The organism is Pseudomonas sp. CYM-20-01 (assembly GCF_023169845.1).
GTDB classification, from domain to species: domain Bacteria; phylum Pseudomonadota; class Gammaproteobacteria; order Pseudomonadales; family Pseudomonadaceae; genus Aquipseudomonas; species Aquipseudomonas azotoformans.
Genome location: NZ_AP025169.1, coordinates 113,543 through 170,128, shown reverse-complemented (window position 1 = coordinate 170,128; position 56,586 = coordinate 113,543). Strand labels below are relative to the sequence as shown.

At 60.5% G+C, this 56,586-nt stretch carries 50 protein-coding genes and 1 pseudogene (1 of these 51 running past the window's edge); 23 read left to right on the top strand and 28 right to left on the bottom strand.

The genetic code is table 11. The features are described 5' to 3' along the window. Positions 1-27 precede the first annotated feature (27 nt). The 3 genes from M2497_RS00755 (at position 28) to cfaB (ending at position 2,924) form a co-directional block, all read left to right on the top strand. Positions 28-873, top strand: coding sequence for a DUF692 domain-containing protein (locus tag M2497_RS00755; protein ID WP_248485446.1), 846 nt, complete (start codon positions 28-30; stop codon positions 871-873). Next, positions 864-1,652 (top strand): DNA-binding domain-containing protein, encoded by a 789-nt coding sequence (locus M2497_RS00750; RefSeq protein ID WP_248485445.1) that lies wholly within the window; start codon positions 864-866, stop codon positions 1,650-1,652. The genes M2497_RS00755 and M2497_RS00750 overlap by 10 nt, the downstream gene beginning before the upstream one ends. A gap of 87 nt (positions 1,653-1,739) precedes the next feature. Beyond that, positions 1,740-2,924 (top strand): C17 cyclopropane fatty acid synthase CfaB, encoded by a 1,185-nt coding sequence (cfaB, locus tag M2497_RS00745; RefSeq protein WP_071494697.1) that lies wholly within the window; start codon positions 1,740-1,742, stop codon positions 2,922-2,924. 137 nt (positions 2,925-3,061) lie between these two features. On the opposite strand, the gene cls is transcribed toward cfaB, so the two are convergent. Further along, on the bottom strand, positions 3,062-4,501 hold the full coding sequence (gene cls / locus M2497_RS00740) for a cardiolipin synthase (RefSeq protein ID WP_248485444.1): 1,440 nt from the start codon (positions 4,499-4,501) through the stop codon (positions 3,062-3,064). Between the two features lie 130 nt (positions 4,502-4,631). On the opposite strand from cls, the gene M2497_RS00735 reads away from it, so the two are divergent. After that, positions 4,632-5,153: a DUF3617 domain-containing protein gene (locus M2497_RS00735; RefSeq protein ID WP_071494695.1), complete on the top strand. Its 522-nt coding sequence runs from the start codon at positions 4,632-4,634 to the stop codon at positions 5,151-5,153. Here M2497_RS00735 and M2497_RS00730 read toward each other — a convergent pair. Genes M2497_RS00730 through folE2 form a run of 8 tightly spaced genes read right to left on the bottom strand, consistent with a single transcriptional unit; the run spans position 5,137 to position 11,592 of the window. After that, on the bottom strand, positions 5,137-5,955 hold the full coding sequence (locus M2497_RS00730) for a His/Gly/Thr/Pro-type tRNA ligase C-terminal domain-containing protein (RefSeq protein ID WP_248485443.1): 819 nt from the start codon (positions 5,953-5,955) through the stop codon (positions 5,137-5,139). The two genes, M2497_RS00735 and M2497_RS00730, sit on opposite strands and share 17 nt — an antisense overlap. 11 nt (positions 5,956-5,966) lie before the next feature. After that, positions 5,967-7,304, bottom strand: coding sequence for a dihydroorotase (locus M2497_RS00725; protein ID WP_248485442.1), 1,338 nt, complete (start codon positions 7,302-7,304; stop codon positions 5,967-5,969). A gap of 3 nt (positions 7,305-7,307) precedes the next feature. Continuing rightward, positions 7,308-7,868 (bottom strand): DapH/DapD/GlmU-related protein, encoded by a 561-nt coding sequence (locus M2497_RS00720; protein ID WP_058424331.1) that lies wholly within the window; start codon positions 7,866-7,868, stop codon positions 7,308-7,310. Further along, positions 7,865-8,278, bottom strand: coding sequence for a phosphoribosyl-AMP cyclohydrolase (gene hisI, locus M2497_RS00715; protein WP_071494692.1), 414 nt, complete (start codon positions 8,276-8,278; stop codon positions 7,865-7,867). The genes M2497_RS00720 and hisI overlap by 4 nt, the downstream gene beginning before the upstream one ends. Further along, positions 8,275-9,153 carry a metal ABC transporter substrate-binding protein gene (locus M2497_RS00710; protein WP_248485441.1) on the bottom strand — a complete coding sequence of 293 codons (879 nt, stop codon included), beginning with the start codon at positions 9,151-9,153 and terminating at the stop codon, positions 8,275-8,277. The genes hisI and M2497_RS00710 overlap by 4 nt, the downstream gene beginning before the upstream one ends. Positions 9,154-9,164: 11 nt before the next feature. Continuing rightward, positions 9,165-10,031: a metal ABC transporter permease gene (locus M2497_RS00705; RefSeq protein ID WP_071494690.1), complete on the bottom strand. Its 867-nt coding sequence runs from the start codon at positions 10,029-10,031 to the stop codon at positions 9,165-9,167. After that, positions 10,031-10,699 (bottom strand): ATP-binding cassette domain-containing protein, encoded by a 669-nt coding sequence (locus tag M2497_RS00700; RefSeq protein WP_248485440.1) that lies wholly within the window; start codon positions 10,697-10,699, stop codon positions 10,031-10,033. The genes M2497_RS00705 and M2497_RS00700 overlap by 1 nt, the downstream gene beginning before the upstream one ends. Continuing rightward, positions 10,696-11,592: a GTP cyclohydrolase FolE2 gene (gene folE2 / locus M2497_RS00695; RefSeq protein WP_248485439.1), complete on the bottom strand. Its 897-nt coding sequence runs from the start codon at positions 11,590-11,592 to the stop codon at positions 10,696-10,698. Before folE2 ends, M2497_RS00700 begins: the two co-directional genes overlap by 4 nt. A gap of 127 nt (positions 11,593-11,719) precedes the next feature. Here folE2 and M2497_RS00690 point away from each other — a divergent pair, with 127 nt between their 5' ends. Next, positions 11,720-12,922 carry an N-acetylmuramoyl-L-alanine amidase gene (locus M2497_RS00690; RefSeq protein WP_248485438.1) on the top strand — a complete coding sequence of 401 codons (1,203 nt, stop codon included), beginning with the start codon at positions 11,720-11,722 and terminating at the stop codon, positions 12,920-12,922. Here M2497_RS00690 and M2497_RS00685 read toward each other — a convergent pair. Continuing rightward, complete coding sequence (locus tag M2497_RS00685) at positions 12,919-13,287, bottom strand: glutamine synthetase (RefSeq protein ID WP_071494687.1); 369 nt, start codon at positions 13,285-13,287, stop codon at positions 12,919-12,921. The two genes, M2497_RS00690 and M2497_RS00685, sit on opposite strands and share 4 nt — an antisense overlap. A gap of 127 nt (positions 13,288-13,414) precedes the next feature. On the opposite strand from M2497_RS00685, the gene dksA reads away from it, so the two are divergent. Genes dksA through M2497_RS00665 form a run of 4 tightly spaced genes read left to right on the top strand, consistent with a single transcriptional unit; the run spans position 13,415 to position 16,706 of the window. Then, entirely contained in the window at positions 13,415-13,819 is a 405-nt protein-coding gene (gene dksA, locus M2497_RS00680; protein WP_248485437.1) for an RNA polymerase-binding protein DksA, read from the top strand. Between the two features lie 27 nt (positions 13,820-13,846). Next, positions 13,847-15,055: a zinc metallochaperone GTPase ZigA gene (gene zigA, locus M2497_RS00675; protein WP_248485436.1), complete on the top strand. Its 1,209-nt coding sequence runs from the start codon at positions 13,847-13,849 to the stop codon at positions 15,053-15,055. Next, positions 15,055-15,699: a DUF1826 domain-containing protein gene (locus M2497_RS00670; RefSeq protein WP_248485435.1), complete on the top strand. Its 645-nt coding sequence runs from the start codon at positions 15,055-15,057 to the stop codon at positions 15,697-15,699. The genes zigA and M2497_RS00670 overlap by 1 nt, the downstream gene beginning before the upstream one ends. Positions 15,700-15,743: 44 nt before the next feature. Continuing rightward, a complete protein-coding gene (locus M2497_RS00665; protein ID WP_248485434.1) occupies positions 15,744-16,706 on the top strand; it encodes a CobW family GTP-binding protein in 963 nt (320 codons plus the stop codon). Here the strand turns inward: M2497_RS00665 and M2497_RS00660 are convergent. Next, the gene (locus tag M2497_RS00660) at positions 16,700-17,095 is read right to left on the bottom strand and encodes a DUF3301 domain-containing protein (RefSeq protein WP_058424321.1); all 396 of its coding nucleotides are present in this window, start codon (positions 17,093-17,095) and stop codon (positions 16,700-16,702) included. The two genes, M2497_RS00665 and M2497_RS00660, sit on opposite strands and share 7 nt — an antisense overlap. A gap of 117 nt (positions 17,096-17,212) precedes the next feature. Here M2497_RS00660 and pdxY point away from each other — a divergent pair, with 117 nt between their 5' ends. Together pdxY and M2497_RS00650 are read left to right on the top strand one after the other, a co-directional pair. Next, positions 17,213-18,085: a pyridoxal kinase PdxY gene (pdxY, locus tag M2497_RS00655; RefSeq protein ID WP_248485433.1), complete on the top strand. Its 873-nt coding sequence runs from the start codon at positions 17,213-17,215 to the stop codon at positions 18,083-18,085. An 82-nt stretch (positions 18,086-18,167) separates the two neighbouring features. Further along, positions 18,168-19,196, top strand: a complete 1,029-nt coding sequence (locus tag M2497_RS00650; RefSeq protein WP_248485432.1) for a hypothetical protein — start codon at positions 18,168-18,170, stop codon at positions 19,194-19,196. Between the two features lie 36 nt (positions 19,197-19,232). Here the strand turns inward: M2497_RS00650 and M2497_RS00645 are convergent, their stop codons facing one another. Further along, positions 19,233-19,718 (bottom strand): acyl-CoA thioesterase, encoded by a 486-nt coding sequence (locus M2497_RS00645; protein ID WP_033897247.1) that lies wholly within the window; start codon positions 19,716-19,718, stop codon positions 19,233-19,235. A gap of 291 nt (positions 19,719-20,009) precedes the next feature. Between M2497_RS00645 and M2497_RS00640 the strand changes: the two genes are divergently transcribed. Continuing rightward, positions 20,010-21,773 (top strand): cation:proton antiporter, encoded by a 1,764-nt coding sequence (locus tag M2497_RS00640; RefSeq protein ID WP_058424318.1) that lies wholly within the window; start codon positions 20,010-20,012, stop codon positions 21,771-21,773. 102 nt (positions 21,774-21,875) lie between these two features. Here M2497_RS00640 and M2497_RS00635 read toward each other — a convergent pair whose 3' ends face one another. The 3 genes from M2497_RS00635 to uvrD all read right to left on the bottom strand — a co-directional run bounded on the left by M2497_RS00635 (position 21,876) and on the right by uvrD (position 25,652). Beyond that, a complete protein-coding gene (locus M2497_RS00635) occupies positions 21,876-22,283 on the bottom strand; it encodes an SMI1/KNR4 family protein (protein WP_028618538.1) in 408 nt (135 codons plus the stop codon). Between the two features lie 135 nt (positions 22,284-22,418). Next, entirely contained in the window at positions 22,419-23,279 is an 861-nt protein-coding gene (locus tag M2497_RS00630) for a Tim44 domain-containing protein (protein WP_248485430.1), read from the bottom strand. Positions 23,280-23,468: 189 nt separating this feature from the next. Next, on the bottom strand, positions 23,469-25,652 hold the full coding sequence (uvrD, locus tag M2497_RS00625) for a DNA helicase II (protein WP_248485428.1): 2,184 nt from the start codon (positions 25,650-25,652) through the stop codon (positions 23,469-23,471). Between the two features lie 245 nt (positions 25,653-25,897). Between uvrD and M2497_RS00620 the strand changes: the two genes are divergently transcribed. The 3 genes from M2497_RS00620 (at position 25,898) to M2497_RS00610 (ending at position 30,213) form a co-directional block, all read left to right on the top strand. Continuing rightward, positions 25,898-28,771 (top strand): EAL domain-containing protein, encoded by a 2,874-nt coding sequence (locus M2497_RS00620; RefSeq protein WP_248485426.1) that lies wholly within the window; start codon positions 25,898-25,900, stop codon positions 28,769-28,771. Positions 28,772-28,933: 162 nt separating this feature from the next. Continuing rightward, positions 28,934-29,800, top strand: coding sequence for a transcriptional regulator HexR (gene hexR, locus M2497_RS00615; RefSeq protein WP_003177007.1), 867 nt, complete (start codon positions 28,934-28,936; stop codon positions 29,798-29,800). Between the two features lie 215 nt (positions 29,801-30,015). After that, positions 30,016-30,213 (top strand): hypothetical protein, encoded by a 198-nt coding sequence (locus M2497_RS00610; protein ID WP_248485424.1) that lies wholly within the window; start codon positions 30,016-30,018, stop codon positions 30,211-30,213. On the opposite strand, the gene M2497_RS00605 is transcribed toward M2497_RS00610, so the two are convergent. After that, on the bottom strand, positions 30,143-31,117 hold the full coding sequence (locus M2497_RS00605) for a LysR family transcriptional regulator (protein WP_248485423.1): 975 nt from the start codon (positions 31,115-31,117) through the stop codon (positions 30,143-30,145). The genes M2497_RS00610 and M2497_RS00605 overlap by 71 nt on opposite strands. Positions 31,118-31,312: 195 nt before the next feature. On the opposite strand from M2497_RS00605, the gene M2497_RS00600 reads away from it, so the two are divergent. Continuing rightward, the gene (locus M2497_RS00600; protein ID WP_003195732.1) at positions 31,313-32,728 is read left to right on the top strand and encodes an acetyl-CoA carboxylase biotin carboxylase subunit; all 1,416 of its coding nucleotides are present in this window, start codon (positions 31,313-31,315) and stop codon (positions 32,726-32,728) included. A gap of 11 nt (positions 32,729-32,739) precedes the next feature. Continuing rightward, the gene (gene oadA / locus M2497_RS00595; protein ID WP_058424313.1) at positions 32,740-34,548 is read left to right on the top strand and encodes a sodium-extruding oxaloacetate decarboxylase subunit alpha; all 1,809 of its coding nucleotides are present in this window, start codon (positions 32,740-32,742) and stop codon (positions 34,546-34,548) included. A 74-nt stretch (positions 34,549-34,622) separates the two neighbouring features. On the opposite strand, the gene M2497_RS00590 is transcribed toward oadA, so the two are convergent. Further along, positions 34,623-35,915 (bottom strand): autotransporter outer membrane beta-barrel domain-containing protein, encoded by a 1,293-nt coding sequence (locus M2497_RS00590; RefSeq protein WP_248485422.1) that lies wholly within the window; start codon positions 35,913-35,915, stop codon positions 34,623-34,625. Positions 35,916-36,171: 256 nt separating this feature from the next. On the opposite strand from M2497_RS00590, the gene M2497_RS00585 reads away from it, so the two are divergent. The 5 genes from M2497_RS00585 (at position 36,172) to M2497_RS00565 (ending at position 41,447) form a co-directional block, all read left to right on the top strand. After that, positions 36,172-37,497 (top strand): HipA domain-containing protein, encoded by a 1,326-nt coding sequence (locus M2497_RS00585; RefSeq protein ID WP_248485421.1) that lies wholly within the window; start codon positions 36,172-36,174, stop codon positions 37,495-37,497. Further along, the gene (locus tag M2497_RS00580; protein ID WP_248485420.1) at positions 37,494-37,769 is read left to right on the top strand and encodes a helix-turn-helix transcriptional regulator; all 276 of its coding nucleotides are present in this window, start codon (positions 37,494-37,496) and stop codon (positions 37,767-37,769) included. The genes M2497_RS00585 and M2497_RS00580 overlap by 4 nt, the downstream gene beginning before the upstream one ends. 309 nt (positions 37,770-38,078) lie before the next feature. Continuing rightward, entirely contained in the window at positions 38,079-38,360 is a 282-nt protein-coding gene (locus tag M2497_RS00575) for a hypothetical protein (RefSeq protein ID WP_248485419.1), read from the top strand. A 192-nt stretch (positions 38,361-38,552) separates the two neighbouring features. Continuing rightward, entirely contained in the window at positions 38,553-40,355 is a 1,803-nt protein-coding gene (locus M2497_RS00570; protein ID WP_248485418.1) for an N-6 DNA methylase, read from the top strand. Positions 40,356-40,358: 3 nt separating this feature from the next. Continuing rightward, entirely contained in the window at positions 40,359-41,447 is a 1,089-nt protein-coding gene (locus tag M2497_RS00565) for a BsuBI/PstI family type II restriction endonuclease (RefSeq protein WP_248485417.1), read from the top strand. A gap of 118 nt (positions 41,448-41,565) precedes the next feature. Here M2497_RS00565 and M2497_RS00560 read toward each other — a convergent pair whose 3' ends face one another. Genes M2497_RS00560 through M2497_RS00550 form a run of 3 tightly spaced genes read right to left on the bottom strand, consistent with a single transcriptional unit; the run spans position 41,566 to position 43,329 of the window. Further along, positions 41,566-42,237 (bottom strand): GNAT family protein, encoded by a 672-nt coding sequence (locus M2497_RS00560; protein ID WP_248485415.1) that lies wholly within the window; start codon positions 42,235-42,237, stop codon positions 41,566-41,568. A gap of 10 nt (positions 42,238-42,247) precedes the next feature. Beyond that, positions 42,248-42,694 carry a GNAT family N-acetyltransferase gene (locus M2497_RS00555; protein WP_248485413.1) on the bottom strand — a complete coding sequence of 149 codons (447 nt, stop codon included), beginning with the start codon at positions 42,692-42,694 and terminating at the stop codon, positions 42,248-42,250. Then, entirely contained in the window at positions 42,691-43,329 is a 639-nt protein-coding gene (locus M2497_RS00550) for an FMN-binding negative transcriptional regulator (protein ID WP_248485411.1), read from the bottom strand. The genes M2497_RS00555 and M2497_RS00550 overlap by 4 nt, the downstream gene beginning before the upstream one ends. A gap of 87 nt (positions 43,330-43,416) precedes the next feature. Between M2497_RS00550 and M2497_RS00545 the strand changes: the two genes are divergently transcribed. Further along, complete coding sequence (locus tag M2497_RS00545) at positions 43,417-44,952, top strand: PLP-dependent aminotransferase family protein (RefSeq protein WP_248485409.1); 1,536 nt, start codon at positions 43,417-43,419, stop codon at positions 44,950-44,952. A gap of 8 nt (positions 44,953-44,960) precedes the next feature. On the opposite strand, the gene M2497_RS00540 is transcribed toward M2497_RS00545, so the two are convergent. The 8 genes and pseudogenes from M2497_RS00540 to aspA form a co-directional block, all read right to left on the bottom strand. Beyond that, positions 44,961-49,610, bottom strand: coding sequence for a DUF6543 domain-containing protein (locus tag M2497_RS00540; protein ID WP_248485408.1), 4,650 nt, complete (start codon positions 49,608-49,610; stop codon positions 44,961-44,963). A gap of 250 nt (positions 49,611-49,860) precedes the next feature. Continuing rightward, positions 49,861-50,116 (bottom strand): annotated as a pseudogene (locus tag M2497_RS00535) (hypothetical protein); the annotation flags it as partial. 278 nt (positions 50,117-50,394) lie between these two features. Further along, positions 50,395-51,486 (bottom strand): polyamine ABC transporter substrate-binding protein, encoded by a 1,092-nt coding sequence (locus M2497_RS00530; RefSeq protein ID WP_248485406.1) that lies wholly within the window; start codon positions 51,484-51,486, stop codon positions 50,395-50,397. Next, the gene (locus M2497_RS00525) at positions 51,483-52,517 is read right to left on the bottom strand and encodes a histone deacetylase family protein (protein ID WP_248485404.1); all 1,035 of its coding nucleotides are present in this window, start codon (positions 52,515-52,517) and stop codon (positions 51,483-51,485) included. Before M2497_RS00525 ends, M2497_RS00530 begins: the two co-directional genes overlap by 4 nt. 131 nt (positions 52,518-52,648) lie before the next feature. After that, positions 52,649-53,641 carry an AraC family transcriptional regulator gene (locus M2497_RS00520; RefSeq protein WP_248485402.1) on the bottom strand — a complete coding sequence of 331 codons (993 nt, stop codon included), beginning with the start codon at positions 53,639-53,641 and terminating at the stop codon, positions 52,649-52,651. A 51-nt stretch (positions 53,642-53,692) separates the two neighbouring features. Beyond that, on the bottom strand, positions 53,693-54,670 hold the full coding sequence (locus M2497_RS00515; protein ID WP_248485400.1) for an asparaginase: 978 nt from the start codon (positions 54,668-54,670) through the stop codon (positions 53,693-53,695). A gap of 77 nt (positions 54,671-54,747) precedes the next feature. Then, positions 54,748-56,199, bottom strand: coding sequence for an alanine/glycine:cation symporter family protein (locus M2497_RS00510; RefSeq protein WP_248485398.1), 1,452 nt, complete (start codon positions 56,197-56,199; stop codon positions 54,748-54,750). Positions 56,200-56,580: 381 nt separating this feature from the next. After that, positions 56,581-56,586, bottom strand: partial view of an aspartate ammonia-lyase gene (gene aspA, locus M2497_RS00505; protein WP_025854459.1) — the 3' portion only. Its footprint extends 1,419 nt past the window's final position; the window shows 6 of its 1,425 coding nt (coding positions 1,420-1,425); the start codon falls outside the window, past its right edge — the gene reads right to left on this strand; the stop codon is at positions 56,581-56,583.

Sequence of the window (56,586 nt, the reverse complement as noted above, 5' to 3'; positions counted from 1 at the left end):
GCTGCGGACACTTCCCAGGAGTGTCTTATGCCTGCCTCCCTTCCAAGCCTCGGTTACGGCCTGGGTTTACGCAGTGAGTACTACCAGCAGATCCTCGAACAATCGCCGGCCGTGGATTGGTTCGAAGTGATCTCCGAGAATTACCTGGTCCAGGGCGGTAAAGCCTTGTACTACCTGGATGCGATAGCCGAGCGTTATCCCCTGGTGATGCATGGCGTGTCCCTCTCAATCGGCGGGCCGCATGCCCTCGATACCGACTACCTCAAGCAGATCAAACAGCTCGCCGAGCGTATCCAGCCGGCGTGGGTGTCCGATCACCTGTGCTGGAGCCGCGGCAGCGCCCACCAGTTGCATGACCTGCTGCCGCTGCCTTACACCGAAGAAAGCCTCTACCACGTGGCCGCCCGCGTGCGCCAAGTGCAGGATGTGTTGGAACGTCCGCTGGTGCTGGAAAACGTCTCCAGCTACGTGCGCTCCAAGGCCGATGAATTCACCGAGTGGGAATTCCTCAACGCCCTGGCCCACCTGTCGGGGTGCCAGTTGTTGCTGGACGTCAACAATGTGTACGTCAGCTCGCGCAACCATGGTTTCGATGCCTGGACGTTTATCCGCAACCTGCCGCCGCAGAGCATCCGCCAGCTGCACCTGGCAGGGCACATGGACTACGGCGACTACGTGGTCGATACCCATGACCACCCTGTGTGTGACCCGGTGTGGGCGCTCTATCAACAAACGCTGGAGCACCTGGGCCCTGTGTCGACGCTGTTGGAGCGGGACGACCATTTCCCACCCTTCGAAGAGTTGCTGACCGAGCTGAGCAAGGCCCGTGAGCTGGGGGCCATGGCGTTGGCCAGGAGACCTTTATGCGCCTGACCGATTGGCAGTTGGCCTTTGAACAACACCTGTTATCCGAAACACCCGTGGCCAACAGTGGCTTCGCCGCGACCCTGCTGGGCGGGCCGACGCTGGATGTGGACACGGGCCTGGCGATTTATCACAACGCCTATATCTCGCGGTTGCAGGACGTCTTGCGGCATGACTTCAGCGCCATTCACTATTGGTTGGGGGATGATGAATTCGCCGCGCTGACCAAAGCCTACGTGCGCCGTTATCCCTCGGCCCATTACAGCCTGCGCTGGTTGGGTGAGCGTTTCCCGACGTTTATCCTTGAGCACCTGGTGGCGGAGCAAAGTGCGCCGCTGGCGGAGCTGGCGCGGTTGGAGTGGGCGTTTACCCTGGCGTTTGATGCGCCGCAGGGCGAACCGCTGACCCTCCACGACATGGCAAGCCTGGCGCCTGAAGACTGGCCGGGCCTGCAAGTCACGCTGGCGCCCTCCGTGCAACAGGTCCTCTGCCACTTCAATACCGTGGCGATCTGGCGCGCCAGCAAGGATGACTCAGACTTCCCCCACAGCCATACGCTGGACCCGGCGCACATCTGCCTGGTATGGCGGCACCAGAATGTGTGCCAGTACCGCAGCCTGGAACCTGCAGAAATCTACGCCCTGGCGGGCATGGTGACCACCGGCTGGAGTTTTTCAGAACTGTGCGCCGAGCTGGCAGTCACTTATGCAGAGGGTGCCCCATTGCAGGCCGTGACGTGGCTGAAACAGTGGGTCCAGGACGGTTTGCTCGAGCGCCGAGCCCCATAGAAGACGGCTATCAAATCGATAGCCTCCTACTTTGTCTTGGGATGGTCTACCCTCACAGCAGACGTCTGAAACAAGGGGGGACTACTCATGCTCGCGCAACTTCCACCGGCCTTACAGAATCTTCAGCTACCGCTGCGTCTTCGACTCTGGGACGGCCATGAATTCAACTTGGGCCCCGAGCCCAGTGTAACCATCGTGGTGAAGGACCCCACGGTCGTGACCAAGCTGACCCATCCCACGCTCGATTCACTGGGCGAAGCCTTCGTCGAGGGCAAACTGGAGCTGGAAGGCTCTATCTCCGAGGTCATCCGGGTGTGTGACGAATTGAGTCATGCCCTGATCGAAGACGACGAGGGGAGTCGTCCGGTGCGCTCGATCCACGACAAGGCCACCGACGCAGCGGCCATTTCCTATCATTACGACCTGTCCAACGAGTTCTACCAGCTGTGGCTGGACCAGGATATGGCGTACTCCTGCGGTTATTTCGAAACCGGCAGCGAATCCATCGACCAGGCGCAACAAGACAAATTTCGCCACCTGTGCCGCAAGCTGCGGCTGCAGCCGGGTGAGTATTTGCTCGACGTAGGCTGTGGTTGGGGTGGGTTGGCGCGGTTTGCTGCGCGGGAGTTCGGGGTCAAAGTGTTTGGCATCACCTTGAGCAAGGAGCAACTGGCGCTGGCTCGTGAGCGGGTCAAGGCCGAAGGGCTGCAAGATCAGGTGGACCTGCAATTGCTCGACTACCGCGACCTGCCGCAAGACGGCCGTTTCGACAAAGTGGTGAGCGTGGGCATGTTCGAACACGTCGGCCACGCCAACCTGGCGCAGTACTGCAAAACCCTGTTTGGCGCCGTGCGCGAAGGCGGCCTGGTGATGAACCACGGCATTACCGCCAAGCACACCGATGGTCGCCCGGTCGGCCGTGGCGCCGGGGAGTTCATCGAGCGTTATGTGTTCCCTAACGGCGAGCTGCCGCACCTGGCGATGATGACCGCCGAAATCAGCGAAGTCGGGTTGGAAGTGGTCGATGTCGAAAGCCTGCGCCTGCACTACGCGCGCACCCTGGACCATTGGAGCGAGCGCCTGGAAGACAATCTTGAAGCGGCGGCGAAGATGGTGCCGGAGCAGGCGTTGCGCATCTGGCGGCTGTACCTGGCCGGTTGTGCGTATGCGTTTGCCCGGGGCTGGATCAACCTGCACCAGATTCTGGCGGTGAAACCCCATGCCGATGGCAGCCACGAACTGCCGTGGACGCGGGAAGATATCTACCGCTAACCCCGTTTCTGAGAACAATGAAGGTCCAAGTGTGGGAGGGGGCTTGCCCCCGATGACGGTGTGTCAGCCAATGCCTGAGTTGATTGAACCACCGCTATCGGGGGCAAGCCCCCTCCCACAGGGTTCACCGCAGTGTGTTAGAGAATCGGTGAAATAAGCCGCGCGACCCGCATGCCCAGTTGTTGCAGGCGGCGGGTCTCGCGGCTTTCTTGCTGGCTGACCTCGTGGGCCAGGGCGAAGTCGTCCAGCAGCATCTGCTCGACTTCCCGAGCGAAGGCTTCGTCGACCGTCAGCAACATCACTTCGAAATTCAACCGGAACGAACGGTTGTCCATGTTCGCACTGCCGATGGCGCTGATTTCGCTGTCCACCAACACCACCTTCTGATGCAGAAACCCCGGCGTGTAGCGGAACACCCGCACACCGGCGCGCACCGCTTCGATCGCGTAAAGGCTGGACGCCGCGTAGACGATGCGGTGGTCGGGCCGTGAGGGCAGCAACAGGCGCACATCGACCCCGCGCAGCACCGCCAGGCGCAGGGCGGCGAACACGGCTTCGTCGGGGATGAAGTACGGGCTGGTGATCCATACGCGTTCGGTCGCCGCGTGGATGGCCTCGACAAAAAACAATGAGCAGGTTTCATATGGGTCGGCGGGACCGCTGGCAAGCAATTGGCAGAGCACGCCGTCTTCCGGGTAGGCGTCCGGCAGGATCAGCGGCGGCAACTCGCGTGCCGCCCAGAACCAGTCTTCGGCAAACGACTCCTGCAGGCACGCCACCACCGGGCCGGTGACCTGCACGTGGGTATCGCGCCACGGCGCCAGCGGTGGTTTCTTGCCCAGGTATTCATCGCCGACGTTATGCCCGCCGATAAACCCGGTGATGCCGTCCACCACCACGATCTTGCGATGGTTGCGGAAGTTGACCTGGAAGCGATTGAGCCAGCCGCTGCGGGTGGCGAACGCTTTGACTTTTACCCCGGCGTCGCGCAGCGATTGTACATAACGATGGGGCAGGGCGTGGCTGCCGATGCGGTCGTAGAGCACGTGGATGTCTACGCCTTCAGCGGCTTTTTCCTTCAATAGGGCGTGCAGTTGGCGGCCAAGCTCGTCGTCATGAATGATGAAAAACTGGAACAGCACGGCTGTCCTGGCGTTGCGGATCGCCTCGAAGATTGCGCTGAACGTGGCCTCGCCATTGATCAACAAGCGCACTTCATTGTTGGCCAGGCACGGCATGCGGCCCAGCTTGGGCATGGCGCGCAAAGAGGTGTAGGCGCTGGAGTTGCGTGCTGCCAGGGCTTCCTCGACCCAGGGGCGCCAGTTCAGCGCGGTGATCGCGGTGTGCATTTCCTGGTTGGCCTGGCGGCGGGCCTGGATGTAGGCGTCGAACGTGCTGCGGCCGAAGATCAGGTAAGGGATCAACGTGAGGTAGGGCATGAACATCAGCGACAAGGCCCAGGCGATCGAGCCTTGGGCGGTCCTGACGGTCAGCACCGCGTGGATCGCGGCGAGAGTCCCGAGAAAGTGCAGCGTGGCGATGAAGTAGGCGAGCAGGTGCGGGCCAAAAAAATCCATGGACGACGGTACTCCAGACAATCCAGTGCCTAACAGACCATGTTCGGTCACGAATGTCGCTATTTTATTTGGCGTGCAACACTGACGCCTTTGCGGCGTCTAACGCCAACAATTGCCCAGGAGTTACCCGATGAATGCTCGTCTGCTTGGTTTAGCCATGGTTATTGGTTTGTCGCTGCCCGTGGCAGCACAGGCGCAGATGCTGGCGCCGGGCTTGTGGGAATTGACCACCAGCAATATGAAAGTCGATAACCAGGACCTGCCGGACCTGTCGCTGATCCTCGGTCAACTCAAGCAACAGATGACCCCTGAGCAGCGCGCCATGCTGGAAAAACAAGGCATCACCATGGCTGGCAAAGGCGTGCAGGTGTGCCTGACGCCGGCACAGGTGGCCTCTGATTCTATCCCCCTGACCGACCCGCAATCGGGCTGCAAACAGCAAGTGACCGACAAGACCGGCAACCAGTGGAAATTCCGCTTCAGTTGCCCGAAAGCCCAGGGCACGGGTGTAGCTACGTTCCAAAGCCAGAAAGAGTTTACGACCACCGTCAACGGCACCTTCAATGCCACCGGCATTCAGCAGAAGGGCAGCCTGGACAGCCACGCCCAGTGGCTGGGTAACGATTGCGGTACGGTCAAGCCTCGCGCTTAAGCCTTTCGCACAAGGCCTCGACGCTCATCTGGCCGAGGTCTTCTCCCCGGTGGCTACGCAGGCTGACGTAACCGCCGGTTTTTTCCTTCTCGCCAACTATCACCAAATACGGCGTTTTATGGAGGCTGTGTTCGCGGATCTTGTAGCCGATCTTCTCACTGCGCCGGTCCATGATCGCCCGCACGCCCACGCCTTTCAGTGCATCGCATACCTGCTGGCCGAAGTCGACCTGGTGTTGACTCATCGTGAGCACCGCCACCTGCTGGCTGGCCCAGCAGGTGCCGGTAATGCGCTGCTGTGACGCACTGCTGACAACCCTGGTCAGTTTGAAGGCCTGGATCACACCCGTGCTCGGCACGAGGGGGCCTTGGCTTGGGGCGTCAAAATCTCCCAAGCGCCGTACCGAATGATTGGTGTTTGCCAGCTGGCGCATACGCGCCTCGAGCAGTTCCAGGTCGGTCGGTGTGAAGACGCGTTCGTAGGCCAAGTCAAAGTAAAAACCGTCTTCGACTACCGCCCCGGCTACCCGTTGAGCGGCGGGAAACAGTTGTTTGACGGCCATCGCCAACAGGCTCGCGCAGGAGCGGCGCAGAATTTCCAACCCCTCGCGATCCTGGGTGGTGATGATCTGGAGCCGGGTGTCCTGTTCCAGCACGTGCTCGCAATCCACCAGCTCACCCTCGACGCGGCCGGCAACCGCTGCCTTGGCCAGCCCCGCCCCGATACTGGCAGCCACTTCATAAACTGACAAAGCGCCGTCGTACTCGCGTTGGGTGCCGTCTGGCAGGGTGATGCGGATCATCGCCGTCTTCTCTAGCGCTGGAAATGCAAAGGTAATCCTTGGCAGCTGTCTATTACCTGACCGTTATGAAAGGCCAGGTGCCCGGACACCAAGGTGGTGCTGACGCTATGGCGAAAGCTGCGCTCGGCGAAAGGCGTCCAGCCGCAGCGGGCCAGGATTGGTTGGCTGCTGACCGGTTTGCCTCCGGGCTCGAGTTTGATCAGCACCAGGTCGGCCCAATAGCCTTCGCGCAGATAACCGCGATCGGGGATGGCAAACAGATCGGCGACGCGGTGACTGGTTTTCGCGACCAGGGTCGCCAGCGGCAGGTGCCCATCGGCTACCAACTCCAGTAGCGCGGGCAGGGCATGCTGAACCAGCGGCAAGCCCGCCGGCGCTTCACGGTAATCCAGCTGTTTTTGCGCCCAGCCATGCGGGGCGTGGTCGCTGCCGATCACATCCAGGCGGTTGCTCAACAAGGCCAGGCGCAAGGCGTCGCGGTCGGCGCGGCTCTTGATCGCCGGGTTGCATTTGATCTGGTGGCCGAGGCGGTGATAGTCGCGGTCATCGAACAGCAGGTGGTGCAGGCAGACTTCGGCGGTGATGCGTTTTTCGGCCAGGGGTTTGTCTTCGAACAGCGCCAGTTCGCGGGCGCTGGTCAGGTGCAGCACGTGCAGGCGCGTGCCATGGCGCTTGGCCAATTCCACGGCAAAGGACGAGGAGCGATAGCACGCCTCGGCATCGCGGATCAGTGGGTGCGCGACGGCGGGGATCTTGTCGCCGAAGCGCTCGCGCAAACGTTGTTCGTTGGCCTGGATGCTCGGCGTGTGTTCGCAATGGGCCAGCAGGATGGTCGGCACTTCGGCGAACAGTCGCTCCAGGATCCGCGGGTCATCCACCAGCATATTGCCGGTGGACGCACCCATGAACACTTTGACCCCGGCGACTTCACGCGGGTCGAGGGCGGCGACGGTGTCGAGGTTGTCGTTGCTCACGCCGAAGTGAAAGCCATAGTTGGCCACCGAATGCAGGGCGGCGCGGCGTTTTTTATCGGCCAGGGTTTCCAGGTCCAAAGTGGCAGGGCTGGTGTTGGGCATGTCCATGAAGCTGGTGATGCCACCGGCCACCGCGGCGCGGGATTCGCTGTAGAAGCTGCCTTTGTCCGGCGCGCCGGGTTCGCGAAAGTGCACCTGGTCATCGATCATGCCCGGCAGCAGCCACTGGCCTTGGGCGTCGATTTCCACTGGCTCGTTATAGCCGTCAAGGCTGCCGGCGATCTTCTCGATGCGGCCATTGGCGACCAGTACGTCGGCGTCGAATTCCTGGCCTTCATTCACCAGGCGGGCATTGCGAATCAGCACGCGGCTCATGGCTCAGAACTCGTTTTGCAGGGCTTTGTAGCCGCGCACCAGGTCGACGTTGGTACGCGCCACGTCTTCGGAAAACTCCGAGGCGCTCACGCTCACCGGCGGGAATTGCGACAGGTCGGTGTTGGGCCCGATGCGGGTGGTGGAGGGCACGTAGAAGGCGGCGGGCAAATCGCGGCCGTCGACCACCGAGTTGTGGCGCACTACGCAGCCATCGCCCACGGCACAGTTGAACAGTACGCTGTTGAAGCCGATGAACACACGGTCGCCGACGCTGCAGGGTCCGTGGACGATGGAGCGGTGAGCAATGGAGGTGAACTCGCCGATGGTCACGGCCGCGCCGGACTTGGAGTGGATGACCACGCCGTCCTGGATGTTGGAGTTGGCGCCGATGGTGATCGGGTCCATGTCCCCGCTGGCGTCGACTTCATCGGCGCGGATCACCGCGTAGGGGCCGACGAAGACGTTCTCGCCGATGATGACCTTGCCGCAGATGATTGCGGTCTTGTCGACGTAGGCCGATTCGGCAATGACGGGAAGATCGCCGGACGGGTTTTTGCGGATCATGCTGAGGGCTCCGTGATGATGTGAACGTGGTCGCCATCGATAGCGTTGTAGAAGCAGGTGGGGCGGCCGGTGTGACACGCCGGGCCTTGCTGGTCGACGATCAGCAACACAGCGTCGCCGTCGCAATCCAGGCGTGCTTCGACCAGCTGTTGCCAATGGCCGGAGCTTTCGCCCTTGCGCCATAGCTGTTGGCGCGAGCGCGACCAGTAGCAGACTTGCCCGGTGGCCAGGGTTTCCTTGAGGGCTTGGCGGTTCATCCAGGCCAGCATCAACACCGCGCCACTGCCGTGTTGCTGGGCAATGGCGGCGATCAGGCCGTCGCTGTTCCACGGCAGTGCATCGAGTACAGGTTCCAGTGGAAAGCGGCTGCCCACGGCAGCCCCTTCCAGGTCGAGCATGCTCAGGGTCATGGCTTGCTCAGGGCCGCACACAGGGTGTTGAGGTTGTACTCGAACAACCCGGTGAAGGTGCTGGCCGGGCCTTCTGCGGCAAGGGCATCGGAGTACAGCGTGCCGCCGATCTGCGCGCCGCTTTCGTCAGCGATCTGCTTGAGCAGGCGCGAGTCCTTGATGTTTTCCATGAACACGGCCTTGACCTTGTCTTTGCGGATCTGGGTGATCAGCGCGGCGACTTCGGCGGCCGAGGGTTCACGTTCGGTGGACAAGCCCTGAGGCGCCAGGAACTCAATGCCGTAGGCCTGGCCCAGGTAGCCGAAGGCGTCATGGGAGGTGACGATGCGGCGGTTGCCTGCTGGCAGCGCACCGAACTTGGCCTTGGCTTCGGCCAGCAAGCGGTAGATTTCTTTCAGGTAGGCCTGGCTGTTGCGCAGGTAATCCGCCTTGTTCGCCGGGTCGGCGGCGACCAGCGCCTTGGTGATGTTGTTCACGTAGATTTCGGCGTTGGCCAGGTTATGCCAGGCGTGTGGGTCAGGAATGGTTTCGCCGTCTTCTTCCATGGTGTGGGAAATCACGCCTTTGCTGGCGGTGACCACGGTGGCCTTGGTTTCGGTGCTGGCCACCAGGCGGTCCAGCCACGGCTCGAAGCCCAGGCCGTTCTTGATGATCAGCTTGGCCTTGAGCAACGCCTTGGCATCGTCCGGCGTTGGCTCGTAGGTATGGGCGTCGGCGTCGGGGCCGACCATGTTGCTGATCTGGATGTGATCGCCACCAATCTGGTGGGTGATGTCATCGAGAATACTGAAGCTGGTCACCACCTGGAGTTTGTCGGCGGCCTGGGCCATCGACAGCGGCAGCAGCAGACTGAACAGCACGAGTAAAGCGCGCATCGGGAAACACCTCATTGGGATGTAAGGGAGGGCGGGCGGCGCAGCAAGCCGTGCACCGGACCGAAGACCACGGACAGCAGATACCCGGCGCCGGCCACCAGCACGATGGCCGGGCCGCTGGGCAGCGAGTAGTAGAACGAAAGCAACAAACCCAGCCATACCGACAGGCATCCCAGCACCGCCGATACTGCGATCAACACCGGCAGGCGCCGGCTCCAGAAACGCGAAGCGATGGCCGGCAGCATCATCAAACCCACCACCATCAAGGCGCCGATGGCCTGGAAACCGATCACCAGGTTCAGCACCACCAGGGTCAGGAACAACCCGTGGGCCAGTGGGCCGAGGCGGCTGACGGTTTGCAGGAACAGCGGGTCGAGGGTGTCCAGCAACAGCGGTCTGTAGATCACCGCCATGGCGATCAGGCTGAACCCCGAGACCCAGAGCATGCCGGTGAGGGTGGTTTCATCCACGGCCAGGGCGGAGCCGAACAGCAGGTGCAGCAGATCCAGACGCTTGCCGGCGATGCCGAGGATCAACACGCCGGCGGCGAGGGAGATGGGGTAGATGGCGGCGAGGCTGGCGTCTTCACGCAGGCCGGTGCGACGGGTGATCCACGCCGACAGGCCGGCCATGCTCAGGCCCGCGCCGAGGCCGCCGATGGTCAGGGCTGGCAGGCTGAGGCCGGCAAACCAGAAACCGAGGGCGGCGCCAGGCAGGATGCCGTGAGCCACAGCGTCACCGATCAGGCTCATGCGTCGCAGGATCAGGAACACCCCCAGCGGTGCGGTGCTGCAGGCGAGTACCAGTCCGCCGATCAGCGCGCGGCGCATGAATACGAAGTCGAGGAAGGGCATCCACAGGTGGGCGGCGAAGTGCATCAGGCCACCTGCATTTGGGGCTGTGGGCGGATCAGCTCTTTGCTGGGGCCGAACAGGCAGCCGGTGTTTTTGATCTGCACCACCTGCTGGGTGTGGTGGCGCACGGAAGCGAGGTCATGGCAGACCACGATCAGCGTACGGCCTGCGTCGTGCCAGGCGTGGATGTGTTTCCAGCACAGCGCCTGGCCTTCTTCATCGAGGGCGGCGTGGGGTTCATCGAGCAGCAGCACCGGCGCTTCGGCCAGGCTCATGCGGGCGAGCAGCGCGCGTTGCAGCTCACCACCGGACAATGCCATCAACGGGCGGTGTTCCAGGCCGCTGAGGCACCAGTCCTCCAACACGGCTTCAAGGCGCTGGCTGCGTTGTTGCGGGGAGAGCTGGGTGCCCCAGAATCCGGCGGCGATCAGTTCCTGCAGGCTGATGGGGAACTGGCGGTCCAGGTGCTGTTGCTGGGGCAGAAACGACAGACCGCCACGGCGTGGAACCGCCACCGTGACCTTGCCCGCCAAGGGTTTTTGCAGGCCGGCGATGACTTTGAGCAGGCTGCTTTTGCCGGTGCCGTTGGCGCCGATGATGCCGGTGAGGCTGCCTTTCTCAAGGGTGAGGTCGAGGCCGGGCGTCAGTGGTTGGCCCGGGGCGCCCCAGCGTAAGGCGGTGCAGGTGATCATGCAGGGTTTCTCGTCCAGCGGCTTTCAGCCACGGCATCGTGCGCGTGCAGGCTTTCGGCGTGGATCACTTTGAGGTGGAAGGCTTTGACGGCATCCGAGCGTTTCAAGGCGAGGTTCAGGCGGCGGGCGGCGTCTTCGCAGAACATCAGGTTCTGCCCATTGGCCAGTGCGAAGGCTTGTTCGTCCGCGCGTTTTACAGCGGTTTGTACGGCAGTGCCGAGGGCGGCTTCGACGTTATCGATCAGCTCGGTGATGGGCAGGCTGGGTTGGTCGCCGTCCAGTTCGATCAGCAACTGCGCGCTGCTGCGCTGGCTGTGGGGCGTGGCGACGATGCCGTTGGCGCTGCCGAGCCAGGTCAACACGTCCTCATGCTGCAGCGGCGTGTTGCCGAAGTCTTCAAGAAATTGCTGCTGAATCAATTGCCTGGCGAGGGCAGCGGAGCACGGGCAGGTTGAGGAATAGGTAACGTCAATTTTTAGTTCCACGTGGAACATCTGGTTTTCCAGGCGTGCCTGGATGCTCACCGGGTAGCCTTTCCAGCCGGCCAACGGGCTGACCAGCGCCGAGCGCTTGAGCAGCAGATCGGTATGGATACGCAGGTAGGCGTTATTAGATAAACCTTCATGACTGTCGAGAAAACGCTGCAGTACATTACGCAGAAGTGCAGGCGTAAGTGGCTGTTGGTCGAGCATCTCCAGTGCCAGGTACAGGCGTGACATATGAATGCCACGGGCGGCGCCATCGTCCAGGCTCACGCCGGCATCGGCGGTGGCGGTGAGGCGTTGGCCGTCGATGAGGATTGGCAGGGCGATGCCGCACATGCCCACCCAGTCGAGTGGCAAGGCTTGGCGTGAAGCCTGCGCGGCGATATCCGGCAGAGTCAGCGCATTCATGAGCAGGTCCATCATTGGAAATAAAAAGACATGTTATAGTATAACTATTGTGTCGACGATGGTTTTTCTGCGCCAGCCTTTTTTCAGTCATGTCGAGCAGGGACGCTCCTTTTTGCGGTAACTTTTCATGCACAGACGTCAGCTTCTTAACCTGCTTCTGGCCAGCCCTCTTTTCACCTTGCCATTCGCGGCCCACGCCACGCAGATCAGCAACGCCCGCCTGTGGCGCTCGGACGACAAGCTGCGGTTGGTGTTCGATCTCAGCGGCCCGGTGCAATACAAGACCTTCACCCTGAGCGCGCCGGAACGCCTGATCATTGACCTGAGCGGCGCCGGCCTCAGCGGTGATTTCTCTCAGTTGGCGTTGAAGAACAGCGGCATCACCTCGATTCGCTCTGGGCATTTTGGTAAAGGCGATACGCGCATCGTGCTGGACCTGGTCGCACCGATGCAGCTCAACAGCTTTCTATTGCCGCCCCAGGACGGCCAGGGTCATCGCCTGGTGTTGGACCTGACCAACGCCACCCAGGCGCCTCGCCAGATTGCCGCCGAACCTGCGCCGCGCGTGGATAAGGCGCACCCCAAGCGCGACATCATTGTGGTGGTGGACCCCGGCCACGGCGGCAAGGACCCGGGCGCGGTCGGGTCCAAGGGCCAGCGCGAAAAAGACGTGGTGCTGTCCATCGCGCAACTGTTGGCCAAACGCTTGAAGCGCGAGAAGGGCTTTGATGTGAAGTTGGTGCGCAACGATGACTTCTTCGTACCGCTGCGCAAACGGGTGGAGATCGCTCACAAGCACAATGCCGACATGTTTATCTCCGTGCATGCGGACGCGGCACCGCGCATTACTGCCTCGGGCGCGTCGGTGTATGCCTTGTCCGAAGGCGGCGCGACGTCCGCCACGGCGAGGTTCATGGCGCAGCGGGAAAACGGTGCCGATTTGCTTGGCGCCACCAGCCTGCTGAATCTGAAGGACAAGGACCCGATGCTCGCCGGGGTGATCCTGGACATGTCGATGAACGCCACCATCGCCTCCAGCCTGCAACTGGGCAATTCGATCCTGGGCAGCCTGGAAGGCATCACCAGCCTGCATCAGAAACGCGTGGAACAGGCGGGATTCGCGGTGCTCAAGTCACCCGACGTGCCATCGATTTTGGTGGAAACCGGGTTTATTTCCAATGCGCGGGACAGCGCGCGGCTGGTCACCGCGCGGCATCAACAGGCAGTTGCCGATGGGTTGTTCGAAGGCTTGAAAAAGTATTTCCAGAAGAACCCACCGATGAACAGCTACATGGCGTGGGTGCAGGAACAGAAGAACGCCCAGGTCTAGCAACCCGTTATACGGCTGCAGGTGAATTTGGCGCTGGCGCCACCCGAACTGGAAAACCGGTTGAGGGTGGTCCAGCCCACGCGCCGCGTGTAGCCGACCCACGCCTCACCATCCGACGCCAACCCGGTAAAGAACGTCAGCTGCCCGTAGCGGCTGTTGGTCTGCGCCCAGTAGCGCTTGCCGATCACCTCATACCCGCGCAAATACGTGGTACTGCCGACGGTCGCCACGCTGTAGGCATTGCCCAATGGATCCACACAAGCCAGCAGGTTGGCGCTGCGCGTGCAGTGGGCCAACAGGCTGGGGGCCTGGGCGCAGGCAGGTCCCGCCGCAGCCAAAAACAGGGCGCACACCAGGTATTTCATCAGGTTTCTCGCGGCAGGGAAGTGTTCAAGCATTGCGCCCTTCGTCGTGGTGAGCAAGAGGGTATTGGCTTATTTGTATTGTTATACTATAACATAAAAGCACAGCCTGACCCGTGAACCGCTCTCCATGACCGAACAAGACCTGCTGGCCCAGCTGCCCGACGACTACATGAATGAGGCCCAACAAGGCTTCTTCCGTGAGTTGCTGCTGGCCCAACGCAAAGAGCTGCAAGCGCGTATCGACGCCCAATTCCTGCTGCTGCGCGAGCAGGAAACCAACAGCGACCCGGCCGATGTCGGTAGCGCTGAAGAACAGCGTCAATGGCAACTGCGCCTGCTGGAGCGGGAAAAGAAGCTGCTGGACAAGATCGACGACGCCCTCGAATTGCTGGCGCGCGGCGAGTACGGCTGGTGCCGCGAGACTGGCGAGCCCATCGGCCTGAAGCGCTTGTTGCTGCGTCCTACCGCCACCCTGTGTATCGAAGCCAAAGAACGTGAAGAGCTGCGCGAACGCCATAAACGGGCGATTTGACCGGCCAACCCTGATGAGGAATACCTGATGCCCAATCGCCTCCCCGTTACTGTGTTGTCCGGCTTTCTCGGCGCCGGTAAAAGCACGCTGCTTAACTATGTCCTGCGCAACCGCGAAAATCTGCGGGTGGCGGTGATCGTCAACGATATGAGCGAAATCAACATCGATGGCAGCGAAGTCCAGCGCGACGTCACCCTCAACCGTGCCGAAGAAAAACTGGTGGAGATGAGCAACGGCTGCATCTGCTGCACCTTGCGTGAAGACTTGCTGGAAGAAGTCGGAAAACTCGCCAAGGAAGGTCGCTTCGATTACCTGCTGATCGAATCCACCGGCATCTCCGAGCCCTTGCCGGTGGCCGAGACCTTCACCTTTCGTGACGAGAACGAGCAAAGCCTGGCCGACATCGCCCGTCTGGACACCATGGTCACCGTGGTCGACGGCATGAACTTCCTGCTCGACTACCAGGCCGCCGAAAGCCTGGCCTCGCGCGGTGAAACCCTCGGTGAAGAAGACGAGCGCTCCATCACCGACCTGCTGATCGAGCAGATCGAATTCGCCGACGTGATCCTTATCAGCAAGATCGACCTGATCAGCAGCCGCGAACGTGAAGAGTTGATGGCAATCCTCGAGCGCCTCAACGCCCAGGCGGAAATCATCCCGATGGTCATGGGCGAAGTGCCGCTGAACAAGATCCTCAACACCGGCCGTTTCGACTTCGAGCGCGCCGCCCAGGCGCCGGGCTGGCTGCAGGAATTGCGCGGTGAACATGTGCCGGAAACCGAGGAATACGGCATCGCCTCCACCGCTTACCGCGCGCGCCGCCCGTTTCATCCGCAGCGCTTTTTCGACTTTATCGACCGCCCCTGGGTCAACGGCAAACTGCTGCGCTCCAAGGGGTTTTTCTGGCTGGCCAGCAAACACCAGGATGCGGGCAGTTGGTCCCAGGCCGGTGGCCTGATGCGTCATGGGTTTGCCGGCCGCTGGTGGCGCTTTGTGCCCAAAAGCCAATGGCCTCAGGACGAAGAGAGCATCGCGGCGATCATGGGCAACTGGCAACTGAGCACTGGCGACTGCCGCCAGGAGCTGGTGTTTATCGGCCAGAACATCGACTTCACCCGAATGCGCGCCGAGTTGGATGCGTGCTTGCTCACCGATGAAGAAATGGCCCTGAGCGTCGAAGGCTGGCGCCTGCTGGCCGACCCTTTTGGCCCCTGGTATGAGGAGGCAGCCGCCTGATGCTGGCCCCGGTGATTCCCCTGCGTCCCGTGATTCGCCAGACCTGCGGTGACACCCCGCTGGCGCTGTCCGATATCCTCGAAGACGGCGTCAACCTGGCGCTGTGGCAGCGTCAGTTGCCGCTGCACATCGCCGAGTTCGGCGCCTTGTTGGTGTCGCTCAACGAGCCGTTGGCCGACTCCATGGTCATCGAGCTCAACAATGAAGATGCCGAGCCCAACTTGCAGGGTTTGGCGTCCAGTTGTCGTGATCTTGAGGGCTACGAAGGCTTTATCGCCGATGTGTCGTGGCTGGTCAGTGCGTTCGCCTGCCTGCTCGGCGCCAAGCGGATCGGCGTGCGCCTGCGTCTGTTGGATAAAGCCATGTGCCCGCGTTTTCACGTCGACCACGTGCCGGTGCGTCTGATCACCACCTATGCCGGGGTTGGCAGCCAGTGGTTGCGTGAAGGCGTGATGGACCGTCGCAAACTCAGCCAGCCGGACGCCGAACCCACCGAGCGTATCGAGCAGATCCACTGCGGCGAAGTGGCCTTGCTCAAGGGCACCAAATGGCATGGCAATGAAGGCCATGGCCTGATTCACCGTTCGCCCGCACTGAAGGCCGACGAGCGCCGCTTGATCCTGACACTGGATTGGCTCGCATAACCGCGTAGGATCAAACGCTCTACACGGTCCGAACGATGCCTCTCATGCTGCAGAACATTCCCACCCACGTGATTGCCGGGCCCTTGGGCGCCGGCAAGACCAGCCTCATCCAGCACCTGCTCGCCCAACGCCCAGCCAATGAGCGTTGGGCTGTGTTGATCAACGAGTTCGGGCAGATCGGCCTGGACGCTGCCTTGCTCACGCAAGATGACGACGGCATTGCCTTGGGCGAAGTTGCGGGAGGTTGCCTGTGTTGTGTGAATGGCGCTCCGTTCCAAGTAGGCTTGGGTCGCTTGTTGCGTAAGGCCAAGCCTGATCGGTTGTTTATCGAACCCTCGGGCCTGGGTCATCCGGCGCAGTTGCTCAAGCAGTTGCGCGAAGCGCCGTGGCACAACGTGCTGGCCGTCCAGCCGTGCGTGCTGGTGCTGGATGCGCAAGCGCTGGCGGCGGGCAAACCCTTGCCCCCAGCGCAGCAGGAAGCGTTGGCGAGTGCCGGGTTGCTGGTATTGAACAAGGACGAAGCACTGAATGCAGCGCAGCGCGAGGTGATCGAGCGCCAGTTACCCGAATGCCCGCTTTACTGGACTCGCCAGGCGCATCTACCGCTGGCGCATTTACCTGGCCTTGACGCACGGGCTGTTGCGGCTGTGGGTAACTTCGCCGTGCCCACAGGCCTGGGGCAAATGCCGGCTATCTGGACCGATCCTGACCAACCCATTTGCCTGAGTCAGGCTCAAGAGGGCGGTTGGAGCATTGGCTGGCGCTGGCACCCCAGCCAGCAGTTCGACACCCCGCAGCTGCATAACTGGCTTACAAGCCTTGATTGGCGCCGCGCCAAGCTGGTTATCCACAGTGCCGAAGGCTGGGTGTCCGCCAACGCTGTGGATAACGGCCCGCTCAGCTGGCAACCCAGCGAATGGCGCCGCGATTCGCGTATCGAATTGATCTTCAGCGAGCCACAGGACGTGGATGTGTTACAGCGTGCGCTGGCCGCCAGTCGTCAGTGACGGTTCTTGGACGCATGGTCCTGGCGCCACTGGCTCAGCTCAATCACCTCGGCACTGGGCAGCGGCGTCTTGATCTCGAACGGGTAGGGCGCCAGTTCGATCTGCGCACTGTGGGCACCGAACTGGGTGATAGTCCCTGGATGGCGGGTTTCACCGGTCACGGTGAACTCGAAGTTGTAGATGCGCGCCAGGCGCCGCCGACCGTTGGCATCCTTTACAAAGCCGATGCGCTTGAGTGCCACCGCACCGTCCAGCAGTTCGATGTCGAGCTTGGCGCAATGTTGCTTGACCCGCTCCAGCGCCCGCTCGCGCAGGCCGTGGTTATGCCATACCCAGGCGGCACCGGTCGCCAGCAGCATCAACACGAACATGTTTCCCAGGGTCAGCATGCGAAAAACTCCAACAAAGTGAGAGCAGCTTAACTGTGTCGCCGGTCTGTCGTACAGGCTGCGTTTAGTCGCATACTGCGCGGCCAGAATTTCATTGGTTTTACGGAAATCTCCCGCATGAAACGCACACCTCATCTGCTTGCGATCCAGTCTCATGTGGTCTTTGGCCACGCCGGAAACAGCGCCGCCGTGTTCCCCATGCAGCGCGTGGGGGTGAACGTGTGGCCGCTGAACACGGTGCAGTTCTCCAACCACACCCAGTATGGCCAATGGGCGGGAGAAGTGTTGGCGCCACAGCAGATTCCCGCGTTGGTGGAAGGCATTGCCGCCATCGGCGAGCTGGGCAATTGCGATGCGATTCTGTCCGGCTACCTGGGCAGCGCCGATCAGGGCCGGGCGATTCTGACCGGCGTTGCGCGCATCAAGGCCATCAACCCCAAGGCCCTGTACCTGTGCGACCCGGTGATGGGGCATCCTGAAAAGGGCTGCATCGTGCCCCAGGAAGTCAGCGATTTCCTGCTGGACGAAGCCGCGGCCATGGCCGACTTCCTGTGCCCCAACCAGTTGGAGTTGGACAGCTTTGCCGGGCGCAAGCCGCAATCGCTGTTCGATTGCCTGGCCATGGCCAAGGCGTTGCTGGCGCGTGGGCCGAAGGCCGTATTGGTCAAACACCTGGATTATCCAGGCAAGTTGCCGGACGGTTTCGAGATGCTACTGGTGACCGCCGATGGTAGCTGGCATTTGCGCCGGCCGCTGCTGGCGTTCCCCCGTCAGCCGGTGGGCGTCGGCGATTTGACCTCGGGGCTGTTTCTGGCGCGTGTTCTGTTGGGCGACAGCCTGCTCGCCGCCTTCGAATTCACCGCCGCAGCGGTCCATGAAGTGCTGTTGGAAACCCAGGCCTGCGCCAGTTACGAACTGGACCTGGTGCGCGCCCAGGACCGCATTGCCCATCCTCGCGTGCGTTTCGAAGCCACGCCTATCGGGTTGTAGGAATATTCCTGATTGAGCCAGGCAAAGGGCGTCCGGTACTATCGGGCGCCTCTTAGTCCCCTGTGCTTTTCAAGGAAGAACCATGTCCCCCGTATTCCCTTCGCCACGGGCACTGACCGCCCTGGTGCTGACATCGTTGCTGGCCGGTTGCAGTGTGAACGGTACTTACCCTGACGCCACCGAGCCGGACGCTGCCAAGCTGCGCTTCATCTCCAATACCTCCAATACCACCATCGACGTCTACGATGCGCAGCATTGCATGGGCCAGACCACCGGCATGCTCAACAATATTTTCCTGGTCGATACCCGGCGGCGTGTCGGCATGTCGGTGCCCCCGCCGGCCACGGCCAGAGGCTTGCTGGAGTTCAAGCTGGCACCCGGCAAAGAAACCATGTTGATGATCAACACCAATGGCGGCAGCTATGTCTGCGGCAAATCAATGAGCATCACGCCAAAGGCCGGGGAAGAGTACGAAGTGACCTTCGATATGGCGCGTGGCATCTGCACGACCTCGTTGCAGCGCCTGACGCGCTCGGGTGGCAAAGATGTGCGCATTCCACAGCCGATATTCGAGAACGGCATGCCATCGTGCGCGGGCAAAAGCCCGATATTCGGCAAGGTGATCCCGGATACGCCACACCGTACCGCGCTGATCAACGCGATCGTTGAAACCCATATGCAACTCATCACGTTGATGGAGCCTGACACCGCGCAGCGTCCGCAAGCCGTCGAAGAGTCAATCGCCGAGCGCAAGGCGCGATTCGGCTCATTCACGCCACCTGACGACTATTGGGTTCAGTACCGTCAGAACTATGCACTGGTGAATCAGGAAATGGCCGGCCGCAAGGCGCGTACCCTGGCGCTTTATGAGCGGGTTTACCGCATGCGCCTGAGCGGCACCGAAGATGCCATCCTGGAGCAATGGCAGAACCCGACGGACGCCGCCGTGGTCGAGCGCGTCAAGGCGAACGACAAGTTGATGGCGCAGTACTACAAAAACACCAGCAAAGCGGTGATGGTGGACATCGTGAACCATCATATGGAGCGCATGAGCCAGTTGGACCAGCGCTTTGATGTCTGTGCCCACGATGATCAGTGCTGGCGATTGTAGGAGCGCGGTTGTTCGCTCCTACAACGGGGAAAGGGCCTACAGCGCGTCTGCCTTGATTTCCTGGTAGCGCTTTTCCAGTTCCTGACGGATCTGCCGGCGCTGCTGGGCTTGCACGAACCGGCGCTTGTCTTCGCTGTTCTGTGGTTGCAGCGGGGGCACGGCGGCCGGTTTGCGCTGGTCGTCCACCGCGACCATGGTGAAGAAGCAGCTGTTGGTATGGCGCACCGAGCGTTCGCGGATGTTCTCGGTCACCACCTTGATGCCCACCTCCATCGAGGTGTTGCCGGTGTAGTTGACCGACGCGAGGAAGGTCACCAGCTCGCCGACATGGATCGGCTCGCGGAAGATCACCTGGTCCACCGACAGCGTGACCACATAGCGGCCGGCATAACGGCTCGCGCAGGCGTAGGCCACTTCGTCGAGGTACTTGAGCAGGGTGCCGCCGTGGACATTGCCTGAGAAGTTGGCCATGTCAGGGGTCATCAATACCGTCATCGACAGCTGGGCGTTTCCGGGTTCCATAGCACACTCACGGGTTGTAGGCATTGGTTGGGGGGCACCTCTGCGGGTGCTGGAATCTTTGCAGAACCATCCATAACGGGACGCCGGTAGGGGGCTTGCCGTCACGCGCGCACCGATCTGTTTCCATATATTGCACCGGCTTTCCGGCGGAAGTCGCGGTGTTAACCTTCAAAAGCCCATCTCAGGGCATTTCTTACGATCAAGGCAGACTTTTCCTTCCGCACTTTGCGACATTTCAAAGGCGCGCGCGGAAGTGGGAAAAGCGCCAGTACCCTCAAGGAGCCCCTCGCCATGCACGCCATCAGCTTTATCCAGGACTTGGCCGTGATCATGCTGGTGGCAGGGGTTGTCACCATCCTGTTTCACCGCCTCAAGCAGCCGGTGGTGCTGGGCTACATCGTCGCCGGGTTCATCATCGGCCCCCACACCCCGCCGTTCGGTCTGATCCACGACGAAGACACTATCAAGACCCTCGCCGAGCTGGGGGTGATCTTCCTGATGTTCTGCCTGGGCCTGGAATTCAGCCTGCGCAAACTGTTCAAGGTCGGCGCCACCGCGTTTATCGCGGCCTTCCTGGAAATCATCCTGATGATCTGGATCGGCTACGAAATCGGCCGCTGGTTCGACTGGAATACCATGGATTCACTGTTCCTCGGCGCGATCCTGGCGATTTCCTCGACCACCATCATCGTCAAGGCGCTCAATGACCTGAAGATGAAGAACCAGCGTTTCGCTCAACTGATTTTTGGCGTGCTGATCGTCGAGGACATCCTCGGCATTGGCATCATCGCCTTGCTGTCGAGCATTGCCGTCAGCGGTACGGTCAGCTCCGGCGAGGTGTTCTCCACAGTCGGCAAGCTCTCGCTGTTCATGATTGTCGCGCTGGTCATCGGCATTTTGCTGGTACCGCGTTTGCTGGCCTACGTGGCCAAATTCGAAAGCAACGAGATGTTGCTGATCACCGTACTGGGGTTGTGTTTCGGTTTCTGCCTGCTGGTGGTCAAACTGGAATACAGCATGGTGCTGGGCGCGTTCCTGATCGGCGCAATCATGGCCGAATCTCGGCAGTTGATTAAGATCGAGCGCCTGATCGAGCCAGTTCGCGACATGTTCAGTGCTATCTTCTTTGTCGCCATCGGCTTGATGATCGACCCGCAGATCCTACTGCAATACGCCTGGCCGATTGCGGTGATCACCGTGGCCGTGGTGCTGGGCAAGATGCTGTCCTGCGGCCTGGGGGCGTTTATCGCCGGCAATGATGGCCGCACCTCACTGCGCGTGGGCATGGGGCTGTCACAGATTGGCGAGTTTTCGTTCATCATCGCGGCGCTGGGGATGACGCTGCAGGTGACCAGTGATTTCCTCTACCCGGTGGCGGTAGCGGTTTCGGCCATCACCACACTGCTCACGCCGTACCTGATTCGCGGTGCCGACCCGCTGTCGTTGAAGATCGCGTCGGTCATGCCCCAGCGTATGAGCCGAGTATTCGGCATGTATGGCGAATGGCTGCGCAGCATTCAACCCCAGGGCGAGGGGGCGATGCTGGCGTCGATGATCCGCAAGATCATCCTGCAAGTGGGCGTTAACCTGGCACTGGTGATTGCGATCTTCTTTGCCGGCGGCTTTTTCGCGGCGCGCATCGGTGGGTATCTGGAAGGCTGGATCAGCGATCCGAGCTGGCAGAAGGCGTTGATCTGGGGCGGGGCGTTGCTGTTGTCGCTGCCGTTCTTGATTGCGGCATACCGCAAGCTCAAGGCGCTGTCGATGCTGCTGGCGGAGATGAGCGTGAAGCCGGAAATGGCCGGGCGGCATACCCAGCGTGTGCGAAGGGTGATCGCGGAACTGATCCCGATCCTCTCGCTGCTGGTGATCTTCCTGCTATTGGCAGCCTTGTCGGCCAGTATTCTGCCGACCAACAAGTTGCTGGTGCTGATCGCCGTGGTCACGGCGGCGGTGGCGGCGGTGCTCTGGCGCTGGTTCATCCGCGTGCATACGCGGATGCAGGTTGCCTTGTTGGAGACGCTGGATAACCATAAGGATACGCCGGAGCATTGAGGGGATTTTTTGGGGGGGCTGCTTCGCAGCCCGACGCGGGGCAAGCCCGCTCGCCACAGCAAGCCGGCTCACCATAGGAAGCATGGCAGCCTAGCAACGCTGTCAGCTTTCCAGCCAGACGTCCCGCGCCCAGTGCCACACCGATTCCCAGGTTTCTTCGGTGACGATTTCTTCTTCGCCGGACCACAGCACCACGGTGCCGTCTTCTTCGACGCAGTAGTAGTCGTCGCCGTCCTGGCAGATCGGGATCAGGCTGCGGTCGACACCGGCGTCCCAGGCGTTGGCGGCCACGTCCGGCAGATAGGTGTGGGACTGCGGGTCGGTGACGGTCACCGGCTCCAGGCTGCCGTACACCACGTCGCTGACGGTCAGCAGGAATTCACGGAAGACAAACGGGATGTCGATGAACAGTTGTTCCTCGATCTCCACCAGTTGGTCTTCGTCAGGCAGCTCCAAGGGAACCGGGACCGGTTCGTTGGCTTCACGCAATTGTTCGATGATTTCTTCCACGGCCGGGATCCTCTTGCTAGATGGCGCGGTTTATAGGGGCGTTTTATACAGTAGCTCGCTATAAGTGCAACCGTGAAATAGAAAACCCCGGACAGGTCCGGGGTTTTTTGTATCTGTTTACCAAGCGTGCAGGGATCAGCCGTTCTGGCGGATACCGGCGACCAGCCATGGCTGGTTATCGCCCTGGGCACGTTCCATGTTCCAGCTTTCGCTGAACACTTCGCCCTGGTCGAAACGCGAGGACTTCGACACACCGCTGAAGGTCAGGGTGGCGATGGTCTTGTCGGCGCGATCATCCACACCGTCCAGTTGCACGCGCAGGTCGTCGATGTAAGTCGACTGGAATGCATCGCCAATCTCGGCGCGTTCGCGCTTGAGGAACTCCAGCAGTTGCGGGGTCACGAACTCGGCGATCTTGTCCATTTCGTTGGCGTCCCAGTGCTGTTGCAGGGACTGGAAGTGGCTGCGGGCCGCTTCGACGAAACGTTCTTCGTTGAACCAGGCCGGTGCGTTGATCACCGGACGGGCCGCAGCTGGCGCTGGCGAACCACCGAAGATCGAGCCCATGGCTGGTTTTTGCTCGAACACTTCACGCTGCATCGGCGCGCCGGCTGGAGCCATGTGCTCCTGCTGCTTGCGGCGACGGGCGGCGATAAAGCGGAAGACCAGGAAGGCGATGACCGCCATGATCAGGATGTCGAAGATCTGCATGCCCTGGAAGCCGCCGCCCATGAACATGGAGGCGAGCAGGCCACCGGCGGCGATGCCGGCAAGAGGGCCCAACCAGCGCGAAGCACCGCCGGCCTTGGCTGCAGCGCCTGCAGCACCGGCGGCGCCTGCGGTGGCCGCAGCACCGCCGGATGGAGCCATTTGGCTAGTCTGGTGAGTCGGTGCTGCGCCTGAGCTTTTGCCGCCACCGAAGCGTTTGGCGTTGGCGTCGAGGCTCATCGTCAGGCCGATGCACAACGCCATGGCGATGCTAAGAAAACGTTTCATAAAGGGAATTCCCATTTGTGGATTGCACGCGCGCCATGTTGCACAGGTGTGGTGACAGTGGCTAGCGGCATAATGTTTCGGGCTTTTGCGTAGGACCGATTCAGAGTGGTCTGTAGGACTTATTACAGATATTGGCCCGCGCTCGTTAAAAACAAGGGCGGGCCAAAAACCTTCATGTGGGCAAATGTTTCAAATGGCTTCGAGCTTCGCGTAACCCATCATCAGCCACTTGCTGCCTTCGGCGAAATTCACCTGCACGCGCGCCTGGGCACCCGCGCCTTCGAAATTGAGGATCACCCCTTCGCCGAATACCGAATGCCTGACCTGTTGGCCAAGGCTGAACTGGGTTTCCGGAATCTCGGAGCCGGCGAACATGCTGCTGGAGTTCTGCTGCTGTCCACCACCGAACGGGCGGCTGACGCTGTTGGACAGGCGCACTTCCTGGATCAGCCCCTTCGGTACTTCACGTACGAAGCGCGACACCTTGTTGTAGGTCTCGCTGCCGTACAGGCGTCGGGTCTCGGCGTAGGTCATCACCAGGTTCTGCATCGCCCGGGTGATGCCCACGTAGGCCAGGCGACGTTCTTCCTCAAGGCGGCCGGGCTCTTCCAGGCTCATCTTGTGCGGGAACAGGCCTTCTTCCATGCCCACCAGGAACACATACGGGAATTCGAGGCCCTTGGCGCTGTGCAAGGTCATCAGCTGGACGCTGTCTTCATGCTCGTCGGCCTGGGTATCACCGGCTTCCAGCGACGCGTGGCCGAGGAATGCGGCCAGCGGGGTCAGCTCTTCGTCTTCCTCGGTGTTTTCGAACGCACGGGCAGCGCTGACCAGTTCCTCAAGGTTTTCTACCCGGGCCTGGCCTTTCTCGCCTTTTTCCGCTTCGTGGTAGGCGATCAGCCCGGACTGCTCGATGACGGTCTGGGTCATCAAATGCAGGGGCATTTCCGCGCACTTGGCCGCCAGGTTCTCGATCAGCTCGACAAACACACCCAGCGCACCCGCCGCACGACCGGTCAGGCCTTTATTGGCGATGAGCAGGCGCATGGCTTCCCACATCGACACATCGGCGTGGCGTGCGTGGTCACGAATGGCTTCGACGGTTTTTTCGCCGATGCCACGGGCCGGGATATTGATCACCCGTTCCAGCGCCGCATCGTTGCCACGGCCTTCCAGCAAGCGCAGGTAAGCCATGGCGTTCTTGATCTCGGCCCGCTCGAAGAAGCGCTGGCCGCCATAGATGCGGTACGGGATACGTTCGCGTAGCAAGGCTTCTTCCAGGACCCGCGATTGGGCGTTGGAGCGGTACAGGATCGCGATGTCGCTGCGCGCCAGGCCGGTTTTCAGCGCACTTTCGATGGTTTCCACCACGTAGCGCGCTTCATCGTGTTCGTTGAACGCGGCGTACAGGTTGATCGCTTCGCCTTCGCCGCCGTCGGTCCACAGTTCTTTGCCCAGGCGCCCGGTGTTGTTGGCAATCAAGGCGTTGGCCGCCTTGAGGATTCCGGCAGTGGAGCGATAGTTCTGCTCCAGGCGGATGGTGACCGCGTCCGGGAAGTCTTCGGAATACTGGTAGATGTTCTCGATTTTCGCGCCACGCCAGCCGTAGATCGACTGGTCGTCGTCGCCCACCACCATCAGGCTGTCGCCACCTTTGGCCAGCAGGCGCAGCCAGGCGTACTGCACGGCGTTGGTGTCCTGGAACTCGTCCACCAGGATGTGGCGGAAACGTTTCTGGTAATGCGCCAGCAAGCCTGGGTTATCGCGCCACAGGTCGAGGGCACGCAGCAGCAGTTCGGAGAAGTCGATGACCCCGGCGCGCACGCAGGCGGCCTCGTAGGCCTCATAGATGCTGCGCATGGTGGCCAGGAACAGATCGCCGCTGGCCTGGATATGTTGCGGGCGCAGGCCTTCGTCTTTCTGGCCGTTGATAAACCATTGCGCCTGGCGCGCGGGCCAGCGTTGTTCGTCGAGGCCCAGCTCGCGGATCACCCGCTTGACCAGGCGTTGCTGGTCATCGCTGTCGAGGATCTGGAAGGTCTGGGCCAGGCCCGCTTCCTGCCAATGCGCCCGCAGCAAGCGGTGCGCCAGGCCGTGGAAAGTGCCTACCCACATGCCGGCCGGGCTGATGCCCATCAGCTGTTCGATGCGGTGGCGCATCTCGGCAGCGGCCTTGTTGGTGAAGGTCACCGACAGGATGGAATGCGGGGACGCGTTTTCGACCTGGATCAACCAGGCGATACGGTGCACCAGCACTCGGGTTTTACCGGAGCCAGCACCGGCCAGGACCAACTGACGGCCAACGGGGGCCGCTACGGCCTGGCGTTGGGCATCGTTGAGGGAGTTCAGCAAAAGGGAAAGATCATCGCGCATCGGCGTATTCTATGGCCCCCGGGGGAGTGGGGCAAATAACAATGCCGGGTGGTCGAGGCAAACCTGCGGGGTGATGACCGGTCGGTCAATGGCCACAGCCCGCGCCGCGTCTCACTCAAGCCGTCTGGCCCGGAAGTTTGCGCGGCATGAGCGTGCGGTTTTATGACATGGAGCAGTTTGGCCCAAGCGCTTGCTTGTGTATGCTCCGTCGACGTTTCGGGCTCACCATTATAAGAACACTGCCTATGACCCTTAGCACCGACCTGCTTGGCCCCTCGGCGGCTCCCGCGCAGGTTATCCGTAAACACTACGCCACGGAGATGGCGGTCGAGCGCACACGCCTGCTGTATCAAGGCTCGCTGCTGCCGACCCTGTTGATGTTGGTCAATGGCCTGGTCTGCGCCTGGCTACTGTGGAACCCCCAGCAATACCTGTTGGACAGCGTCTGGTTGGTCTGGCTGCTGGCCCTGGTGGCGATGCGTGTGATTCAGGTGGCCGCGTTTGACTCGGCGATGCCCAGCCGCCAGGCCCAACCGGTGTGGCAACGCATGTTCCTGCTCGGCTCGGCGGTCAGCGGCCTGACGCTGGCCACCGCCGCCATCGCCCTGGTGCCGGTGGACAGCTTCATGCAACAGGCCTGGGTGTTCGGCCTGATCGGCGCGGCGACCTTGTCGGCCAGCGTGGCATACGCCGTGAGCCTGCCGGCGTTCCTGTCCTTTGCCTTGCCGTGCCTGGTGCCGTCCATCCTCTACCTGTTCTGGAGTGGCGACCCGCAGCAGCGCGGCTGGGGTGTACTTGGCCTGATCCTGCTGGCGTCCTTGAGCCTGGTGGCGTGGCAGGTCAATCGCCTGATTCAGCGCGGGTTGTTGCGCCGCTTCCAGAACCAGGCGCTGATCGAGCACCTGCAACAGGCGCAGCAGCGCAGCGAGCAACTCAATCAGGAACTGGTGCGCGAAGTCGAGCAGCGTCGCCAAGTCGAACAGGAACTGCGCGAAGCCCAGACCGGCCTGCAAGACCGTGTGGCACAGCGCAGCCAGGAACTGGACGCCGCCAGCCTGGCCCTGAATAAAAGCGAAGCGCGCCTGGCCATGGCCCTGCAAGCCAGTGAACTGGGCCTGTGGGACTGGAACCTGCAAACCGACGAGGTCCATCACACCCAGCTCAAGGAGCTGTTCGGCCTGGAGCCGGAGTACGTAACGGCAATGCTCAGCCACCTCAAGCCGCGCCTGCACCCCGAAGACCTGCCGCTGCTCAAGCGTGCCCTGGTGGAACACCTCAAGGGCCGCAGCGAGGACTACCAGGTGGAATACCGCGTGCGCCATGGCGACGGGCACTGGGTGTGGATCGAAGACCGTGGCCGCGCCGTGGAGCGTGCGCCCAGCGGCCGGGTCACGCGCATGCTGGGGACGCGCCGCGATATCAGCGCCGGCAAGGCCCTGGAGGAACAGCAGCGGTTGGCCTCGACCGTATTTGAAGCCGCCAGCGAAGGCATTGTGATCCTTGATCCGGACTACAAGCTGATTGCCGTCAACCAAGCCTTCAGCCGTGTCACGGGGTTTGAAACCGACGACATGATTGGCCGCAACGTGGTGGAACTGCCCAGCAGCCGTGACGCCCGCCGCCATTTCCCGGTGATCCGCCAGGCGTTGCTCAGCCACGGCACGTGGCAGGGCGAATTGGTGGAGACACGCAAAAACGGCGAGCTGTATCCGCAGTGGCTGCAATTGAATGTCGTGCGTGATATTCGAGGAAAAGTCAGCCATATCGTGGGCTTCTTCGCCGATCTTTCAGCACGGCGTGAGTCCGAAGAGCGTATGCGCTACCTCACTCACTACGACGAACTGACCGGCCTGGCCAACCGCTCGCTGTTCCGCGAACGGTTGCGCGAAGCTCACCAGCGCGTACGCCAGGGTGGGCGCAGCCTGGCGTTGCTGCACATCAACCTGGACCGCTTCAAACTGCTCAACGACAGCCTGGGCCATGAAGTCGCCGACCAGTTGTTGCAGAAAATGGCGCGACGCTTAATCAACGCCTTGCCCGAGGCCGACACCATTGCACGGCTGTCGGGGGATGAGTTTGCTGTGTTGTTCGACGCCTACGGCAACCTGTCGAGCCTGGCGCGGGTCGCTACGCGGCTGCTGGCCAAACTGCGGGTGCCGGTGACGGTGGAGGGGCACGAGTTGGTGGTGAGTGCCTCCATGGGCGTCAGCCTGTTGCCGGACAACGCGCGGGAAATTTCCGCGTTGGTCAGCCAATCGAACATGGCCATGCAGCACGCCAAACACTTGGGCGGCAATAACTTCCAGTTTTACACCGACAGCCTGCAAGCCAGCACCCTGGAGCGCTTGCAGCTGGAAAACCACCTGCGCAAGGCCATCGAAGAGCGTCAGCTCACGGTGTTCTATCAACCGAAACTGTGCCTGGCCACTGGCAAGCTCAACGCGGCCGAGGCGCTGATCCGTTGGGAGCACCCGCAGTGGGGCATGGTGCCGCCGGGGGACTTTATCGGCCTGGCCGAAGAGACCGGCCTGATCGTACCCCTGGGCGAATTCGTGCTGCGCGAGGCCTGCTGGCAAGCCTGCGAGTGGCAGCGCCAGGGGTTGGCGCCGATCCGGGTATCGGTGAACCTCTCGGTACACCAACTGCGCCAGGGCAAGTTGGTCAGCCTGGTACGCCAGGTGCTCGAAGAAACCGGCCTGGACCCGCAATACCTGGAGCTGGAGCTGACCGAAAGCCAATTGCTCGACAGCGTCGAACACATCATCGCGACCTTCCAGCAACTGCGAGACCTGGGGGTGAAGCTGGCGATTGACGACTTCGGCACCGGCTATTCGTCACTCAGCTACCTCAAGCGCATTCCCGTGGACTACGTGAAGATCGACCAGACCTTCATCCGCGGCCTGGGTCAGGGGCGCGAAGACGCGGCCATCACTCGGGCAATCATCGCCATGGCCCACGGGCTGGCGCTGAAGGTGGTGGCGGAGGGTGTGGAAGATCAGCAACAGCTGGATTTCCTGCGGGGTGAGCGTTGTGACGAAGTGCAGGGCTATCTGATCAGTCGGCCGATGCAAGCTGATGGGTTGGCAGATTTGTTACGGAAAAATGCAGAATTTCCTTAACGACGCTGGGGACGCCCCTGTGGCTACAACGCGGCTGCCCTTAGATTCAAAGGGGGGGCAGGGCGATTTAGTGATGCGTCGGACGGGCAAAACGGCAATTCTTGTAGTATAACTACAAGCTTGCTACATCCCTGGCCCTGCCCATAACAAGAGTCCTGCCCTTTGAACCTGTTGCAACATATCGCCCAGTCGCGCCACCTGTTACGCAAATCGGAGCTCAAGGTTGCCGATCACGTGCTGCTTGACCCTGCGGCTGTGATGCACAGTTCCATGGCCGACCTGGCCCATAGCGTGGGTATCAGCGAACCGACCATCGTGCGCTTCTGCCGCGCTATTGGTTGCTCCGGGTTCCAGGACTTGAAACTCAAGCTGGCGCAAAGCCTGGCCGCTGGCGCCAGCTTCGGCCAATTTGCGATCCATGAAGACGACTCTGTCGCCGACTACAGCCTGAAAATCTTCGACACCACCTTGCACACCCTCATGGAAGTGCGCGAGAAGCTCGACCCGGTGGAGTTGCAAAAGGCCGTGACGGCGATGTCCCAGGCCCAGCGCGTGGAGTTCTATGGCTTTGGTGCTTCGGGCGCGGTGGCAGCTGATGCCCAGCACAAATTCTTCCGTTTGCTGCTCACCGCCGCGGCCTACAGCGACCCGCACATGCAAGCCATGTCGGCGGTGACCTTGAAGCCTACGGACGTGGCCATCTGCATTTCCCAGTCGGGCCGCTCCAAAGACCTGCTGATCACCGCCAACCTGGTGCGTGAAAGTGGTGCATCGCTGATCACCCTGTGCCCAAGCCAGACGCCGTTGGCGGAACTGTCTACGGTCAACCTGGCGATCGACGTGCACGAAGACACCGAAATCTACACGCCGCTGACTTCGCGCATCGCCCACCTGGTGGTGATCGACGTGCTGGCGATGGGCGTGGCCATGGCGCGTGGGCCGAGCCTGGTCAACCACCTCAAGAGCGTGAAGCGCAGTCTGCGCAGCCTTCGCCTGTCACCGAAATCCGTCAAAGCCCTCGACGATTGACCTGAGGTCAAAATGTGGGAGGGGGCTTGCCCCCGATTACGGTGTATCAGTCACCAAATGCATTGGCTGACCCACTGCTATGGGGGGCAAGCCCCCTCCCACATTTGGATTTCCTACAGATCAGGAATGTTCATCGTCTTGTCATGCGTGTGCCGCCAAACCGTAACTCCCCAAGGCCATCCTGAACTCCCCGTACTCGCATTGGGAGACTCCAAATGGCCCGGACTTACGAAGACAGCAACAGCTCCGTCAAAACCCGTCGTCAGCAGGAAGACCAACGCCGCATGGCGTTCCGTCGCGCAATCGAAGACCGTTGTGAGGAGCGCCAGTTGCTCCAGAGTATCAGTGACTACCCGGAACTCCACTGGCAGGCACCCGCGGCTTCCCAGCGAAGCGCTCAGCCAGCACGCTGATCTGCACCCGTTCGCTGCGGATAAAGCCCAGGAACGCATGGGCCACCGGTGACAGGCGCTTGGCCTTGGCCTGCACCAGGCACCAACTGCGGTACAGCGGCAGTTCTTCCACCGGCAGCTCCTTGAGCCCGCCGGTGGCCAGCTCCATGTTGACCGCGTGGCGCGTCAACAGGGCCACGCCCAATCCTGCACAGACACACTCACGCTGCGCCTCGGCCGAGGCCACTTCCACCGTCTGGGTGAAGTGCACGCGTTTTTCCTTGAAGTACTCCTCGCAGGCCAGTCGCGTGCCGGAACCTGGTTCGCGCAGCAACAGCGTGTAGGGCTCCAGGTCCTGCAGGCGCAGCGGGCCTTGCAGGCTCAAGGGGTGGTCGGGAGGCGCCACAGCGACAATCGGGTTGTTGAGGAAGGGCAGGAATTCCAGGCCCATGTCCTGGGGCACCATGGACATGATCACCAGGTCGTCGCGGTTGTCCGAAAGCCGGCGAATCACCTGGGCGCGGTTCACCACCGTCAATTGCAACTGCACTTCCGGATGCTGACGCTTGAAGGCGGCGAACAGGTGCGGCACGAAGTACTTGGCGCTGGATTCAATCGCCAGTTTCAGCTGGCCCTGCAACGAACCCTGCATGTCCGAAAGCTGCATATCGAGGTTTTCCAGGCGCCCGAAGATGTCGCGACTGGCGCGCTGCAGGGCTTCGGCAGCCTCGGTCATGTAGAGCTTTTTGCCCACGTAATCGAACAGCGGCTGGCCGATCAGCTCTTCCAGTTGACGGATTTGCAGGCTGACGGCTGGTTGCGTGAGGGACATTTCCTCGGCCGCACGGCTGTAGGAGCGCAAATCGCACACCTCATGGAAGATCTGCAATTGACGCAATGTCAGTCGCATCAATGACTTACGCATTTTCTAATTCTCTCGCCACCGGCTGTTCGGACAACTATAAGTCTTTACTTATGCCCGACCCAATAATTATTGATTTTTGTTAATCCCTTGGCGGGCTTAGTGTGTGTCTCGCGACTGTCATGAAACATTTGGTCACGCGCCGACCCGGCTCCAGTGGGTCGAAGAACGCAGCAATCGGCTCAAGGGAATTTCCAAGTGATAAAAAAGATCCTGATCGCCAACCGTGGTGAAATTGCCGTACGAATCGTGCGTGCCTGCGCCGAGATGGGCATTCGCTCGGTCGCGGTCTACTCCGACGCCGACCGCCACGCGTTGCACGTCAAGCGTGCCGACGAAGCCCACAGCATCGGTGCCGAGCCCCTGGCCGGCTACCTGAACCCGCGCAAGCTGGTGAACCTGGCGGTGGAAACCGGCTGCGATGCGCTGCACCCCGGCTATGGCTTCCTGTCGGAAAATGCCGAACTGGCAGACATCTGCGCCGAACGCGGCATCAAATTCATTGGCCCATCGGCCGAAGTCATTCGCCGCATGGGCGACAAGACCGAAGCGCGCCGCAGCATGATCAAGGCCGGTGTGCCGGTCACGCCGGGCACCGAAGGCAACGTCGCGGATATCCACGAGGCACTCACCGAAGGCGACCGCATTGGTTACCCGGTGATGCTCAAGGCCACGTCCGGTGGTGGTGGTCGTGGTATCCGTCGCTGCAACAGCCGCGAAGAACTTGAACAAGCCTTCCCCCGCGTGATTTCCGAGGCCACCAAGGCCTTCGGCTCGGCGGAAGTGTTCCTGGAAAAATGCATCGTCAATCCCAAGCACATTGAGGCGCAGATCCTCGGTGACAGCTTCGGCAACGTGGTGCACCTGTTCGAGCGCGATTGCTCGATCCAGCGTCGCAACCAGAAGCTCATCGAAATCGCCCCGAGCCCGCAACTGACCCCTGAACAGCGCGCCTACATCGGCGACCTGTCGGTGCGCGCCGCCAAGGCCGTGGGCTATGAGAACGCCGGCACCGTGGAGTTCCTGCTCGCCGAGGGCGAGGTGTACTTCATGGAGATGAACACCCGGGTGCAGGTGGAACACACCATCACCGAAGAAATCACCGGGATCGACATCGTCCGCGAACAGATCCGCATCGCCTCCGGCCTGCCACTGTCGGTGAAGCAGGAAGACATCCAGCACCGTGGTTTCGCGTTGCAGTTCCGTATCAACGCCGAAGACCCGAAAAACAACTTCCTGCCCAGCTTCGGCAAGATCACCCGTTACTACGCGCCCGGCGGTCCCGGCGTGCGTACCGACACGGCGATCTACACCGGCTACACCATCCCGCCGTTCTACGACTCTATGTGCCTGAAACTGGTGGTGTGGGCGTTGACCTGGGAAGAAGCCATGGACCGCGGCCTGCGCGCCCTGGATGACATGCGCCTGCAAGGCGTGAAGACCACTGCCGCCTACTACCAGGAAATCCTGCGCAACCCGGAATTCCGCAGCGGCCAGTTCAACACCAGCTTCGTGGAAAGCCACCCTGAGCTGACCAACTACTCGATCAAGCGCAAACCCGAAGAGCTGGCCCTGGCCATCGCCGCCGCCATCGCCGCCCACGCAGGCCTGTGAGGAATACAACAATGTCCAAGAAAATCTTTGTCACCGACACCATCCTGCGCGACGCCCACCAATCGTTGCTGGCGACCCGCATGCGCACCGACGACATGCTGCCGATCTGCGACAAGCTCGACAAAGTCGGCTACTGGTCCCTGGAAGTCTGGGGCGGCGCGACCTTCGACGCCTGCGTACGCTTCCTCAAGGAAGACCCGTGGGAGCGCCTGCGCAAACTGCGCGCCGCATTGCCCAACACGCGCCTGCAAATGCTGCTGCGCGGCCAGAACCTGCTGGGCTACCGTCACTACAGTGACGATGTGGTGAAGGCGTTCGTGGCCAAGGCGGCTGTGAATGGCATCGATGTCTTCCGCATTTTCGACGCCATGAACGACGTGCGTAACCTGCGCGTGGCCATCGAAGCGGTGAAAGCCGCCGGCAAGCATGCCCAAGGCACCATCGCCTACACCACCAGCCCGGTGCACACCGTTGAAGCCTTCGTGGCGCAGGCCAAGCAGCTGGAATCGATGGGTTGCGACTCCATCGCGATCAAGGACATGGCCGGCCTGTTGACCCCGTATGCCACCGGCGAGCTGGTCAAGGCGCTGAAGGCCGAGCAGAGTCTGCCGATCTTTATCCACTCGCATGACACTGCAGGTTTGGCCGCGATGTGCCAACTCAAGGCCATCGAGAACGGTGCTGACCATATCGACACCGCCATCTCCAGCTTCGCCTGGGGCACCAGCCACCCAGGGACCGAGTCGATGGTCGCCGCCCTTAAAGGCAGCGAGTTCGACACCGGCCTGAGCCTGGAGCTGCTGCAAGAGATCGGCCTGTACTTCTATGCCGTGCGCAAGAAGTACCACCAGTTCGAAAGCGAATTCACCGCGGTCGACACCCGTGTGCAAGTCAACCAGGTGCCGGGCGGGATGATTTCCAACCTGGCCAACCAGTTGAAAGAGCAGGGCGCCCTCAACCGCATGAGCGAAGTGTTGGCCGAGATCCCGCGCGTACGTGAAGACCTTGGCTTCCCGCCGCTGGTCACCCCGACCTCGCAGATCGTCGGCACCCAGGCGTTCTTCAACGTGCTGGCCGGCGAGCGTTACAAGACCATCACCAACGAAGTGAAGCTCTACCTGCAAGGCGGCTACGGCAAGGCGCCGGGCACGGTGAACGAGAAACTGCGGCGCCAGGCCATCGGCAGCGAAGAAGTGATCGACGTGCGCCCGGCCGACCTGCTCAAGCCGGAAATGACCAAGCTGCGCGGTGAAATCGGCGCGTTGGCCAAGTCCGAAGAAGACGTGCTGACCTACGCGATGTTCCCGGACATCGGGCGCAAGTTCCTCGAAGAACGCGACGCCGGCACCCTGGCGCCGGAAGTGCTGCTGCCGATCCCTGAAGCCGGCGGTGTGGCGCGTGCCGGTGGCGAAGGCGTGCCGACCGAGTTCGTCATCGACGTGCACGGTGAAAGCTACCGCGTGGACATCACCGGTGTTGGCGTGAAGGCCGAGGGCAAGCGTCACTTCTACCTGTCCATCGACGGCATGCCGGAAGAAGTGGTGTTCGAACCGCTCAATGAGTTCGTCAGCGGCGGCAGCAGCAACCGCAAGCACGCTACCGCGCCGGGCCATGTCAGCACAGCGATGCCGGGCAATATCGTCGATGTGCTGGTCAAGGAAGGCGACGTGGTCAAGGCCGGCCAGGCCGTGCTGATTACCGAAGCCATGAAGATGGAAACCGAAGTACAGGCCGCGATTGCCGGCAAGGTCACCGCCGTTCATGTGGCCAAGGGCGACCGGGTCAACCCTGGCGAAATCCTGATTGAGATCGAAGGCTGATACAGCCTTCGACACGACCGTTTAATCCTCGGGGGGGCAGGTGCCCCCCTTTTTTTTGCCTGGAGTTTGGTGGGTCAGAAGCTCATCTTCCATTGCCCCATCAGGCCGTGGTTACGGCTGTTGGTACCGGCCTGGGCGCTGTAGGTCAGGCCGACGGTGTGTTGTGTCGACAGGGCCAGGTCCAGCCCGGCTTGCAGATCCAGGCTATTGCGATCCAGCGAAGTGCCCTGGACCGTGAAGCCGTCAACCCGCCCTGGCAATGCGCGGTAGGACTGGCGCACCTGGCTTTCGACCTCGCCGTAGAGGTGTTTCCAGCCGGTGCTGAGATGAGGTGTGAGGCTGAGCTGGTTATCGAATCGATACACCGTTGCCAGGCGAAGGCCCACGGTGCTGCTCAGGTTCTGCTGGGTTTGTGCGCCAACGTTCAGTGCGGTCAGGCCACCGGCTTCCTTGAAGCTGTCGCGGTGGTAACGCTGGAAGCCGAGGCCGGCGAAGGGCTCCACGCTGACATCCGCGCTGCCCAGTTGATAGCCCAGTTCGGAAAACAGGGTTTGGCTCTGGGCGTTGTATTGGCCCCTGAGGTGCTCCTTGTAATCCAGCAGGTTGACGCTGCGTTTGTTCTTTCCCGCATGGTCGCTGTAGATCGCGCCCAGGCGCAGGGCCAGCGGGCCGTCCCGGCGTACGGCATAACCGCCCAGGTGCCAACTGTCCAACTCGGAGGCGAAGCGTGGAGTGTCGAAATGGCTGGTGGATTTTGCGCCCAGTACACCCACGCGCCAGGCGTGATCCAGTGCCCAGTCGGCGCCCAGCAGCAGGCCTTCGGTGCTGTATTTCAAGCCGGCGCTGCCGCCTTGTTTATCGAGGCGGCCGTCGTGGCCCAGGCCTTGAACCCAGAAGTGTCCTTCGTCGTCGGCGGGCAGTGTGCGCAGGGTTGAAAGCAATTGGTTGCCGAGGTGCTGCGTGCTGTTTTGCGTTGCGCCCGTCAGGTTGGCGTTCTGGCTGCCGGCCAATTGCTCAAGGCTTGCACCGATTCCGCCAGGCTGTTTCTCCAGCGCATCACCGAATTTCTCCAGGGCTTTGATCTGCTCGGCCGTCAGCTCCCCGGACTGCAGCAAACGAATCAGCGCGGGCTCCAGCACCTTGGCCACTTGCAAGCCATTGTGCGAAGTGGCCTTGCGGGTGAGATAACCGTCGAGGGGCGCCGCTTTGGTTTCGGGCACGTAGACCCACGCGTCATCCAGTGCATCGTAGGGTTGATACCAGTACGGCGTGTATTCGATATCGCCCCGCGCCTGTGCGGTTTGAAGGCTGGCGGCGCTGAGAGCAAGGGCAATGACAAGGGCAACTCTGTGCGGTGTAAAAGGCATGAAATCCCAACCTCTGATGAATGAGGCCGGGAATTTAGCGAGATGGTGGGGTGATAACTGTCAGGCCATCGACCCCTGGTTTGCGGGAGTTGTCTCTAGTACGGGGCGATTAAAAACTCATCTTCCTTTGCTCGATGTTTTTTGAATCTGCATTTTATTGCGTTCATAGTGGGTGCGTGAGCTCCGTATCTGCACTATATTGCAATTTCAGTTCACCTTTTCAGCTGGTGAATGCATTAAATTGCAGGTGAGAGCCATGGTCTGTTTGACACTACAAATCTACGCTGAAGGAAAGTGGCAGGACGCCATGCTCCTGACATTTGATACGCCGCAACTGGGTTTCGAAAGTCGGTGCAGTTTTGGTTATGACCAGCGCTATCTGGTGGAACACCTTGATGAACTGGCGACACCCTTCGCCACTTCGGTGAGTGCCGCGTTCCCACTGCAATGGGAGGGTGATAGAGCCCAGCATGCTCCCGCTTTTGTACATGACATCGCACCTGCGGGTGCCGCTAAACGTTTTCTGATGGCGCGTATTGGTGGGGATAAACCAGATGACATCAGTGCAGACCTTTTTCTGCTGATGCGCAGTACGCCTGCCCCCATTGGACATATGCGAATCAAAGAATCGGTTGAGGCTTTGGACAATCGAACCCCCATGGGGTTTGAACGTCATGAGGTTATCCGGCGGGATAACCGTTTCCTGGAGTATGCCTATGAGCAAGGCGCAGCTATCGGCGGAGCCACGGGGGCGGGCGGGGAGGCGCCAAAGTTACTGCTGACAGAAAACCTGGACGGTTTGTTATTCCCGGATGCGGTGCTGGACGACGAGCAGGTCAAGCAGCATTGGTTTGTGAAGTTTGCACGCAACAAAGGCACACAGACGGATCAGGACATCCTGCGTAGCGAATTCCACTACTACAAAGCCTTGCAGGCCTTGGGTATTGATACCGTGGCGGAGTCGGGGTTATCACTGGAGGAAGCGAGCAAGCCCAGTGTGTGGATGCACCGTTTTGATCGGCGCGTCACTGCGCAGGGGGTCGAACGCTATGCCGTGGAGTCAATCTACTCATTGGCGGGTGTCACGGTGCCCGGCAGCGCCATGGCGCATCGTGAGGTGGTGACGTTGTTGGTTGAATTGTGGCGAGAGGCTGGTCAGTCCAATCAAGTACCGGGGTTGGTCGCTGAGTATCTCAAGCGCGATCTGTTGAACAAAATCCTCGGCAACTCGGACAACCATGGTCGCAATACCTCGATCATTCGCGAAGCGAACGCCCTGCGTCTTGCACCCATCTACGATTTGGCGCCGATGGTAATGGACGACGAAGGCATCACGCGCACGACCAAATGGCCCAGGGAGCTGGAGCGGGCGGGCGACGTGGATTGGCGGGGTGTATGTCATTCGCTGGGTGATCTTGTCGACAGCGAGCAGCTGTTCGAAGACCTGAGGGAGGCCGCGCAACAGCTTTCAGCCCTGCCAGACATACTCAATGCCAGCGGCCTGCCTGCAGTGACAATGAACCATCCCGGCATTGCGTTGAAACATCTGCCGCAGCGGTTGAAAGAATGGGGACTGAAATGAGCTTGACCGTGGAAGAACGCACCCTGTTGATTGAAAGCATTCAGGATGCCTTGGCAGAAGGCACACTGGAAATCGCCGAAGCGGTACGCCGCTTGCGCACCGAAGTCACCGGCCTGCATCAAAGCCAGTTTGCCAGGATGTGCAAAATCTCCGTGCGTACCTTGGTGCATATCGAGCATGGCGAAGGCAATCAGACACTGAAATCGCTGAATGCAGTATTCCGGCCATTCGGATTGAAGATGGGGGTGGTGAAGGTGCGCAGAATTTTGTAGGAAAAGGAGTTATCTGCGTTTATCGTCTTCTTGGCGTTTGTATAAAATCATGGCTCACCTATAGTTCAGCCGTCGCCGAATTTTCGGTGACCGACTTTAGCCGGTCGGTAAAAAATGATGCACAAGCGCCCGTTCAGACGTGGCGCTTTTTGTTGCCTGGCAGTTCTATCTATGGCGGCTGTGCGCGGGACACCTTCGGGTGTGCCGGGTTTTTCATTTTTCCCGGTCGGCTAACCCTCGTACAGTTGCCACCCAATTTGTTTAGCCGCAATGGGTGGTGGTTTTCATCTAAATAAATGAGATAGAACCATGCCTAACTACACCCCTCTCGATAGCAATATCAGTTGTGACCCTGTTTTTTTCCTCAATGTCGACGCTGAAGCCCGCGAGCTGTTCGAGACCGCCACGCAACGCATCCAGGCGGCCCGTAACCTCCTGAACAGCGTGACCTGTTTGAGTACCGAGCTAGCCGAAGGCGCTGATTTGCAGCACGTCGCTTCTGCGGCGCATGTGTTGTTGCAGGACGGCTGCGACGCTTTGCAGGCGTTGGGCTGGAAAGTCAAAGCGACGTCTGCCAAGCCATCTGTCTAGAGAATTAGCATCAATCCATAAATACTGTATTTTTATACAGCTACTGCTCAATCGCCGCGTGAGTATTCATCTGCACGCGGCGAATTGGCAATTGTTGATTTCTATTTTTTAACGCAACATCGTGTGATCGCGATAAGCAGGACGTCTAAACCTTCAAAGCAAGGTAGAATCGCGACCCGCAATGGGGGGTGTATGGCAAAAGAGGCAAAAATCGCGTTTGTTGAGCTGGAGGTTCCAGGTTTTTTGGAATTGCCGGCTCAATCATTGGTGGCCGCAAAAGCGATGGCCCGCTCGATATCGGCCAGTTTTCCAGCCCATAAACAGCTTGTCTTGACCCGTTCCTTCGGAGCCCGGCTTATTCAGGCGTGGTGGGAAGGCCTCACCCAGGGACACATCGTTCCTCAAGAACTACGACCCCCAATTGCCGCGTTTGAGACTTCAGAACTTCCTTTGGTCGCCCAATCGCTTGCAGACCAGATTGGCAGAATGGCTGCCAAGCTCGATGCGGAGGCGGCGGCTTACCAAATTGGTCTGACCTATACTGGGATGCTTCCCACTGAGCATCGTGGCGAATTTGGGGTTTTTTATACCCCACCAGCACTAACTGCCCGTCTTATCGATCAAGCTACTGCTGCCGAGGTAAATTGGGCTAAGTGTCGAGTTCTTGATCCGGCATGTGGCGGCGGCGCTTTCCTTGCACCCATTGCGCAACGGATTATGAAAGAGCTTGAGTCGTGTAGCCCTAAACTGTTGCTTCAAAGCATCGGAAATCGGTTGCATGGTTTTGAAATCGATCCATTCGGGGCTTGGTTGAGTCAAGTCACTCTTGACGCTGTATTACTGCCAATTAGTAGTGTTTCAGGTTTGACGTTACCTGTTATGGTTACGGTATGCGACTCTCTTCGGCAGCCGCCTGCAAAAGATCAGTTCGATCTGGTGATAGGTAATCCGCCATATGGTAAGGCGAAACTTGACTCAAAAACGCGTGAGCTTTACAGGCGTTCGTTATACGGCCATGCAAACCTTTATGGTTTATTCACGGACCTTGCTATTCGCCAAACGAAAGTTGGAGGAATAGTCGCCTATATCACACCTACGTCTTTTTTGGCAGGTGGTTATTTCAAAAATCTCCGAGATTTAATAGGCAGAGAGGCTCCTCCCTTATCTATAGATTTTGTTGCTGCTCGCAAGGGCGTTTTTGATGACGTTCTTCAGGAGATGGCACTAACAACTTACCGAAAAGGTGGTAAGTTGGCTCCGGTAAAGGTGTCAGAAATTACGTCATCGCCTGATGGTATGTTAGAAGTGACTGAGACTGGTTTTATTACTCTTCCGAGAGAATCCACTTTTCCTTGGATTTTGCCACGTAACCCGAGTCAAACTCTATTGGTCGAGAAGCTTTCGAAGATGCCCTGTCGTTTGGCTGATTGGGGATATGGAGTTAGCACGGGGCCTCTAGTTTGGAATCGTCATAAATCACAATTGGTTTATAAGGCCGGTACTGGTAGATTTCCTCTCATTTGGGCAGAGGCTATTACATCGGACGGAAAGTTTATATTTCGAGCGGAGAAAAAAAATCATGCTCCATATTTTGATTTGAAGTCTTCAGATCTTCATCTGTTAACAACAAAACCTTGTGTTTTACTGCAGCGGACGACCGCCAAAGAGCAAACTCGTCGCTTGATTGCAACTACACTTCCTATTGAGTTTTTGGAGCTGCATGGCGGGGTCGTGATTGAAAACCACATCAATATGGTCAAGCCGTTAAGTGAGATGCCAAACGTTAACGCTTCTGTATTGGTAGCTTATCTAAATAGTGGTGCAGCTGATAGAGCTTTCCGATGTGTTAGTGGTTCTGTAGCCGTGTCAGCATACGAACTTGAATCACTCCCTCTTCCCGCCCCGTCTGACCTGCTTGAGCTAAGTCAATTGGTAGAAGCGGGTTGTACAAGAGAAGTTGTTGAAGAGGCTTGCTCTAAACTATTTAAGGATTAAATTGTGCTTCCACCCTATGCATCAAGAGCGCTGATCGCTGAACGTCTACCAATTATTTTCCCAGAAGGTACTCCAAATCGTACCTACTGTATCCGTGAAATTACCGCTAGTACAGTTTTTGCGATGCTCTACATTGGCGCTGTAGAAGGGGAAGATGTTTGGCTTGGCCCAGTACATGTGTATCGAATGACGGACGTACAAGCAGAGATCTTTGATGATGCTGAGCGTTTGGCTTATCGAATGAATTTGCGTAAAAAATCTTATCAAGTACCCGGTAGTCGATGGTATGCAGATAATACAAGAGAGCCTATTCGTGATGAAACCCTTCGTGAAGGACTGCTTGTCGTTGGCGCTGTAATTGAAAAGGCAGGCGTTCCTACAACTTCGGGGGCACCGAGATATGCTTTAAAAAAAGACCTGGCAGCACTATTTGACCCGCGCTTGGTGGGTGAGGCTTTAGAGGTCGCGATTCTAGCGTGGCAAAAAAATAATCTGTCTCATAGCGCGAGAGCTCGTGTGTCCCTAATGCGCGCAGGAACTACAGGGAAAGGCGGTGTGATTGTTAGTTATCCTAATGGAGATACTCGGCGACTTGCGTCTGGCCCCAGCTCTGATATTTCCAAGGCGGTCGTGGAGGTGTTTGCTGTTAAATTTTTAGAGATGCCAGGAGTTATTTGGCTTAGCGAGTCGGGTAATAAAACAGCTCATTCAGATATAAAATTGGCCTCGTCTATTGGTCTAGATATTCAAGCGAATAAAGATCTTCCGGATCTAATTTTGGTAGACGTGGGCTCATCGCATCCATTGATCGTATTTGTGGAGGTCGTTGCGAGTGACGGCGCGATTACCCCTCGCAGACAAGAAGCATTGTATGCGATCACGGACAAAGGTGGATTTGATCGATCGCAGGTTACTTTTGTGACGGCTTATGCAGATCGTGAATCAGCCGGTTATAAAAAAACTATGCCAGGCCTCGCGTGGGGGTCATTTGCATGGTTTATGTCAGAACCGGACAATCTTGTAATTTTGCGACGCGGTGCTCGCCTCTTGGCGGATCTGAATTTAGATACCTATCAGCCGAGTGTCGATTGATAGGCAGCGATTGTAAGGTGTAGTGATGTAGGTGATTTGCTCGCATAGATAAAGGTATGTCAGTCGATGTGAATTCGGCTGACATACGTTAATTGAGAGCCGGTCCCCATATATTTTGTCAGGCACGGCACTGCGCCAATGTTTTCACCTGCCCATCCCCGCGCTGATTCTCTTGCGACAACCACTTCTCAAACCCCGCTCCAACCTTCGGCCACTCCGAATCGAGGATCGAGTACCACGCGGTATCGCGGTTCTTGCCCTTCACCACCATGTGCTGGCGGAACACCCCTTCGAAACTGAAGCCCAACCGCTCGGCCGCGTACCTGGAGCGATCGTTGGCGTTGTTGCACTTCCACTCCAGGCGGCGGTAGCCTTGGTCGAACGCGTGTTTGGCCAACAGGTACACCGCCTCGGTGCTTTTCGGCGAGCGCTGCATCGGTGCGCCGAAGGTGACGTGGCCGATTTCGATACGGCCCTGTGCGGGGACGATGGACATCAGGCTGAGGAGGCCTTGCACCTGGCCGGTCTGGCGGTCGACCACGCAGAAGAAGTACGGGTCGCTGTGGGCCGCGTGGTTGTTCAGCCAGTCATTGAAGGCGCTGCGTTCCGGGAAAGGGCCGTACGGCAAGTAGTCCCACAGCTTGGGGTCGGCGCCGCGGCCTTGAAGGGCCTGGAACAATTCGTCGCCATGGCGGGCCGGGTCGAGTTTTTCCAGGCGGATGAAGCGCCCTTCAAGCAGTTTGACGGTAGGCGCCGGGGCGCCTTTCCAGTCGGCGAGGGAAGTAGTCATGCTGCGCTCCTTAAAGACCTTTGCGAAATTGGATGAACCCAGGGCGTTCGGCGATGCGTTCGTAGAGTTGGATCGCGGTGGCATTGGTCTCGTGGGTCAGCCAGTGCACCTTGGCGCAGCCATCGGCCTTGGCGGTGGCGTAGACGAATTCGATCAGCTTGCGACCGACGCCGGTGCTGCGTTGGGCCGGGTCCACCAGCAAGTCCTGCAGGTAGCAGGAATTCTCGATGCTCCAATTGGAACGATGGTAGATGAAGTTAACCATGCCCACCGCCTTGCCGTCCTGCCAGGCCAGGGCCGAATGCGTCGGCTCGCGGGTGTCGATCAGGCGTTGCCAGGTACTTTGGCTGACGGCGTCCGGCAGTTCGGTTTCGTAGAACTTCAAATACGCCTGCCACAGCGGCAACCAGGCAGCATGGTCGGCGGCGGTGACCTGGCGGATGTCGATCGGGCTCATTCTGGGGCTCCTTGGGGAATAAAGCGGGCGAGGGTCTGGTCGCGCACGTCGGCGCTGGTTGCCAGGCCCGCACGCACGCCGGCGATGTCGGCCGCACTGCGGTTCTGGCTGAGTTTGCGTTTGCCGATCAGGCGCTCGATCGGCAGGGCGAAGCCGACGATGGCCTTGAGCATGCCGTCGATATAGTCGGCCGGCGCGTCGCTGACTTTCCAGGGCTGGGCGCGGCCGCCTTCATGGCGATCGGTCAACGCAGTGACCACCGCGAGCAAGCGCTCGGCATCGTTGAACACCTCGGCTTTGCCATAAGCGTGCACGGCGATGTAGTTCCAGGTAGGCACGACTTTGCCGTGCTCGGCCTTGGCCGGGTAGAACGCCGGGCTGATGTAGGCCTCGGCACCCGCGAAGATCACCAGCGCTTCGCTGCCGTTCTGCAGGTCTTTCCACTGCGCATTGGCTTTGGCCAGGTGCCCGTAGAGTGTGCCGTTCGGGCCTTCATCGGGGTTGAGCAGCAAGGGCAGGTGGCTGGCTTGCAGGCCATGCTCGCCAAAGGTCACCAGTTGCGCCAGGCGGGTGTGCTGGATCAGTTGCTGCAGTTCGGGCAAATCGTCGAGGGCAAAGGCGCGAGGTGTGTACATGGAAATATTCCTTGGCGAATGCCTGCATCCTAGGCAGGCTAATGGCTCGTTGAAAGAGCCATCTGGCACCCATTTCATAGGTCCAATATGTCGCCTGTCTCGCCGCCCCTGTCGTTCAACCCTGCCGGAATTGAGCTGGATCGTCGTCAAGGCCTGACGCGCCAGCTGTATGACGCCCTGCGCCAGCGCGTGCTGGACGGGCGATTGGTCAGTGGGACGCGTTTGCCGGCCACCCGTGACCTGGCGGCGGCGTTATCGATTTCCCGTAACAGCGTGGTGCGCGCCTACGATCAGCTGTATGCGGAGGGGTTTATTGAAAGCCGGGTCGGCGATGGCACCTATGTGGCCCAATTACCCAGCGCAAAAAAACTATCCACAAAAGTATCCACAGGGTTTTCAACAGGCTTATCCCCAACCTTATCCACAAAATGGGCGGATTTGCCGGAAGACCTCGACAGTGAAGTTATCCACAGCGTGGGCTTGGCGCGGATAAAAACCAACCACCTGTCTCTGCCGCCAGCGGGGCCGCCACGGGCATTTCGTGTGGGTGTACCCGCCTTCGATCTGTTTCCGTTCGAGGTCTGGGCCAAGCTGAACGGGGCATTCTGGCGCAATCCGGACCTGGAACTGCTGTGCTACGGCGACCCCGCGGGCGACGGCCGCCTGCGTGGTCTGATTGCCGCCTACTTGCGCAGCTCACGAGGCATGCATTGCACGGCTGAACAAATAGTGATCACCAGTGGCGCGCAGCAGGCCATCAGCCTTTGTGCACAGTTGCTGGTGGAGCCCGGTGATGGCGTGGCGGTGGAAAACCCCGGCTATCGTGCGGCCGGGCATGCGTTCGCCCTGGCGGGCGGGAAATTGCACGGCGTGCCGGTGGATGGCGAAGGCATTGATTGTCAGGTGCTCAATACCTTGAGCGATTGCCGCGTGGCCTATGTCACACCCTCCCACCAGTACCCGATGGGGGTGGTGATGAGCCTGGCGCGGCGCCTGGAGTTGCTCGCCTGGGCCGAGCGCACGGGCGGTTGGATCATCGAGGACGACTACGACGGCGAGTACCGCTACAGCGGCGCACCGTTGTCGCCCCTGGCCGCGCTGGATCGCAGTGGGCGCGTGCTCTATGTCGGTACTTTCGGCAAGGTCGCCTTCCCTGCGTTGCGCCTGGGCTATCTGGTGTTGCCGGCGGGCCTGGTGGATGCGTTCGCCCGGCGCCGTGCCGTCGACATGCGCCACTCCGAGGTCAGCACCCAGGCGGTGATGGCTGAATTCATGGCCGCTGGGCATTTCCAGCGCCATATCCGCCGCATGCGCCGTGCCGCGTTGAGCCGGCGCAATACCTTGTTGGCGGGTTGGCCAAGCGGGTTGGCCGGTGTCGGCGAGTTGCCCAGTGTCGCCGCAGGGTTGCATCTGACGGTGCGCGTGGACAGCCTGGCCCGCGAGCAGCAGTTGCTCGAACTGGCGCGGGCCGCTGAGGTTGAAATCAATGGCCTGAGCAGTTATTGGCTGGCGCAATCCAGCCCGCCTGCGGACCAGCGTGCCGGCCTGGTATTGGGGTTCGCCGCCGTACCGGAGCCAGCGATTGTCCAGGCGCTGGAGCGCTTGCGCAGGGTATGGCAGTGAGCGAGCCCTCAGGTTTCGCTGTGGGGGGGCGTGTTGAAAAACATCGACTTGGCCAATGGTTTGCCAATGGCTGCGCGCTCAATGGCAATCTGCTCTTTGTCTGAGAGCCCTGTGGTCTGAAAGGCACCCCCGAGTTTTTGTTGCGCAACGGTCTTGAAGTGCCCGGCGACGAAGTCTTCGCTACCTGCCTGCATCGAGTGGTAATGAAAGTGCGCATACCACAATACGGCCTGGGTCTTGCGATCGTGGACTCCGTATTCGTCCAGGAAGTCTCTACGGCTTTTGAGGCGTCGGCGCGTGAGGGTTTTCCTGACGATCACCTCGGCCTGTTCATACAGCCACTGAATACGAGATGCGACGGGAACCTGCTCCTTGATCATCCTGATGCGCGTGGCTTTGCCCTCTTCGTAAAGCTGCTGCACGGCTGCATTGAGCTTGAGCTTGAGTTGGGCCGCGGCGGGGTGGTCGATTTCAGTCAGATTGCGTTGGGTGAGGGCCTCCTCGATGTTTTCAATCGCGCGCTCAAGGGGCGACACCTCCAGGTGAAACATCCCTTCGATGTCTGTCGGCAGGCGCCAGGGTTTATTGGAATGGCCCTCAAGACGTTTGATTGTGGCGGGTATTGCATCCAGAAGCGCCTGGCCCTCTTTGAGGCTGGTGTCCAAGCTGATCGGCTTCGAGGCTGGCGGGCGGGTACGCTCCTCGACCCGCTGCGCCCACTGCCCCGGCGATTTTTCATGGAAGGTGGCTATCACCTTGCCGGTCAGCGGTGCTTTGACATCTACCAGGGAAGGGTCCGACTCGCGTGGCTCGCCGACCACAACGCCGTGAAAGCGTGTCTTGATGACCTTGCGGGGTGCCACCGGTGCGGGTCGAGAGGGTCCTGGCTTGGGCTCCAATGCCTTGCGTTCGCGCAACAGTCGCGCCAAGTCGTGAGTCGCACGTTGGTTGAATTCGTCGACGAGTCGTAACAGGTCGTTGAGCGGTTCCCTGAGCACCTGTTCGGGTGCATCGGCATGCAGGTCAAGCAGGCGCTGGTCGACAGTGGTGAATTGGTCGACGAGGCTATCGAGCACCTCGATACGCTCCGACAAGGGGCTGTCGGCATCGTTTTGCAGGGTATCGAGGTAACTCTGCACAGCGAGGTCGGCCATACCCACGATGGTGCTCAGCTGGGTGCGTGCCTGCTGCTGTTCCGGCGCGTTGCCGTTTTTGATGCACAGGAAGCGCGACACCATTATTTGCAAGGCCTTCAGGTCGTGCAGGTTGAGGTTGGGCAGTGCCTTGGAAGTTGTCTGCATCACCTGCGCACCGGCGCTGCCCAGCTTCGAAAGTTCCTTGAAGCGTGAGTCGACGTACTCCAGGCGGCTGATCATTTCCAGGTTCAGCGTGGACATTTCCTGGGCCAGATCGGTGGTGCTCTGGGGGATCTCGGAGGTTGCTTCGTCCAGCAAGCCGACCGTATCGAGCAAGGTGTCTCGATAGGGGCGCAGGCGCTCCTCGACGGCGGAGCGGGTGAGCAGCAACTGTTTGTTCAAATAATCGACCATGGCGATCTGGTAGTTGGGCACCGTGTCGATAACGCCCAGTGCCGTGAGTTGGCGGATTGGCACGTCGTATTCCTCCAGCCGCCGGTCGACGTCGCCGATATAGGCATCGCGCCTTTGCGCGGTCGAGGGGCCAGGCTCGGAGCCGATGGCAGCGAGGGATTCGGAAAGCTCCGCCTGGCGACGACTCTCGTTGGCATCGAAGTCAGTGAGGCTTTTCCTCAGCTCAGTGATGCGCTGCGGCTTCTGCCCCTGAGCGGCACGCCGCCGATTGCGAAAGCCTCCCCCGCGCAGGCGTAGCCGTACGTCGACGAACCATTGGCCGGACCGGTTGCTGATCAGCAACGGGCCAGTGCGCGCGGGGTCGTTGGGGTCGGCTATGACCACGTTGTCGTTGTCGTCCAGATTGACCTCGAACCAGCGCTCGCCGACCGGGGCGTACCACTTGTCCTTGTCCGGATACAGATGCAGATGAACGCCGGGTGTTCTGTTCTGCTCGCCAAGGGTGGCGGGTTTGTCGGTTTTGAATGTGTCCAGCCGTGTACCCAGGCTCGAAGGCGCGCGACTGAGTGCGCCGCTGATATGCAGGGTTTCCTGGTGTAACGGGGTCAGGTCGGTGCCCGGCAGGTCCGGCAATTGCTGGTTGGCGACCACGGGGGGCTGCGGTAGCGGGTCTTTGGGCTTGATCGGTTTCTCGGGGATGGGTTCAAGCCGGGGTTTGGAGGGTTCGGTCACGGGCTCACGGGTTGGATGACGCAGCCCTACGTGCAGGGCCAATGCCATGCCGAGGTTGAGCCACAGGTCGACGAGCGCGTTCCAGCCCTCGGATTTGTCGGATTTGTCCACCGCCTGCTCGGCCTGCTCCAGGTCTTCCATGATTTGCCACATCCACGCGGCAACCCCCACGGTAGGCCCCAGAAACGGCAGCACGGCGTTGAAGATCTGCCAGCCGGTCTGGCGAAAGGTCGCCCAGCGCTTCTGCTCATTGGAGATCGATTGACGGGTCGCCAACTCGACCATCGCGTTGGCGTTGGCCTTGAACAGCGTGATCAGGGCGCCGTCGCCCAACACGTCGTCGCTCAATTCGATAGGTCCGCTCATATCCACCACCGTCGCCGGCTCGACAATCACTCGCACAACGGTCCAAGGCGACGGCAGGGTGTCGGGAAACACGTACTGCTCGTAGTTGAAGCGGACGTCTTCGGGTAACCAGGCCAGCACTGATTCGCGCAGGTCTTGGTCCTGCTTGATCATGTACAGCAGGTTTTGCCGGGATGGGAACTGGGCAAGCACTGGTTCGAGCAAGGGGCGGTACAGCACGCAGGGGCCGGCGGAAGGGTCCAGCGGGCCGATCACAAACATATTGGCGACTTCATCCCCCTGAATGCCGCTGCGCAATGTCGGGACAAAGGCAAGCGGTCGGATCACGATCGGCTGCCCGTCAACCTGCTGGTCTTGCTTCTCTACCTGCATCACTGCGGCGACATAGCGGTAGCCGAGTTCGTCCATGCCCTGGCGTTGCTGGATCTTCAATTGCAGAGCCAACAGTGGCAGTTGCACGCGTAAATGACTGATGTACAGCAATTGCCTGGCCCTTGACTGGACCGGGTCGTCGAGCAACGTGCTCTTGATCAGCGCCGGGTAGTGTTCGCCGATATCGACTGTGCCGATCACCTCCTTCAGGAACCTGAAGTTCAACCATTGCGGCGCCACTGAACCGTTGTAGTACACCGTGGGTTGGCCGGTGGGCAGGCCGGTGAGGTTCTCCAGGGCCAGGTCGATCAGGCTGCGCTGGGTCACATCCACCTCGCCCGGTATTGCGAAGGTGCCCCAGATCACTGGGCTCTGGATCGTCACTGCAACCTTGTTCAGGTTCAGGTGTGCACCTTCTTTGTGAGCGCGGATCTGCTCCTGCAGCTTCTCAAGGGCGTAGTCGCGTATTGGCGGGATTCCGTCCTGAAAAGAACGGCCTTCGTTGAACGCGTGGATCTGTGCCAATTCAATGATGTAGCGGCTGTAGAGGGCGATGTCCTGGTCCGAAGCATTGGCCAGCCAGTCCGGCATTTGTTGATGTATCTGGCGGATATGGGAGAGCGCATGGTCGCTCAGGTCTTCAATGCTGGGCACAATCCGGGAGAGAGTGGTTGGCATCTCAGGCTGCGGTGCGGTGGAAGCGGCAACGAACCTCTCGGCCTCACCGATGGCTTGGATTTGCATGGCTATCAGGGCACAGGCGAGGCTGTCGAAAAAGCTGTCGGCGGGCTCGTACAACTTCCACTGCAATGTTGTATCCGATTGCAGTTGCACGACCTTGGCCGGCAGTGCCTTGCCCAGCTCTTCGAGAGATCCGAAGCGCTCGTAGCCACTGACCAGTGAGTACGCCAGGATCATCGTCTGTTCGTTGAACTCACCCATCAGCACCGCCATATCCAGCACCCCCACATGCACGGTGACGTTGTCGCGCAGCAGGCTGACATCCACCACGTAGGCGCGGCTGTTGTAGCGATCCTTGACCCTGCGCTGGGCGCGCAATGGAAACCGATAAAGCCCTCTGGCCATTTCACACTCAAGCACATCCCAGTCTTCAACGGTGGTGACATTCCAGGACTTGCGCAATGAATGGGAGAAGGTCTGCCAACGCGGCCAATTGTTGCCGTTCGATGCATTCCAGTAGTCCAGTTGGCGCTCCTGGAAGGCGGCGAACAGCAGGCCGGCCAACTCATTGATCAGGCGTGCGATGGCATCGATTTTCACCGGCAAGTGCACGGCTGTGGGGGACTCCGGATGCAGCGTGAGGAAGTGCTCGCCCTCAAGGTAGACCACAGGGGTGGGCGACAGCATCTGGCGTGCCAACACCGTCGTGATGGATTCGACGTGGGGCGGAACCGGCATGATGACCGACTCAAGAACATGCCAGCGCGGAGTGACGATCATCGTCAGGTCCGGGTCGATATTGAGCGTGGGGTACTGCTCCTTCAGTACCCAGCGAAGGGTGTAGGACGCCACTTCCCGGGCAGACGGGCCGGTGGTCAATTGGGTGAGTAATTCGTAGGCGTTGGTGGGGCGCCCGTTCAGGGTGTGGTTATTGTTGTTGTGCGCGTTTTTGGACATTGGCGGCTCCTTCTGTCGTTGGCCAGGGCGAACAGCGAACGCGCACGGTAGCGACAGCAGGAGTGGCTGGGACGGTAGATAAGTAACGGCGGAATCAGGTCTTTTTCTTCTCGAAAAACAGCCGGCTCGCCGGCTCCAGGCCGATCTCGCTGAGGTAGAAGTCAATCCGTTCTACCGGCTTGGGCTCGACCGGTTTGGGTAGCTTGGCGAGGGTGGGAGGCTCTGACTCCAACGGGCGCAGGGTCACGCGGTGCAACGTGATCGCCATGCCCAGGTTGAGCAGCAGATCGGCGATGGCGCTCCAGCGTGAGCGGTGTTGCGGGTCGCCTTCGGCCTCCACGACTTCTTGCAGTTGATCCATGATTTGCCAGATCCACGCCGCGCCCCCCCACCGTCGAACCAAGGAATGGCAAGGCCGCGTTGAAGATCAACCAACCGGTGTGCTTGAAGGTGGCCCAGCGTGCGTCGGCGTTGGACACCGATTCGCGATCGGCCAATTCCACCAGGGTGATGTTCGGGTCTATATCCAGGTTCGGGTAATGCGCCTTGAGTTCACGTCGCAGCAATACGGCGGCCACTTCCCGAAACGCCGGGCCGGTGGACAGTTGAGTGATCAAGGTGGCGGTGGAGTAGTAGCGCGGCGGCTGCTGCGTGGCAGAGGCTTTTTGGGTTGAAGTCATAGGGGAGCCTGACATGCGTGGGATGGACAAAACCCGAGGCCAGGCCCCGGGTGTAGCCATGCTAGAAAGCGCGCAGTCAGGCAGGCGGTGTTTATGTAGGCCCGTCAGGTGCCGGACTTGATCTTGGTCCAGGCGCGGGTCCTGGCGCGCTCGGCATCACGGCCCAGGGGTTTGAGGGTATAGAGGGTCGCCATCGCTGCTTCGGTGGGGTACAGGTTGGGGTTGTTGCGGATCGCCGGGTCGACCTGCCCGGTGGCGTCCTTGTTCGGGTTGGGGTAGCCGACAAAATCGCTGATCGGCGCGATCACCTGGGGTTGCAGCAGGTAGTTGATAAAGGTGTAGGCGTCCTGCGGGTTCTGCGCTCCTTTGGGAATGGCGAGCATGTCGAACCAGATCGGCGCGCCTTCCTTGGGCAGGCGCATGTCGACGACTACGCCGTTCTTGGCCTCCTTGGCCCGGTTGGCCGCCTGGGAAAAACTGCCCGAATAACCGACGGCCACGCAGATGTCACCGTTGGCGATATCGGCCATGTACTTGGACGAATGGAAATAGGTGATGTACGGGCGGATCTTCATCAACAGCGCCTCGGCCTTGACGTAGTCCTTGGGGTTGCTGCTGTTGGGGTCCAGGCCCAGGTGCTGCAGGGCCAGCGGCAGGATCTCCGAAGGCGAGTCCAGCAGGGCCACGCCGCATTGCTTGAGCTTGCTGATGTTCTCTTCCTTGAAGATCAGGTCCCAGCTGTCCACCGGGGCGTTGTCGCCGAGCGCGGCCTTGACCTTGGCCGGGTTGAAGCCGATCAGGATGGTGCCGTACATGTAGGGCACGGCGAATTTATTGCCGGGGTCATTGGCCTCGATCAGCTTCATCAGCTTGGGATCGAGGTGGTTCCAGTTGGGCAATTGGTTGCGGTCCAGGGGCTGGAACACGCCGGCCTCGATTTGCTTGGCGAGGAATACGTTGGACGGCACCACCACGTCATAGCCGGAGTTACCGGTCAGCAGCTTGGCCTCCAGTGCTTCGTTGGTGTCGAAGATGTCGTAGACCAGTTTGATCGCCGGGTTCTGCGCCTTGAAGTCCTCCAGCGCCTTGGGCGTGATGTAGTCGAACCAGTTATAGACCTTCAGGGTTTTTTCTTCGGCGTACGCGGCGCTGCTCAGCACGGCGGCGCAGAGCACAAGCGACTTGAGCATGTTCATTGGGCTGCCCCCTCAAAACCTTCGAGTACGTTGACGGCATTGATGCCGATTTCTTCCACCGCGTAACCGCCTTCCATCACGAACAGCGTCGGTTTGCCCAGGCGTGCGATGCGCGCGCCCATGGTCAGGTAGTCCGGGCTGTCGAGCTTGAACTGTGAGATCGGGTCATCCTTGAAGGTGTCCACGCCCAGTGAGACCACAATGATGTCGGCGCCGTAGTGTTCGATCTCCCGGCAGGCCTGCTCCAGCGCCGCGCTCCACGTTTCCCAGCCGGAGCCGGCGGGCAGCGGGTAGTTGAAGTTGAAGCCTTCGCCTGCGCCTTCGCCCCTCTCGTCGGCATAGCCCAGGAAAAACGGAAACTCGGCCTCCGGGTGCCCGTGGATCGAGGTAAACAGCACGTCGCTGCGGTCGTAGAAAATCGACTGGGTGCCGTTGCCGTGGTGGTAGTCCACATCGAGGATCGCGACCTTGCGGTGGCCCTGGTCGAGAAACGCCTGGGCGGCGATCGCCGCGTTGTTCAGGTAGCAATAACCGCCCATCAAGTCACTGGCGGCGTGATGCCCCGGCGGGCGGCACAACGCGAACGCACTGTGGGCGCCGTGCTGGATCGCCTGTTGTGCGGTGAGCGCCACTTGCGCCGCCGAGTAGGCCGCCTGCCAGGTTCCGGCGGTGATCGGCGCGCCGCCATCGAAGCTGTAGTAGCCCAACTGGCCGTGCAGGCTGGTGGGCAGCACCCGGCGCAGGGTGCGCGCGGGCCAGGTGTAGGGCAGCAGGTCGCCGTCCTGGCCGTATTCGGTCCAGCGCGCCCAGGCGCCTTTGAAGAAGTCCAGGTAATCGCGGCTGTGGATGCGTTGCAAGGGCGCCAGGCCAAAATCCTGTGGCGCCTGCACCGGGCCCAGTTCGCGGTCCCTGACCCGTTGCAGCACATGGTCGGCCCGCGAGGGCATTTCGAAGCAGGGCATCAACTGCCCGTCCATCAATTCGCAGCGACCGTGGTGCAGGTGGTGATCGTCCGAATAGATCGTCAGCATTCTTGTTCTCCGCAGGCTGGGTCGGTGCCTGCAGTCTTGCGGTGGGCGCGGTTTAAGAGAACGGCAGGAGCGGCCAAAAGGGGAGGAATATGGCCAAATTGTTTGTCCGTAATTCGCCCCTCAATGGCGCATCATGCTCGAAATTGGCTCGGCGCCACGCCGCTCCAGCGCACAAATGCATGCCGGAAACTGGCCGTTTCGCTGAACCCCAACGCTTCGGCAATCCGGTAGATCGGCCACTGGTCCTCGGCCAGCAGTTGCTTGGCGCGCTCGAAGCGCAACTCGTCCAACAGCTCCTGGTAGCTGCAGCCCAGGTCGTGTAAATGCCGGCGCAGGGTGCGCGCCGAGCAGTTCATCTGCATGGCCAGGCCTTCCAGGCCCGGCGCGGCGTTGAGTTGCGCGGTGAGCAACTGGCGAATCCTGCCCAGCCAGGCCTGGCGCCCGGTGAACTCCAGGTTCTGCTTGCGGCAGCGCTCGGCCATGGCCTGGTGGGTGACGGTGTCTGCCAGCGGCAGTGGCTGTTCGAGCCAGTGCCGGTCGAAGGCAAATGCGTTGGCGGTGGCCTGGAACTGCAACGGGCAAGGGAAGCTTTCGGTATAGCGCGCGCGGTAGTCCGGGGCGGCGTGCTCGAAGCGTGCGCCGAGCAGTGGCAGTGGCTGGCCCAGCAGGTCGTCGCAGATGACCTTCAGCGAGGCCAGGCACAGTTCGACATTGAACCGTTCAAGCGCCGGGTCTTCTCGATAATCACCGGCGGTGAACCACACGCGCTGGCCGTCTTCCTCCAGGCTCAACTCGAAAAGTGTTCCCAACAGCGCCGGGTAGTGCAACGCCAGGCGCAAGGCGTCACCAAAGGTGGCACTGGTGAGCAGGGCATAGCCGAGCATGCCATAGGCCGATACATGCATCTGCCGGCCCAGTTCAAGGCCGATATCCCGGCGCCGCGCCACGGCATTGGCGCACACGCGCATCTCCTGGTTGGTGGTGATGCGCGTGTCGGCGCGGCTCAAGTCCGCCGCACAGATGCCGCTGCCGGCCAGCAGTTCCTGGGCCGGCAAGCCTTCGGCCTTGAAGGCGTTGAGCACCAGGGATACGGCGTTGAGGGTGGTCAGGTGGGAGTGCAGCATGGGGTGCTTCCAGCCAGGGGATGGCTGGAAGGGAAGCAAGTTACAGGCCGATCAGCTCAGCTCGCCACACAGGTCGAGTTCCACCAGGCGGCGAACCTCAGCGGTGTCGAGCCCGGCACCGAGCAGTGCATTGAGCTTGCCGAACACCGCTTCGCGGGTCATGCCGCCACCGGACAACACGCCGACGCCGCGCAAGCGGCTGCCCGCTTCATACACATCCAGTTCCACGCCGCCTTCATGGCATTGGGTGATCGCCACCACCACCACGCCTTGATCCTGTGCTCGTTGGAGGCTGGCCAGGAACGCCGGGTTGTCGCTCGGCCCGGTGCCGCTGCCGAAGCATTCCAGCACCAGCGCCTGGATACCGCTGTCGATCAGTGCATCCAGTTGCCCAGCGGCGATACCCGGCACCAGCGGCAGCACGCCTACGTTGGCCACGGCTTTGGGCTGGCGGTAATGCAGGGCGGCCGGAATCATTTCGGCCTGGGCGACGCCGCCATTGCGCTGCAGGGCTGCAAACGGATGGCGACCGAAGCTGCGGATTTTCGCGCAGCGGGTCGGCGCCATCAGTGCGCCGTGGAAGAACAACTGCACACCTGGCGCCAGGCCTTCGCCCAGTGCCGCCAAGGCACCGCTGACGTTCTCCCAGGCATCGCTGTCGGGCACGCCGGCGGGCAGCATGGAGCCGGTGAACACCACCGGCGCCGGCAGGCCGAGCAGTTGGAAGCTCATGGCGGCGGCGCTGTAGGCCAGCGTGTCAGTGCCGTGCAGGATCAGTACGGCGTCGCAGCCGTTGTCCACGGCTTCGACCACGGCGGCGTGCAGGCGTTGCCAGTAGGCGGGGGTCATATTGGCGCTGTCGATCAGCGGCGACATTTCCCGAAAGCACCAGGCGGGCACTTGCACGTCGGCAAGCTGTTCGCGCATGCGTGCTTCAAAACCGGACGCAGGCGCCAGGCCGTTGGCACTGGCCTGCATGCCGATGGTGCCACCGGTATAAAGCACCATCACGTTGTTAGCTGGGGACATCGAATTTTCTCCTGAACGAAAAACGCCGCCGGGCCCAGAGCATGCCCAAGGCCGGGCGGCGTGTCATCTATCTACGCTCAGCGTTGCGCTTGGGCGTTCAGTTCAGCGCTTGCTTGAGCACCTGGCTCAGGCTTGACCGGGTTGGCCGGCCAGGCCTTGCGGTCCAGGTCCAGGTCAGGGAACTGGCTGGAGTCGAACACTGGGGTCTTGATGCCCGCTGCGCGCTGGTTGTCGTAGTCGTTGAGGATACGCATGGCGATCTTGAACAGGAACGCCAGGGCGAACAGGTTGACGAACGCCAGCAGGGTCATGGTGATGTCGGCAAAGGCGAACACGGTGCTCAGGTTCTCGATGGAACCCCAGAAGATCAGCACCAGCACCAGTGCGCGGTAGCCCATCAGCACCTTGCGGTTGTTGCCCACCAGGAAGCGCAGGTTGCTCTCGCCCAGGTAGTAGTTGTACATGATCGAGGTGAACACGAACAACGCCAGGGCCACCGAGATGAACATGCGGCCCCAGTCGCCGACCACCGCCGCCAGGGAGTTCTGGGTCAGGGCAATGCCGTCGCCTTCAAAGCCCGGGGTGTAGAAACCGGAAAGCAGGATCAGCAGTGCGGTACAGGTGCAGATCACGAAGGTATCGAGGAACACGCTGAACGCCTGGACCACGCCCTGGGCGATCGGGTGCTCAACCGAGGCTACTGCTGCCACGTTAGGCGCACTGCCCAGGCCGGCTTCGTTGGCGAACACGCCGCGCTTCACACCCATGATGATCGCGCTGCCCACCAGGCCACCGAAGGCCTGGTCGAGGCCGAAGGCGCTCTTGACGATGGTCGCGAGCATGGCCGGCACATGGTCGAATTGCAGCACGATCACATAGAGGGTTACGGCGATGTAGACCAGGGTCTTGACCGGCACCAGCAGGTCGGCAATCGAGGCGATGCGCTTGATCCCGCCGATGAACACCAGGCCCAGCAGTACCGCCAGGGCCAGGCCGGTGTAGGTGGTGTCCAGGCCGAAGGCGTTGTTCAGCGAGTGGGTCACGGCGTGGGCTTGCAGGCCGTTGAAAGCGAAACCGAAGGTCACCAGCAACAGGAACGCCATGACCATGCCCAGCCAGCGCTTGTGCAAACCGTGCTGGATGTAATAGGCCGGGCCGCCACGGAAGGTGCCCTCGGCGTCAGTGCGCTTGTACAACTGGCCGAGGGAGCACTCGATGAAGCTCGACGACATGCCCACCAGCGCGGTGACCCACATCCAGAACACGGCGCCCGGGCCACCCAGTGTCACGGCAATACCGACACCGGCAATGTTGCCGGCACCCACGCGGCCGGCCAGGCTGAGCATCAGCGCCTGGAAGGAGCTGAGCTGATCGGAGCTGTTTTTCAGGCTGTCGCGAAATACCGAAAACATGTGGAAGAAGTGACGCAGTTGTACGAAACGCGAGCGAATCGTGAAATAACCGCCGAGCCCGACAATGAGCACGATCAGTACTTTCCCTGAGAGGAAGTCGTTGATGACTTCGAGCATGGAGTGTTCCTCGCTGATTTTTCTAATGGCAAACGCAGGACGGTTCGACGCTATCGCTCAGCACCAGGCAGTGCACGACGCTTCGACCCCAATCCTTTTGCGGGTGTTGTTATTCATGCGGTTTCGCGCTGTCCAGGACCTCGTTACCGACGATCTCTGACGCGAAGAGGGGCGGCACTATACCTAGGCGAACGTGATCCGTCTGCTCGGGGCGATTAAAGGTTTCAGCTGGGTGGTGGACTTACAGAGCGATATTGGCGTTTTTATAGGCTTCATTTCACAACCTCGGGGCAAAAAAAAGGGCCTGAAGAACGAGCCTTCAGGCCCTCAAAAGGTGAGAGGTGTCTAGTCCCTCAACCTGGTGAGCGGTGCAACAAACGCTTAGGC

Bases quoted from the DNA above. Each gene is read 5' to 3' on its own strand.
- M2497_RS00645 (WP_033897247.1), bottom strand. From the start codon at position 19,718: ATGGAACCCGGAAACGCCCAGCTGTCGATGACGGTATTGATGACCCCT.
- M2497_RS00540 (WP_248485408.1), bottom strand. From the start codon at position 49,610: ATGTCCAAAAACGCGCACAACAACAATAACCACACCCTGAACGGGCGC.
- M2497_RS00620 (WP_248485426.1), top strand. From the start codon at position 25,898: ATGACCCTTAGCACCGACCTGCTTGGCCCCTCGGCGGCTCCCGCGCAG.
- M2497_RS00705 (WP_071494690.1), bottom strand. From the start codon at position 10,031: ATGCACTTCGCCGCCCACCTGTGGATGCCCTTCCTCGACTTCGTATTC.
- pdxY (WP_248485433.1), top strand. From the start codon at position 17,213: ATGAAACGCACACCTCATCTGCTTGCGATCCAGTCTCATGTGGTCTTT.
- M2497_RS00750 (WP_248485445.1), top strand. From the start codon at position 864: ATGCGCCTGACCGATTGGCAGTTGGCCTTTGAACAACACCTGTTATCC.
- M2497_RS00665 (WP_248485434.1), top strand. From the start codon at position 15,744: ATGCTGCAGAACATTCCCACCCACGTGATTGCCGGGCCCTTGGGCGCC.
- M2497_RS00650 (WP_248485432.1), top strand. From the start codon at position 18,168: ATGTCCCCCGTATTCCCTTCGCCACGGGCACTGACCGCCCTGGTGCTG.
- M2497_RS00630 (WP_248485430.1), bottom strand. From the start codon at position 23,279: ATGAAACGTTTTCTTAGCATCGCCATGGCGTTGTGCATCGGCCTGACG.
- M2497_RS00660 (WP_058424321.1), bottom strand. From the start codon at position 17,095: ATGCTGACCCTGGGAAACATGTTCGTGTTGATGCTGCTGGCGACCGGT.
- M2497_RS00510 (WP_248485398.1), bottom strand. From the start codon at position 56,199: ATGCTCGAAGTCATCAACGACTTCCTCTCAGGGAAAGTACTGATCGTG.
- M2497_RS00640 (WP_058424318.1), top strand. From the start codon at position 20,010: ATGCACGCCATCAGCTTTATCCAGGACTTGGCCGTGATCATGCTGGTG.
- M2497_RS00570 (WP_248485418.1), top strand. From the start codon at position 38,553: ATGGCAAAAGAGGCAAAAATCGCGTTTGTTGAGCTGGAGGTTCCAGGT.
- M2497_RS00580 (WP_248485420.1), top strand. From the start codon at position 37,494: ATGAGCTTGACCGTGGAAGAACGCACCCTGTTGATTGAAAGCATTCAG.
- cls (WP_248485444.1), bottom strand. From the start codon at position 4,501: ATGGATTTTTTTGGCCCGCACCTGCTCGCCTACTTCATCGCCACGCTG.
- M2497_RS00710 (WP_248485441.1), bottom strand. From the start codon at position 9,153: ATGCGCGCTTTACTCGTGCTGTTCAGTCTGCTGCTGCCGCTGTCGATG.
- M2497_RS00560 (WP_248485415.1), bottom strand. From the start codon at position 42,237: ATGACTACTTCCCTCGCCGACTGGAAAGGCGCCCCGGCGCCTACCGTC.
- M2497_RS00555 (WP_248485413.1), bottom strand. From the start codon at position 42,694: ATGAGCCCGATCGACATCCGCCAGGTCACCGCCGCCGACCATGCTGCC.
- M2497_RS00690 (WP_248485438.1), top strand. From the start codon at position 11,720: ATGCACAGACGTCAGCTTCTTAACCTGCTTCTGGCCAGCCCTCTTTTC.
- M2497_RS00550 (WP_248485411.1), bottom strand. From the start codon at position 43,329: ATGTACACACCTCGCGCCTTTGCCCTCGACGATTTGCCCGAACTGCAG.
- hisI (WP_071494692.1), bottom strand. From the start codon at position 8,278: ATGACCCTGAGCATGCTCGACCTGGAAGGGGCTGCCGTGGGCAGCCGC.
- zigA (WP_248485436.1), top strand. From the start codon at position 13,847: ATGCCCAATCGCCTCCCCGTTACTGTGTTGTCCGGCTTTCTCGGCGCC.
- M2497_RS00685 (WP_071494687.1), bottom strand. From the start codon at position 13,287: ATGAAATACCTGGTGTGCGCCCTGTTTTTGGCTGCGGCGGGACCTGCC.
- M2497_RS00530 (WP_248485406.1), bottom strand. From the start codon at position 51,486: ATGAACATGCTCAAGTCGCTTGTGCTCTGCGCCGCCGTGCTGAGCAGC.
- M2497_RS00735 (WP_071494695.1), top strand. From the start codon at position 4,632: ATGAATGCTCGTCTGCTTGGTTTAGCCATGGTTATTGGTTTGTCGCTG.
- oadA (WP_058424313.1), top strand. From the start codon at position 32,740: ATGTCCAAGAAAATCTTTGTCACCGACACCATCCTGCGCGACGCCCAC.
- M2497_RS00730 (WP_248485443.1), bottom strand. From the start codon at position 5,955: ATGATCCGCATCACCCTGCCAGACGGCACCCAACGCGAGTACGACGGC.
- M2497_RS00575 (WP_248485419.1), top strand. From the start codon at position 38,079: ATGCCTAACTACACCCCTCTCGATAGCAATATCAGTTGTGACCCTGTT.
- M2497_RS00585 (WP_248485421.1), top strand. From the start codon at position 36,172: ATGGTCTGTTTGACACTACAAATCTACGCTGAAGGAAAGTGGCAGGAC.
- M2497_RS00515 (WP_248485400.1), bottom strand. From the start codon at position 54,670: ATGTCCCCAGCTAACAACGTGATGGTGCTTTATACCGGTGGCACCATC.
- M2497_RS00605 (WP_248485423.1), bottom strand. From the start codon at position 31,117: ATGCGTAAGTCATTGATGCGACTGACATTGCGTCAATTGCAGATCTTC.
- dksA (WP_248485437.1), top strand. From the start codon at position 13,415: ATGACCGAACAAGACCTGCTGGCCCAGCTGCCCGACGACTACATGAAT.
- M2497_RS00670 (WP_248485435.1), top strand. From the start codon at position 15,055: ATGCTGGCCCCGGTGATTCCCCTGCGTCCCGTGATTCGCCAGACCTGC.
- M2497_RS00590 (WP_248485422.1), bottom strand. From the start codon at position 35,915: ATGCCTTTTACACCGCACAGAGTTGCCCTTGTCATTGCCCTTGCTCTC.
- M2497_RS00525 (WP_248485404.1), bottom strand. From the start codon at position 52,517: ATGCTGACGATCTATTCGGACGATCACCACCTGCACCACGGTCGCTGC.
- M2497_RS00725 (WP_248485442.1), bottom strand. From the start codon at position 7,304: ATGAGCCGCGTGCTGATTCGCAATGCCCGCCTGGTGAATGAAGGCCAG.
- M2497_RS00720 (WP_058424331.1), bottom strand. From the start codon at position 7,868: ATGATCCGCAAAAACCCGTCCGGCGATCTTCCCGTCATTGCCGAATCG.
- M2497_RS00755 (WP_248485446.1), top strand. From the start codon at position 28: ATGCCTGCCTCCCTTCCAAGCCTCGGTTACGGCCTGGGTTTACGCAGT.
- M2497_RS00610 (WP_248485424.1), top strand. From the start codon at position 30,016: ATGGCCCGGACTTACGAAGACAGCAACAGCTCCGTCAAAACCCGTCGT.
- M2497_RS00700 (WP_248485440.1), bottom strand. From the start codon at position 10,699: ATGATCACCTGCACCGCCTTACGCTGGGGCGCCCCGGGCCAACCACTG.
- M2497_RS00545 (WP_248485409.1), top strand. From the start codon at position 43,417: ATGTCGCCTGTCTCGCCGCCCCTGTCGTTCAACCCTGCCGGAATTGAG.
- folE2 (WP_248485439.1), bottom strand. From the start codon at position 11,592: ATGAATGCGCTGACTCTGCCGGATATCGCCGCGCAGGCTTCACGCCAA.
- cfaB (WP_071494697.1), top strand. From the start codon at position 1,740: ATGCTCGCGCAACTTCCACCGGCCTTACAGAATCTTCAGCTACCGCTG.
- M2497_RS00520 (WP_248485402.1), bottom strand. From the start codon at position 53,641: ATGCTGCACTCCCACCTGACCACCCTCAACGCCGTATCCCTGGTGCTC.
- uvrD (WP_248485428.1), bottom strand. From the start codon at position 25,652: ATGCGCGATGATCTTTCCCTTTTGCTGAACTCCCTCAACGATGCCCAA.